The organism is Gemmatimonadales bacterium (genome assembly GCA_036265815.1).
Taxonomy (GTDB): Bacteria; Gemmatimonadota; Gemmatimonadetes; order Gemmatimonadales; family GWC2-71-9; genus CAVVWJ01.
Genome location: DATAOI010000052.1, coordinates 56,828 through 113,365 on the forward strand (window position 1 = coordinate 56,828; position 56,538 = coordinate 113,365).

The 56,538-nt window shown below is 68.6% G+C and carries 57 protein-coding genes (2 of these 57 only partly in view); 37 read left to right on the top strand and 20 right to left on the bottom strand.

Going from position 1 to position 56,538, the window contains the following annotated elements:
* Positions 1-285, top strand: partial view of a response regulator transcription factor gene (locus VHR41_11240; protein HEX3234762.1) — the final stretch only. 378 nt of this gene lie to the left of the window's left edge; 285 of the gene's 663 nt are visible here — the last part of the coding sequence; its start codon lies beyond the left edge, outside the window; it ends in the stop codon at positions 283-285.
* 19 nt (positions 286-304) lie between these two features.
* Positions 305-1,402: a ferrochelatase gene (gene hemH / locus VHR41_11245; protein ID HEX3234763.1), complete on the top strand. Its 1,098-nt coding sequence runs from the start codon at positions 305-307 to the stop codon at positions 1,400-1,402.
* Positions 1,403-1,426: 24 nt separating this feature from the next.
* On the opposite strand, the gene hemA is transcribed toward hemH, so the two are convergent.
* The 9 genes from hemA to VHR41_11290 all read right to left on the bottom strand — a co-directional run bounded on the left by hemA (position 1,427) and on the right by VHR41_11290 (position 12,337).
* On the bottom strand, positions 1,427-2,665 hold the full coding sequence (gene hemA / locus VHR41_11250; GenBank protein ID HEX3234764.1) for a glutamyl-tRNA reductase: 1,239 nt from the start codon (positions 2,663-2,665) through the stop codon (positions 1,427-1,429).
* Between the two features lie 49 nt (positions 2,666-2,714).
* Positions 2,715-3,284, bottom strand: coding sequence for an Hsp20/alpha crystallin family protein (locus tag VHR41_11255; GenBank protein HEX3234765.1), 570 nt, complete (start codon positions 3,282-3,284; stop codon positions 2,715-2,717).
* Between the two features lie 291 nt (positions 3,285-3,575).
* The gene (locus VHR41_11260; protein HEX3234766.1) at positions 3,576-4,052 is read right to left on the bottom strand and encodes a hypothetical protein; all 477 of its coding nucleotides are present in this window, start codon (positions 4,050-4,052) and stop codon (positions 3,576-3,578) included.
* Between the two features lie 99 nt (positions 4,053-4,151).
* Positions 4,152-5,219, bottom strand: coding sequence for a serine/threonine-protein kinase (locus VHR41_11265; GenBank protein ID HEX3234767.1), 1,068 nt, complete (start codon positions 5,217-5,219; stop codon positions 4,152-4,154).
* A complete protein-coding gene (locus tag VHR41_11270; GenBank protein ID HEX3234768.1) occupies positions 5,216-6,646 on the bottom strand; it encodes a diguanylate cyclase in 1,431 nt (476 codons plus the stop codon). Before VHR41_11270 ends, VHR41_11265 begins: the two co-directional genes overlap by 4 nt.
* Positions 6,647-7,624 (bottom strand): threonine/serine dehydratase, encoded by a 978-nt coding sequence (locus VHR41_11275; protein ID HEX3234769.1) that lies wholly within the window; start codon positions 7,622-7,624, stop codon positions 6,647-6,649.
* 13 nt (positions 7,625-7,637) lie between these two features.
* Positions 7,638-10,133: a DNA gyrase subunit A gene (gyrA, locus tag VHR41_11280; protein HEX3234770.1), complete on the bottom strand. Its 2,496-nt coding sequence runs from the start codon at positions 10,131-10,133 to the stop codon at positions 7,638-7,640.
* Positions 10,134-10,413: 280 nt separating this feature from the next.
* On the bottom strand, positions 10,414-12,087 hold the full coding sequence (locus VHR41_11285; GenBank protein ID HEX3234771.1) for a M28 family peptidase: 1,674 nt from the start codon (positions 12,085-12,087) through the stop codon (positions 10,414-10,416).
* A gap of 82 nt (positions 12,088-12,169) precedes the next feature.
* On the bottom strand, positions 12,170-12,337 hold the full coding sequence (locus tag VHR41_11290) for a hypothetical protein (GenBank protein HEX3234772.1): 168 nt from the start codon (positions 12,335-12,337) through the stop codon (positions 12,170-12,172).
* 168 nt (positions 12,338-12,505) lie between these two features.
* Here VHR41_11290 and VHR41_11295 point away from each other — a divergent pair, with 168 nt between their 5' ends.
* From VHR41_11295 to VHR41_11320, 6 genes are read left to right on the top strand one after another with little or no spacing between them, the layout of a single operon-like run.
* Positions 12,506-13,039, top strand: coding sequence for an RNA polymerase sigma factor (locus tag VHR41_11295; GenBank protein ID HEX3234773.1), 534 nt, complete (start codon positions 12,506-12,508; stop codon positions 13,037-13,039).
* 5 nt (positions 13,040-13,044) lie between these two features.
* Entirely contained in the window at positions 13,045-13,671 is a 627-nt protein-coding gene (locus VHR41_11300; GenBank protein HEX3234774.1) for a hypothetical protein, read from the top strand.
* Between the two features lie 8 nt (positions 13,672-13,679).
* Positions 13,680-15,122: a HEAT repeat domain-containing protein gene (locus VHR41_11305; GenBank protein ID HEX3234775.1), complete on the top strand. Its 1,443-nt coding sequence runs from the start codon at positions 13,680-13,682 to the stop codon at positions 15,120-15,122.
* Positions 15,123-15,139: 17 nt separating this feature from the next.
* On the top strand, positions 15,140-15,880 hold the full coding sequence (locus VHR41_11310; protein HEX3234776.1) for a HEAT repeat domain-containing protein: 741 nt from the start codon (positions 15,140-15,142) through the stop codon (positions 15,878-15,880).
* 30 nt (positions 15,881-15,910) lie between these two features.
* Positions 15,911-16,984, top strand: coding sequence for a hypothetical protein (locus VHR41_11315; protein ID HEX3234777.1), 1,074 nt, complete (start codon positions 15,911-15,913; stop codon positions 16,982-16,984).
* A gap of 18 nt (positions 16,985-17,002) precedes the next feature.
* Positions 17,003-18,109, top strand: a complete 1,107-nt coding sequence (locus tag VHR41_11320; GenBank protein ID HEX3234778.1) for a hypothetical protein — start codon at positions 17,003-17,005, stop codon at positions 18,107-18,109.
* A 19-nt stretch (positions 18,110-18,128) separates the two neighbouring features.
* Here VHR41_11320 and VHR41_11325 read toward each other — a convergent pair whose 3' ends face one another.
* From VHR41_11325 to VHR41_11345, 5 genes are all read right to left on the bottom strand, one after another.
* Positions 18,129-18,854, bottom strand: coding sequence for a hypothetical protein (locus VHR41_11325; protein HEX3234779.1), 726 nt, complete (start codon positions 18,852-18,854; stop codon positions 18,129-18,131).
* Positions 18,851-19,888, bottom strand: a complete 1,038-nt coding sequence (locus tag VHR41_11330; protein ID HEX3234780.1) for a zinc-binding dehydrogenase — start codon at positions 19,886-19,888, stop codon at positions 18,851-18,853. The genes VHR41_11325 and VHR41_11330 overlap by 4 nt, the downstream gene beginning before the upstream one ends.
* A 10-nt stretch (positions 19,889-19,898) precedes the next feature.
* Positions 19,899-22,088 (bottom strand): Ig-like domain-containing protein, encoded by a 2,190-nt coding sequence (locus tag VHR41_11335; protein HEX3234781.1) that lies wholly within the window; start codon positions 22,086-22,088, stop codon positions 19,899-19,901.
* A gap of 189 nt (positions 22,089-22,277) precedes the next feature.
* Positions 22,278-22,703 carry a hypothetical protein gene (locus VHR41_11340; protein ID HEX3234782.1) on the bottom strand — a complete coding sequence of 142 codons (426 nt, stop codon included), beginning with the start codon at positions 22,701-22,703 and terminating at the stop codon, positions 22,278-22,280.
* 37 nt (positions 22,704-22,740) lie between these two features.
* Positions 22,741-24,597 (bottom strand): glycoside hydrolase family 15 protein, encoded by a 1,857-nt coding sequence (locus VHR41_11345; protein HEX3234783.1) that lies wholly within the window; start codon positions 24,595-24,597, stop codon positions 22,741-22,743.
* 94 nt (positions 24,598-24,691) lie between these two features.
* On the opposite strand from VHR41_11345, the gene VHR41_11350 reads away from it, so the two are divergent.
* The gene (locus VHR41_11350; GenBank protein HEX3234784.1) at positions 24,692-26,074 is read left to right on the top strand and encodes an amidohydrolase family protein; all 1,383 of its coding nucleotides are present in this window, start codon (positions 24,692-24,694) and stop codon (positions 26,072-26,074) included.
* A complete protein-coding gene (locus tag VHR41_11355; protein ID HEX3234785.1) occupies positions 26,064-26,963 on the top strand; it encodes a hypothetical protein in 900 nt (299 codons plus the stop codon). Before VHR41_11350 ends, VHR41_11355 begins: the two co-directional genes overlap by 11 nt.
* On the opposite strand, the gene VHR41_11360 is transcribed toward VHR41_11355, so the two are convergent.
* Positions 26,958-27,671 (bottom strand): hypothetical protein, encoded by a 714-nt coding sequence (locus tag VHR41_11360; GenBank protein HEX3234786.1) that lies wholly within the window; start codon positions 27,669-27,671, stop codon positions 26,958-26,960. The two genes, VHR41_11355 and VHR41_11360, sit on opposite strands and share 6 nt — an antisense overlap.
* 42 nt (positions 27,672-27,713) lie before the next feature.
* On the opposite strand from VHR41_11360, the gene selD reads away from it, so the two are divergent.
* The 12 genes from selD (at position 27,714) to VHR41_11420 (ending at position 38,132) form a co-directional block, all read left to right on the top strand.
* Positions 27,714-28,784, top strand: a complete 1,071-nt coding sequence (selD, locus tag VHR41_11365) for a selenide, water dikinase SelD (GenBank protein HEX3234787.1) — start codon at positions 27,714-27,716, stop codon at positions 28,782-28,784.
* Between the two features lie 60 nt (positions 28,785-28,844).
* Complete coding sequence (locus tag VHR41_11370) at positions 28,845-29,039, top strand: hypothetical protein (GenBank protein ID HEX3234788.1); 195 nt, start codon at positions 28,845-28,847, stop codon at positions 29,037-29,039.
* Positions 29,040-29,049: 10 nt separating this feature from the next.
* Entirely contained in the window at positions 29,050-29,667 is a 618-nt protein-coding gene (locus VHR41_11375) for a ribonuclease H (GenBank protein HEX3234789.1), read from the top strand.
* Between the two features lie 97 nt (positions 29,668-29,764).
* Complete coding sequence (locus tag VHR41_11380) at positions 29,765-30,454, top strand: zinc ribbon domain-containing protein (protein HEX3234790.1); 690 nt, start codon at positions 29,765-29,767, stop codon at positions 30,452-30,454.
* 104 nt (positions 30,455-30,558) lie between these two features.
* The gene (locus VHR41_11385; GenBank protein ID HEX3234791.1) at positions 30,559-31,815 is read left to right on the top strand and encodes a glucose-1-phosphate adenylyltransferase; all 1,257 of its coding nucleotides are present in this window, start codon (positions 30,559-30,561) and stop codon (positions 31,813-31,815) included.
* Between the two features lie 202 nt (positions 31,816-32,017).
* Complete coding sequence (locus VHR41_11390) at positions 32,018-32,980, top strand: hypothetical protein (protein HEX3234792.1); 963 nt, start codon at positions 32,018-32,020, stop codon at positions 32,978-32,980.
* 92 nt (positions 32,981-33,072) lie between these two features.
* Complete coding sequence (locus VHR41_11395; GenBank protein HEX3234793.1) at positions 33,073-34,284, top strand: acetyl-CoA C-acetyltransferase; 1,212 nt, start codon at positions 33,073-33,075, stop codon at positions 34,282-34,284.
* Positions 34,285-34,294: 10 nt separating this feature from the next.
* Positions 34,295-35,170 (top strand): slipin family protein, encoded by an 876-nt coding sequence (locus tag VHR41_11400; protein ID HEX3234794.1) that lies wholly within the window; start codon positions 34,295-34,297, stop codon positions 35,168-35,170.
* Position 35,171: 1 nt separating this feature from the next.
* A complete protein-coding gene (locus tag VHR41_11405) occupies positions 35,172-36,002 on the top strand; it encodes a hypothetical protein (protein ID HEX3234795.1) in 831 nt (276 codons plus the stop codon).
* Between the two features lie 30 nt (positions 36,003-36,032).
* The gene (locus VHR41_11410; protein ID HEX3234796.1) at positions 36,033-36,920 is read left to right on the top strand and encodes a 3-hydroxybutyryl-CoA dehydrogenase; all 888 of its coding nucleotides are present in this window, start codon (positions 36,033-36,035) and stop codon (positions 36,918-36,920) included.
* Between the two features lie 9 nt (positions 36,921-36,929).
* Positions 36,930-37,577 (top strand): DUF2231 domain-containing protein, encoded by a 648-nt coding sequence (locus VHR41_11415; GenBank protein ID HEX3234797.1) that lies wholly within the window; start codon positions 36,930-36,932, stop codon positions 37,575-37,577.
* Positions 37,578-37,580: 3 nt separating this feature from the next.
* Positions 37,581-38,132 carry a hypothetical protein gene (locus VHR41_11420; GenBank protein HEX3234798.1) on the top strand — a complete coding sequence of 184 codons (552 nt, stop codon included), beginning with the start codon at positions 37,581-37,583 and terminating at the stop codon, positions 38,130-38,132.
* A 116-nt stretch (positions 38,133-38,248) separates the two neighbouring features.
* Here VHR41_11420 and VHR41_11425 read toward each other — a convergent pair whose 3' ends face one another.
* Complete coding sequence (locus VHR41_11425; GenBank protein HEX3234799.1) at positions 38,249-39,043, bottom strand: DUF116 domain-containing protein; 795 nt, start codon at positions 39,041-39,043, stop codon at positions 38,249-38,251.
* Between the two features lie 28 nt (positions 39,044-39,071).
* Between VHR41_11425 and VHR41_11430 the strand changes: the two genes are divergently transcribed.
* From VHR41_11430 to VHR41_11455, 6 genes are all read left to right on the top strand, one after another.
* Positions 39,072-40,673: an FAD-binding oxidoreductase gene (locus VHR41_11430; protein ID HEX3234800.1), complete on the top strand. Its 1,602-nt coding sequence runs from the start codon at positions 39,072-39,074 to the stop codon at positions 40,671-40,673.
* Between the two features lie 56 nt (positions 40,674-40,729).
* Positions 40,730-41,482, top strand: coding sequence for an FAD-dependent thymidylate synthase (gene thyX, locus VHR41_11435; protein ID HEX3234801.1), 753 nt, complete (start codon positions 40,730-40,732; stop codon positions 41,480-41,482).
* A 157-nt stretch (positions 41,483-41,639) separates the two neighbouring features.
* Positions 41,640-42,740 (top strand): hypothetical protein, encoded by a 1,101-nt coding sequence (locus VHR41_11440; GenBank protein ID HEX3234802.1) that lies wholly within the window; start codon positions 41,640-41,642, stop codon positions 42,738-42,740.
* Positions 42,740-43,750, top strand: a complete 1,011-nt coding sequence (locus tag VHR41_11445) for an ATP-grasp domain-containing protein (GenBank protein HEX3234803.1) — start codon at positions 42,740-42,742, stop codon at positions 43,748-43,750. Before VHR41_11440 ends, VHR41_11445 begins: the two co-directional genes overlap by 1 nt.
* Positions 43,747-44,244, top strand: coding sequence for a GNAT family N-acetyltransferase (locus VHR41_11450; GenBank protein HEX3234804.1), 498 nt, complete (start codon positions 43,747-43,749; stop codon positions 44,242-44,244). Before VHR41_11445 ends, VHR41_11450 begins: the two co-directional genes overlap by 4 nt.
* Positions 44,245-44,265: 21 nt before the next feature.
* Complete coding sequence (locus tag VHR41_11455; protein ID HEX3234805.1) at positions 44,266-45,429, top strand: KamA family radical SAM protein; 1,164 nt, start codon at positions 44,266-44,268, stop codon at positions 45,427-45,429.
* On the opposite strand, the gene VHR41_11460 is transcribed toward VHR41_11455, so the two are convergent.
* From VHR41_11460 to VHR41_11470, 3 genes are all read right to left on the bottom strand, one after another.
* Complete coding sequence (locus VHR41_11460; GenBank protein ID HEX3234806.1) at positions 45,404-45,778, bottom strand: DUF2784 domain-containing protein; 375 nt, start codon at positions 45,776-45,778, stop codon at positions 45,404-45,406. The two genes, VHR41_11455 and VHR41_11460, sit on opposite strands and share 26 nt — an antisense overlap.
* Position 45,779: 1 nt before the next feature.
* Positions 45,780-47,825, bottom strand: coding sequence for an elongation factor G (locus tag VHR41_11465; GenBank protein HEX3234807.1), 2,046 nt, complete (start codon positions 47,823-47,825; stop codon positions 45,780-45,782).
* A gap of 95 nt (positions 47,826-47,920) precedes the next feature.
* Positions 47,921-49,816: an ABC transporter ATP-binding protein gene (locus tag VHR41_11470; protein ID HEX3234808.1), complete on the bottom strand. Its 1,896-nt coding sequence runs from the start codon at positions 49,814-49,816 to the stop codon at positions 47,921-47,923.
* A 31-nt stretch (positions 49,817-49,847) separates the two neighbouring features.
* Here VHR41_11470 and VHR41_11475 point away from each other — a divergent pair, with 31 nt between their 5' ends.
* The 7 genes from VHR41_11475 to VHR41_11505 are packed head-to-tail and all read left to right on the top strand — an operon-like array spanning position 49,848 to position 54,457.
* Positions 49,848-50,456 (top strand): YetF domain-containing protein, encoded by a 609-nt coding sequence (locus VHR41_11475; protein ID HEX3234809.1) that lies wholly within the window; start codon positions 49,848-49,850, stop codon positions 50,454-50,456.
* Between the two features lie 15 nt (positions 50,457-50,471).
* On the top strand, positions 50,472-51,182 hold the full coding sequence (locus tag VHR41_11480; GenBank protein HEX3234810.1) for an SDR family NAD(P)-dependent oxidoreductase: 711 nt from the start codon (positions 50,472-50,474) through the stop codon (positions 51,180-51,182).
* Positions 51,183-51,184: 2 nt separating this feature from the next.
* On the top strand, positions 51,185-51,397 hold the full coding sequence (locus VHR41_11485; protein HEX3234811.1) for a hypothetical protein: 213 nt from the start codon (positions 51,185-51,187) through the stop codon (positions 51,395-51,397).
* A 1-nt stretch (position 51,398) separates the two neighbouring features.
* Positions 51,399-52,931, top strand: coding sequence for an ATP-binding protein (locus VHR41_11490; protein HEX3234812.1), 1,533 nt, complete (start codon positions 51,399-51,401; stop codon positions 52,929-52,931).
* Between the two features lie 32 nt (positions 52,932-52,963).
* Positions 52,964-53,302 (top strand): hypothetical protein, encoded by a 339-nt coding sequence (locus tag VHR41_11495; GenBank protein ID HEX3234813.1) that lies wholly within the window; start codon positions 52,964-52,966, stop codon positions 53,300-53,302.
* A gap of 16 nt (positions 53,303-53,318) precedes the next feature.
* Positions 53,319-53,606, top strand: coding sequence for a zinc ABC transporter substrate-binding protein (locus VHR41_11500; GenBank protein HEX3234814.1), 288 nt, complete (start codon positions 53,319-53,321; stop codon positions 53,604-53,606).
* Positions 53,606-54,457, top strand: coding sequence for an iron chelate uptake ABC transporter family permease subunit (locus VHR41_11505; GenBank protein ID HEX3234815.1), 852 nt, complete (start codon positions 53,606-53,608; stop codon positions 54,455-54,457). The genes VHR41_11500 and VHR41_11505 overlap by 1 nt, the downstream gene beginning before the upstream one ends.
* Before the next feature lie 32 nt (positions 54,458-54,489).
* Here VHR41_11505 and VHR41_11510 read toward each other — a convergent pair whose 3' ends face one another.
* Positions 54,490-56,025: a hypothetical protein gene (locus tag VHR41_11510; GenBank protein ID HEX3234816.1), complete on the bottom strand. Its 1,536-nt coding sequence runs from the start codon at positions 56,023-56,025 to the stop codon at positions 54,490-54,492.
* Between the two features lie 239 nt (positions 56,026-56,264).
* Here VHR41_11510 and VHR41_11515 point away from each other — a divergent pair, with 239 nt between their 5' ends.
* Together VHR41_11515 and VHR41_11520 are read left to right on the top strand one after the other, a co-directional pair.
* Positions 56,265-56,489, top strand: coding sequence for a cation transporter (locus VHR41_11515; protein ID HEX3234817.1), 225 nt, complete (start codon positions 56,265-56,267; stop codon positions 56,487-56,489).
* Positions 56,490-56,503: 14 nt separating this feature from the next.
* Positions 56,504-56,538, top strand: partial view of a cupredoxin domain-containing protein gene (locus tag VHR41_11520; protein HEX3234818.1) — the beginning only. It continues 373 nt past the right edge of the window; only the first 35 of its 408 coding nucleotides appear in the window; it begins with the start codon at positions 56,504-56,506; its stop codon lies beyond the right edge, outside the window.

Genomic DNA, 56,538 nt, shown 5'->3' on the forward strand with positions numbered 1-56,538 from the left:
TCCTATTTCAGCCCGCCCATAGCGAGCCGGCTGAGCGCGGTGGTGCGAGGGGATCTTCCGGAGTCTGCCACCCCTGCCAGACTGCTGGCGCAGCTCACCGCCCGGGAACGCCAGGTGCTGATCGGGGTCACCCGGGGGCTCACGAATAAGGAGATCGCGGCGGAGCTGGGCATCAGTCACCGGACCGTGGAGACGCACCGGGAGAGCTTGATGCGCAAGTTGATGCTCAGGAGCGTGGCCGAGCTGACCCGCTTCGCCCTGGAGACTGGGGTGATCGGCGGGTAGCGCGGATTATATTGGGGCCATGAGCACAGTGAAGACCGGCATCGTGATGATGAACCTCGGCGGCCCCGCCAACCTCGATCAGGTGGAGCCGTTCCTCCTCGAGCTGTTTGCCGACCGCGAGATCATCCAGCTCCCCTTCCAGCGTTGGCTCGGCCCCTATATCGCCCGCCGCCGCACCCCCAAGGTCAAGGGCCTGTACGCCAGCATCGGCGGCGGCTCACCCATCCTACGCTATACCCAGGCGCAGGGGCGGGGCATGGTGGAACGGCTGGATCGGCTCTCGCCGGAGACCGCTCCGCACGCCTTCTACGTGGCCTTCCGGTACGTTCATCCGAAGAGCGACGACGCACTCCGGGCCATGGCGGCCGACGGGGTGCAGCGGGCCGTGGCGTTCACTCAATATCCCCAGTGGTCCTGCAGCACCACCGGCTCCAGCCTCAACGAGCTCTGGCGCGCAACGGAGCGGACTGGCCTGCGCGACCGGTTCGAGTGGAGCCTCATCGACCGCTGGCCGGTGCATCCCGGCTTCATCGCCGCGATGACCGAGACGGTGCGGGAAGGGCTGGAGCAATTCGAGGGGGCGGACCGGGACAAGGTGCTGCTGCTCTTCAGTGCCCACTCGCTGCCGCTCGCCGTGATCGACCGGGGCGACTCGTATCCCCAGGAGGTCGGGGCCAGCGTGCAGCGGGTGGTCGAGTTGCTGGGCGCTCCCAATCCGTACCTGCTGGCCTATCAGTCGGACGTTGGTCCGGTGCGCTGGCTGGGACCCCGGACCGAGCAGGTTATCCGCCGATTGGGGGCGCGGGGCCAGAAGCATGTGCTGGTCATTCCCATCGCGTTCACCAGCGATCACATCGAGACCCTCTCCGAGCTCGACCGGGAGTACGGGGAAGTCGCGCACCACTCGGGCATCACCCACTACAAGCGGGCCCCGGCCCTGAACGACCGCCCTGCATTCCTGGACGCTCTGGCCGACATCGTCCGCGAGCACCTGTCGTCCGGCCAGCCCTATACCACCCAATACACGACACGTTGCGCCGGCTGCGTCAATCCGCAATGCCGGCACATGCTGAATCCGGTGAGCTCGATGTCGGTGGTGGCCAGCGAGAGGGGCTGAAGCGAAGGGGCGGGAACGCTGCGGTCAGCCATCCTCCCGAAGGGATCGGCTGGCGGGATAGAGTACCCGCCGCACCAGCCGGTCGGCCATCTCCCGCACTACCTGACGCTCCCGATCCGAGAGCACGGCCAGTTGGGCCAGGGCCCACGCCGCTTCCTGCTCCGCCATCTGCGCGCCGAGGCGATGCAGCTCCGCCAGCCGTGGAGCCGCGGCGCGGCCGCGAAGGCTCTGTGCCAGGCGTGCGATCTCCTCGGTCACGACCCGCTGGGCTTCGGCCAGGGCGGCCGAGGCTGTTCCGGCGGCGGGGCAGCAGAGCCGCTGCAGATCGTCCAGATCGTAGAGCCGCACCCCCGGCACCGCGCGGGCGGCGGGCTCGACGTTGCGGGGAACCGCCAGGTCCATCACGATCAGAGGCTCTCGCTCGCGCCCCGCCACCGCTTGGGCCAGCTGCCGGGCGGCGATCACCGGGCGTGAAGACCCGGTGGCGACGATCAGAAGGTCGGCATCCCGGAGCAGCTCGTCCAAGGCACCCCACGGCCTGGCCTCGGCTCGCCACGCGGCGGCTAGCACGCTTGCCCGGTCGGGGTTGCGATTCACCAGGCTGGTCCGCTCCACCTTGTGCTGGTGGAGCGACCGCAAAACACCTTCCGCCGCCTCACCCGCCCCAAGCACCACCGCCCGGCAGCGCGCCAGGCCAGTCATCCGGTCCGCGGCCGCCAGGTCCACCGCGGCGGAGCTGACCGAGGCTGGATGCCGCCCGAGAAGCGTCTCGCTCCTCACCCGGCGCCCGGTCGAGAGGGCCGCCGAGAAGATGGCATCCATCTCTCTCGTGGTGGTGCCGGCGGCCCGCGCGGCGTCGTATGCGCCCCGCACCTGGCCCAGAATCTCGGTCTCGCCCAGGATCTGAGAATCGAGTCCAGCGGCGACGGTGAACAGGTGGTGTACCGCGTCCAGACCGTCGAGCCGGATGAGCGCGTGCTCCTCGGTCACGCCCCGCTCGCGAGCGAATTCGCGAAACCAGGATTCCGAATCCTGGTCGCCACTCCAATACAGCTCGCATCGATTGCAGGTGGAGAGAAGAAGGGCGCTGCGGTCAACCGTATGTTCGCACTCCAGCAACGCGCGCACTTCGGCCGGCGAGGACGCGAACCGCTCACGGACCCCGACCGGAGTCGTATGGTGGCTTACGCCAATGACATGGAACGAGAGGTCCGATGGCACACGAGAAGCGTACATCCCGCGTCCGGGGGGGACAATCCGCATCCCCCCGGAGCGGTTCTCCGTATCTTTACGGAGCACTAGGCTCGACGTCTCAGCGCTGCCCTGTTCTGCCGGCAGAGCCCTCCTCTTCAGGATCCCGCTCGCCGCTCTTCTTTGACGCCCGGGTCTGGACCGACGGCCCCGAGCTCACCTGAGCTGCCTGATTACCGACAGCCGAGCTGACCGGAATCTCCCGCGGCTTGGCCCGTTCGCTTTTCGGGATCCTGACGGTCAGGATGCCGTGCTCGTACGTGGCCGAGATCTTCTCGGGATCGACGGTGTTCGGCAGGGCGAAGGTGCGCTCGAACGCCCCATAGCTGCGCTCGTAGCGGTGAATCCGCTCCGCCTGGTCATCCGCATGCTGCCGCTTCTCCCCCCGGATAGTCAGCATGTTGTTCTCCAAGGACAACTTCACGTCCTCGGGCCGGACACCCGGCAGCTCCATGGTAATCTGGAGACTCTCGGAGTCCTCGCTGACGTCGGTCGGCGCGAACCAGGCCGAGGTGATCGCCGCGCTGGGCTCGGCGAACGGGAAGCCGGTAAACGCCTCGTCGAGGAGACGGTTCAGCCGCTGAAGGCCGAACATGCTCTGGGGATTATCCCGGTACCTGCTGATTGCCATACATCCCTCCTTGAAGCCGTACCAAACGAAAAACACGCTCAGTGATGCCGTTGCCGACAAAGCGGGCCCTTACGCTGGCCAAGTGGCCGAGGTGCGCCCGTGACCCGCATCACCGAATGAGATCACGCGACGCACCGGCCCGGAATGCACTCCGCATGCCCGAAGGAGGAACTGGAAATGGTCAAATTGACCGAGATGGCGGGAGGGGCTGGCAGTAGCAGCCTGGGAGTCTGCAAAGATGACCGAGCGGGAATGACAGCCCTCGACTATCGAATCGTGCACGCTGCGTCGTCAGCTCTTGGCGCGCCGCATCCACTGCTCGTAGACCCCGATCAGGCGCCGCATCTGAGTGAGGTTCTGAGAGAACCGCTCGCCGGTGACGCCATGGGGCACCCCCGTGTCTCCTCCCAGCTCGTCGAGCACCGAATCGCTCAGCGCCTTGAACGCGCCGCTATCGGCTAGGCCGACCCGAGTCAGGTCGGCCTGCATCGCGTTGATCACCGTGCCCGCCGTATTCTTGTAATTGGCCAGGTCGCTGTCCGTCAGCGGCCGGCCCGGCGAGGAATACTGCTCCAACTGGGCCCGCATGCCGGGGATGAGTCGGGGGGCCTCGTACTCCACGCCGGCCGCGGTGCCATTGAGATCGGCGCCGCCGGCGCTGTCGCCTCCGTTGGAGTAGGCCGAAGCGGTGCGCCCGGTCTCGGCCGCACGCTCGCGACAGGCGGGCAGCAGCAGCGCAGACAGCAGGAGCATCGCTCGTGAGATCATGGTAGCCACCCTTCCCGGAGTGCGGCCGGTGTTCAGCCGCAAATCAATCCGGGCAGGCGGGCTGCGTCGGTGTTCCCGCTCACTCCGTCGGCGGACCGCCTACCGATGAAAGAGTCTGGCGAACATCCCAGTACTCAGCACGCCTTCCAGGGCGAAGGCCAGCTCGGTCATCGACTGGTGGCGGCCGGCCGGATCGAGGGTGAGCGTTCGCTCGATGACGGTCTCGAGTTTGGTCGGGAGATCGCGCCGCAGCTCCCGCAGGCGGAGGGGCGCGCCCTTGAGGCGGGCGATCATGGTTTCCTGCGCCGTTTTGCCGGCAAAGGGGAGCTGGCCGGTGAACAGCTCGAAGGCCAGGATGCCCAGCGCGTAGACGTCGCTCCGGCCATCGAGGGGCTTGCCACGGATCTGCTCCGGACTCATGAACTCCGGGGTGCCCAGCACGATACCGGTGGCGGTGAGTCTGGCCACTTCGGGCCCCGCCCGGCGCTCCTTGGCCAACCCGAAATCCATGACCACCGATCGAAAGCCGCCGGTGTCGGCGGCAGTGGAATCGGGGACCAGCATGACGTTCTCAGGCTTGAGATCCCGATGTACGATCTGCATCTCGTGCGCGTGCTGCAGTCCGTGGCAGACCTGGACCAGCAGGGGAATCCCTTCCGCCAGCGGGAACGCGCCGCGCCGGGTCTCATGCTCGCTGAGCGGCTCGCCCTCGAGGTAGGGCATCACCAGGTAGAGCATTCGATCCGCCGTCTCGCCCAGCCGGAGAATGGGGCACACGTTGGGGTGCTCGAACCGGGTGGCGATCGTCGCTTCCCGGCGGAGCCGCTCCACCGCGCCCGGATCCCGTGACAACCGGGGCAGCAGGATCTTGAGGGCCACCGCGCGCCCGGTGCCGAGCTCGGAGGCGCGGTAGACGTACGACATTCCTCCCTCGCCGAGGCGTCGCTCCACCTGATAGCGGTCGTCGAGGACCTTCCCCGTCAGGGTGGCGTACCGGTCGAGCTCTTCGGGGGTGAGCGGCGGCGGAAGGGAGGCCGCCCGTTGGCGGCCAGTGGTCGTGACCCCGCTCTCCGGTGCGGCTTCTACCAGCGGCGAGCCGTCCCTGACGCAGAATCGGGCGGGCGCGGCGTACGTCGCCTGGCACCGGGGGCAACGCCGGGTCGTCAATCGCGGAAGCGGTTTCGGCCGTCGGACTTGGCCCGGTAGAGGTGGCTGTCGGCCAGGCGGAGCAGTGACTCGCCGTCGGTGACCCGCTCGTCCGGGTAGGAGGCGATGCCGATGCTGATCGTCACCCGGACGGGCCGGCCAGTCTCGCCGAAATCGTGGGTCGCGACCCGGCGGAGAATGCGTTCGGCGAAGTTGCGCGACTCGGTGGACGTGGTCTCCGGCAGGAGCACCACGAACTCCTCGCCACCGTAGCGGGCCACGATGTCGACCGAGCGCTGCTCCCGCTTGAGCAGATTGGACAGTTGCTTGAGCACCCGATCGCCCACCAGGTGTCCGTGGGTGTCGTTGATCTGCTTGAAGTTGTCGATATCGATCATCATGCCCGTGAGCATGGTGGCGTATCGCGCGGCCCGGTCCATCTCCTGCTCCAGCTTCTCCATCAGCGCCCGGCGATTAAAGCAGTTGGTCAGCGGGTCGGTCTCGGCCAGGTGGCGCATCTGCTCCTGGCCCATGACCGCGTTCTCCAGGTCGTAGGCCTTCTCCAGTGCGGACACGGCCGCCCCGATGACCTGGTCGGCGAAGAGGACGTCCTGCTCGTTGAGCGGGGCGTCCTCCGTGGTGGTGCGCAGGAAGAAAACTCCGGCCGGCTCCTGCCGCAGCGAGAACCGCAGCGCGATCGCCGACCGGGTCTGGACCGGCTTGCCCTCGGCTTCCCAGGTTTCCCGGACGTCCTGATAGAGCGGATGGGTGGTGGCATCACGCACCAGCACCACTTCGCCGGTAGCGAGGGCATGCTGGATCTCGGGGTAGCGCCGCAGATCCACCGACAGATTGTGCAGCATCGGATTCTCGAACGCCGCGACCACCGTACCGGTCTCGTCATCGGGGCCCGCGATGATGATCGAGCAGCGTGAGATGTTGAGCCCATGGGCCACCCGCCGGACCAGAATCTGGTAGATCTCCTCCGGTTTGAGCGAGGCAGTCACCTCCTGCATGATGTCCATCATCTCCGAGCGGGAGCGCGCCTCGGCCCGGGCCTGGTTGAGCTCCCGCCCGACCCTCAGGTGCGCCTTGACCCGGGCAAGCAACTCGCGCACCCGGAACGGCTTGGGGATGAAGTCGGCGGCCCCGAGTCCCAGCGAGCGGACGGTGGCCTCTTCCGGCGGCATGGACGAGATCATGAGCACCGGGAGGTCCTTGAACCTCGGGTCGGCTTTGACCCGCTGGAGCAGCTGCAGACCGTCCACCTTGGGCATCATGATATCCAGCAGGAGCAGATCGAACGCCTCCGCCTGCAGATGATCGAACAGCAGCTCGCCGCCGGGGACGGTGAGCACCTCGTAGCCGTTCTCCTTGAGGATCCACGACAGGGTGCGGGAGAGGGCCTGGTCGTCGTCGGCAACGAGGATCTTGGGAGCGGGGCTCATTCAGCGTACCAGGCGTTGATAGAGATCGGGATCGACGTTGCCGCCGCTCACCACGGCCACCGTTGGTCCGGCGGGTCGGACATGCCCGGCCAGCAGGGCGGCCACCGCCACCGCGCCGGACGGCTCGGGCCGGAGCCCGGCCTCGTGATGAAGGAAGCGGACCGCCTCGGCGATCTCCTCCTCCGAGACCCGTACGGCTTCCCGGACCACGCGGTGAAGGATAGCGAAGGTGAAATCACCGATGGCGCGGGCAAGCAGGCCGTCGGCGATGCTCTCGGTGTGGTCCAGCGCCACCGGCGCGCCGGCGGCAAGCGCGGCGGTGAGTTTGGCGGCGCCGACCGGCTCCGCTCCCAACAGGCGAACCGAAGGCTTGAGCGCCGCCACGGCCACCGAGATCCCGGCCAGCAGGCCTCCCCCGCTCACCGGGACGACAATGGTGTCCACCTCGGGCCGCTGCTCCAGAATCTCGAGCCCTGTCGTGCCCTGCCCGGCAACGACATCGGGATGGTCATACGGCGGCACCATGACCAGCCCCTCCTCCCGTGCCATGGCCTCCGCATGGATCCGCTGCTCGGCGGAGCGGACGGCGCCGGCGAGGACGACCTCGCCCCCGTACTTTCTCACTCCGTCCAGCTTCACCTGAGGTGTGGAGGCAGGCATCACGACCACGGCGCGGAGTCCGAACGTCTGGGCGGCGTAGGCCACGGCCTGTCCGTGATTCCCGCTCGACTGGGTGATCACGCCCTTCGCCCCGCCCTCCGCCGCCACGCGGGCGATGGCGTTGTAGGCTCCCCGGATCTTGAACGCGCCGATGGGCTGGAGCTGCTCGCACTTGAGCGCCACAGGGACGCCCAGCCGGGCGGAGAGGGCCGGCAGCTCGAGCATCGGGGTCCGGAGGGCGACACCCTTCAGCCTGCCCGCCGCGGCCCGGAGGCTCGCGAGAGACACGGCGGCGGTCGAGTCCGCGGTGGATGGCACGGCTACCGGCCGGTCATTCGACGGCGGCCGTCGGAGTGACCTCGTCTCCTCCGATCGCGTCCTCCGGGCCTCCCTCATCCTCCTTCACTACCCGGGCGACGTCCACGACCGTATCCCCCTGGTCCAGATTCATCACCTTGACGCCCTGGGTATTGCGGCCGATCACCCGGATACCGTCCACCGGCAGTCGGATGATGACTCCATGCCGGGTGATCATCATGAGCTCGTCGTCCGGGATCACTTCCTTGAGCGCCACGATCGAGCCGGTCTTGTCGGTCTTCTTGAGGGTGATGATTCCCTTGCCGCCCCGCTTCTGCACCCGGTAGTCGGCCAGCTCGGAGCGCTTGCCGAAGCCCTTCTCGCTCACCACCAGGAGTGTGGCGTCGCGCCGGACCACGACCATGCCGATGACCTCGTCGCCCTTCTCCAGCTCGATTCCCTTCACCCCGGTGGTGGCCCGGCCCATGTCCCGGACATCGCCCTGGTGGAACCGGATGCTCATGCCGTCCTTGGTGGCCAGGATGATGTCGCTGTTCTGGTCACACACCTGCACGTCGATCAGCTCGTCGCCGTCGTCGATGTTGATGGCGCAGATGCCGTTCGCCCGGACGTTGCCGTAGGCGGAGAGCACCGTCTTCTTCACGGTGCCGAGCCGGGTGACGAAGATCAGGCACTGATCCTCGGAGAATTCCCGCACCGGCACCAGGGCCGCCACCTGCTCGTTGGGCTTGATGGCGATGCAATTGACCACCGGCTTGCCCCGCGCCGCCCGGCTGGCCTGGGGAATCTCATGCACTTTGAGCCAGTATACCTGGCCGGTGTTGGTGAAGAAGAGCAGGTAGTCGTGGGTGCTGGCGATGAAGAGGTGCTCCACCCAGTCGTCAGCCTTGAGGTCGGCGCCGTTGAGCCCGCGTCCCCCGCGCCGCTGGCGCTTGTAGGCCGACACCGGAATCCGCTTGATGTACCCGGTGTGGGAGATGGTGATCACCATGTCCTCTTCGGCGATCAGGTCTTCCACCGTGAACTCGCCCTGGTCGGCCACGATCTCGGTCCGGCGGTCGTCTCCGAACTGCTCGACCACCTCCTTCATCTCCTCCTTGAGGATGGTCATCCGCTTGGGCCGGGATGCCAGGATCGACTTGAGGTCCTTGATGGTGGCCCGGACTTCCTTGAGCTCGGCCTCCAGCTTCTCCACCTCGAGTCCGGTCAGCCGGGCCAGCCGCATGTTGAGGATGGCGTCGCTCTGCTTCTCGCTCAGCCCGAAACGCTTCCTCAGCCGCGCATCGGCCTGCGGTGTGTCCTCCGACCCGCGGATGATCTTGATGACCTCGTCGATGTGATCGACGGCGATCTTGAGGCCCTCGAGGATGTGCTCCCGTGCCTCGGCCGCCGTGAGGTCGAACTGGGTCCGGCGGATCACGATCTCGTGACGGTGCTCGATGTAGCGCTCGAGCAGCTCCTTGAGATTCATGACCTTGGGCGCGCCCTTGTCGAGGGCCAGCATGATCACGCCGAAGGTGGCCTGCATGGCGGTGTGCTTGTACAGCTGGTTCAGCACGACGTTGGGGATGGCGTCCCGCTTGAGCTCGATGACGATCCGCATGCCCTCACGGTCGGACTCGTCGTTGACCCCGGTGATCCCCTCGATCTTCTTCTCCGACGCCAGCTCCGCGACCGACTTGACCAGGTTCTCCTTATTGACCTGGTAGGGGATCTCGGTCACCACGATCTGGGAGCGGCCCGATGATTCTTTCTCCTCGATCTGGGCCCGCGCGCGCATGATGACCCGGCCCCGCCCGGTCTCGTATGCCTCCTTGATGCCCTGGCGACCGTAGATGTACGCGCCGGTGGGAAAATCAGGGCCCTTGATCGCCTTGCGGAGGTCGGTGATGCTGGTCTCGGGATCGTCGATCAGCAGCTCGACCGCCTTGGCCACCTCGCGGAGGTTGTGCGGTGGGATGTTGGTGGCCATGCCCACCGCGATGCCGGACGAGCCGTTGACCAGCAGGTTGGGGATCTTCGACGGCAGCACCGTCGGCTCCCGCAGACGGTCGTCGAAGTTGGGCTGGAAGTCGACGGTGTTCTTGTCGATGTCCTCCAGCATCGCCACCGCGACCCGGGTGAGCCGGGCCTCGGTATAGCGGTAGGCCGCCGCCGGATCGCCGTCCACCGAGCCGAAATTCCCCTGCCCGTCGACCAGCGGATAGCGCAGCGAGAAGTCCTGCACCATGCGCACCAGCGCGTCGTAGACGGAGGAATCGCCGTGCGGGTGATACTTGCCCAGCACGTCGCCCACCACGGTGGCTGCCTTCTTGTAGGCGCGACCCGGCACCAATCCGAGCTCGTTCATCGCGTACAGGATCCGGCGGTGCACGGGCTTGAGGCCGTCCCGCACATCCGGCAGGGCCCGCGAGACGATGACGCTCATCGAGTAGTTGATGAACGATTGCTGCATCTCGTCTTCGATGAGCCTGGGCAGGATTCGTTCGCGCGAATTGGGTGCGGTCATGTGCGTCACGTGCTAGGGAAATGGGGGCGATCCCGGGTCGGTCCGAGACGCCGAAATATACCCGGACGCGCCGGTCCGACGCAACCGGAAGCAGCACACGAAATGTTGGGGAGACAACGACTTAGGAGAGGGAGGGAGGGGTCGGTACGACCCGGTGGTCCAGGGCGGAACTGTCAGCCCACGCGCCGGGTCGTCACCCCGAGCGCCACGCCCTCATTCCAAGCCAAACCGTCATCCCGAGCCCATTCGCTGCGCTGCTCGGGATGACAGAGCCGCCCACCTACTGGTGGCAGGGCGCGTCGGGATCCGGCTTGGGCTTGTCCACCGCCACCCGGTGATCCAGGTTGGCCACTCGGCCGGCCACATCAGCGAGGAACCGGGTGACGCGGGCAAACTGCTCGTAGTCCAGGTACTCGGGTTCGTCGGTCACCTGGTGATAGTCCCGGTGGCCGCCGGTGCTGAAGAACGCGATCGGAATCCCGTACCGCGCATAGGAGTAGTGATCGCTGCGGCAATAGAAGTTGTCCGGATGCCCGTCGGCGTCGTAGCTGTAATCGAACTGCATGCCGTGCTTCCCTTCCCGATTCACCGTCTCGACCAGATCGCCAAGCTCGGTCGACAGCCGGCGCGACCCGATCACCTGGAGATACCCCGGTCCGCCCTTGGGCTCGTCCTGCGGCCCTCCCCGGGCGATCATGTCGACGTTGAGCTGGCTCACGATCGAGTCGCGAGGCACGGTCGGGTGGTCGGTGAACCAGCGGCTGCCTTGCAGTCCCGACTCCTCGCCGGTGTGCCAGACGAAGAGCAGCGAACGCTTGAACCGGGGACCCTTGGCGAAAGACTCCGCGACCTCCAGCAGACCCATCGATCCCGAGCCATCGTCATCCGCGCCGTTCACGATGGAGTCGGCCCGGGCAGGGTGCAGCCGCCGCAGGCTGTCCAGTATTCCGTGAACCCGCCCCCACTGCTCCGCCGTAGGCTGGCCGGGCGAATCGTTGGCCCCGCGGGGACGCATGACCGTGTTGTAGGCACGGATCGAATCGTGATCCACCGGTGGCACGATACCGATCGCGTCGTTGTGCGCGCCCAGCGCGACATATTCGCCGCGGAGCGCCGGGTCGGCGCCCTCCAGGATGCCGACCACATTGGTGGAGGAGACATCGGTGGCCGCGTAGGAAACCTCGCCGCCCAGGGTGGCGCCGGTGTCCCCTGGCCGAAGCGCGTCGAGCGGTTTGCCGAAGAGCGTTTGCACTGTTCCGGTGGGCAGAAAGACGATACGAGGCTGGGTCGCACCGGGCGGCACCTTGGTCTCGGCGGCCACCTCCAGCCGGGGCGCGCGTAGATAATTGGTATTGCTGGCAATCAGCCCGTCGATATCGGTGATGGCGATCCCGGCGGCCAGCCCGAGCCGTCCCGCCGGCCCCAGGTCCGGCGCCGCGATCGATTTCCCATCCCCCTGGTTGCGAAAGACGAGCAGTTTCCCCTGCAGTGCCTCGCGCGCCGGCAGCGCCGCCGAATCGCTCCGGCCTCCGATGTAGACCACCTGAGCACCGTCGATGGGCCGCGCCGGCAGCTCGAAGGTGGGCTGATACGGGTAGTAGTCCTGGAAGGCCCGGAGCTTGACGGAACCGGCGTCAAGGGTGGTGTGGACGGTGTCGACCGCGTACCTCATGAGGGGGACTCGTTGCAGATATCCGCCCTGGTCACCTCCGGGCTTGAGACCCAGCCGGGCCAGCTCCCCCGAGATGTACGCGTTACCCCGTACGTTTCCGGGAGTGCCGGCCTGGCGGCCCTGCATAGAGTCGTCGGCGAAGATGTAGCTGCGGGTCCTGAGATCCGCTGGAGTGATCTCCGGACTGGTGGCACTCTTCGGCGTGGGCGCCTCGGCCCGCGAACCCGCGCATGCCAGAATGGGGGGGAGGAGCAGGGAAACCAGCCGCCACGGTCTCTCCATGAATCGCCGCCGGAAAATGGTGAGGTAGGAATGAAAACCGATCCCCAACATACTGTCCGGCGGCGGAATTCGTTTCAGGGCGTCAGCCGTGAAGCATCGACCCCGGTCCCGCACGCACCAGAAGAACCGTGCCCGCGCCGCGCGCCATGATGGGCTGGCCGGCCGGCTGCACCACTTCCCCGATTGGACGGCCGGCCCCGTCGAGCACTTCGTATACTGTCACCGGCTCCCGCTTCCTGAGCTGAATCATCGAGCACCTCTCCGTGACCATCATGCCAAGCCGTGCGGCTTTCTGCACCCGTAGGCATGAGACGCGTCGAACCCGAGGAGGGTTGCCTGGGAACCGCCGACCAACCCTTTCCGTCCGGGGCGTGTCAGAGTGCCGGTTCGAGCCTACGACCTTCAAGCGCCGGAGCCCGTGAACGACCGTGAACTGATCGGCCGAGTGCTCGAAGGTGACCCGAGCGCCGAGCGGGCATTGTACGACGCTCACGTGGACCGCGTCTTTCGCCTGGTGCATCGGATGGCGGGTGATCTCGACCGAGCCCAGGACTACACCCAGGAAACCTTTATCCGGGCGTTCCAGCGGTTGCGCGAGTTTCGGGGTGAGGCGGCATTGTCGACCTGGTTGTGTTCGATCGCGATCTCCATCACCCTCAATGGGTTACGGAAGATCCGGCGGGCCAGGGAACGGGAGGTGCCGCTGGACGAAGCGCCGGTGGTGGGCACTGCGCGCCGGGAGGCAGACCCCGATCTGAAGGTCCGGCTCTCGAACGCTATCGACGACCTCCCCGACGGATATCGGACGGTGTTCGTGATGCACGACGTCGAGGGGTACACTCACGAGGAGATCGCCGCCGCGCTGGGAGTCCAGTCGGGCACCTCCAAGGCTCAGCTGTTCCGCGCCCGCGCCAGGCTGCGCGAGGCCCTTGCCGACTTCGCCAGGGAATGAGCCGCATGAATGACGATCAGTGGGACGAGATGCTGCGCCAGGCAGCCCGCGACTACAACGCTCCGCCTGAGACGCCTCGGGAGGAGATGTGGCGGGCCATTCAATCCCGCCGACGCCCCCTCCGAAGGCTGCCGGCTTCTCCCCGGCGCTGGATCCCCTGGGCCGCCGCGGCCGCCGCCGTGCTCGCCCTGGGGATCGGCCTGGGCCGGCTCTCGGTGCAGACCGGCGTGCCGAGCGCGCCGACCCCGGTCGCGACCCGGTCTCCAGTCCGGACGAATGCCACCGCTTACCGGCTCGCCGCGGCCGATCACCTGGGCCGGTCGGAGGTCTTCCTCACGCTCTTCCGGGCATCCATCCGTTCGGGCGGCAATGAGCGGCTGGCATCGGCCACCGCTCGGGAGCTCCTGGCCACCAACCGGATGCTGCTGGATTCACCCGCTGCCGCGGACCGCAGGACCCGGCTCCTGCTGGACGACCTCGAGCTGGTGCTGGCCGAAATCGCTCAGCTCACGCCGCAGCCTCACCAGCAGGACCTGGAGTTGATTCGAGAAGGAATCGAGCGAGACGGGATGCTCTCCCGCCTCCGGACGGCCGTGCCCGCTGGCGCGACCCAAATGCAAGGAGCGTTGTGATGTATCGGATGTCACTCGGAGTTATGCTGGCCGCGACGATGGGCCTCGGCGAATGGTTCGTGACGCCGAAGCCGCAGGATCGCGCGACGGTGGCTCAGGATTCGGCCGGCATTCTCAGGCCAGAGGTGCCGGCCCCCTGGCTGCAGGGAGATCCCGCCGATTCATTGTATCGGGCGGCGCGCGAGGCGCTCAATGGACGGGACTACGCGCACGCCGCCGACCTCTTCGGTCAGATCCCCACGCGCTTCCCCCGCTCGGGCTACGTGGCCGACTCGTTCTACTGGAGCGCCTTCTCGCTCTATCGATTGGGCGGGGAGAGCCAGTTGCGCGCCGGACTCGCGGCGCTCCGGGCGCAGAGTGAGCGATTCCCCAAAGCCGCGACCCGGGGCGACGCTGCCGCCTTGGAGCGGCGGATCCAGGGCGAGCTGGCGCGGCGGGGCGACTCCCAAGCGGCGGCAGACATCACCCGGGCGGCGAACGCCGCCGTGCAGCCGCCGGAGGCCCCCGAGGCGCCGGAAGCTCCGGTAGCACCGGAGCCTCCCGAGCCGCCGTCCGGCCCGGAGGGCGGCTGCGAGAGCGAAGCGGACGACACCAAGCTCGCCGCGCTCAGCGCGCTCCAACAGATGGACGACGAGCGGGCGCGTCCCATCCTCCGCCGGGTGCTCGCGCGACGCGATCCTGCCTCGGTCTGCCTCCGGCGGAAGGCCGTCTTTCTGATCGCCCAGGAGAGCGAGGGAGGCACCGAGGAGATCCTGCTCAACGCCGCGCGGACCGATCCCGACCACGAGGTCAGAGAGCAGGCCGTATTCTGGCTCTCGCAGGTGAATACCGACCGGGCGGTGAGCGCTCTGGATTCGATCCTACGGAGCTCGAAGGACGCCGCGATTCAGGAAAAGGCGGTCTTCGCCCTCTCTCAACAGGGCAGTCCGCGGGCCCAGCAAGCCTTGCGCGGGTACGCCGAGCGGGCAGAACTGGCCGCCGCGGTCAGAGAGAAAGTGATCTTCTGGATCGGGCAGAGCGGCGGGGCGGAGAACGAGGCGTTCCTCCGCTCGCTCTACGGCAGGCTCAAGGACGAGGGACTCAGAAACAAGATTCTGTTCTCGGTCTCCCAGGCTGGTGGCCCGGAGAACGTGCGCTGGCTGCTGGGGATCGCGCGGGACGCCACCCAGCCGCTGGAGCTGCGGAAGCAAGCGCTCTTCTGGGCGGGGCAGACCGGTGCCTCGATGGCCGATCTCGCCGGGCTCTATACCAGCATGACCGACCGGGCCATGCGTGAGCAGCTCATTTTCGTCTACTCTCAGCGGGAGGAGCCGGCCGCGGTCGACAAGCTGCTCGACATCGCCAAGAGCGACTCCGATCCCGAGCTGCGCAAGAAGGCGCTCTTCTGGCTGGGGCAGAGCGACGATCCGCGCGCCGCCAAGGCGCTGCAGGACATCATCGAGAAACCCTGAGCGGAGGTGAGAATCTCATGGGTCCGACTCTGGGTACCCTCCTGACACTCTTGGCGTTTCCGGCCGCGCTCAGCGGCCAGACGCTGGCCCAGCGGATGGCCGCGCTGGGACAGGGAACCATCCGGCTGAGCTTCGCGGCGCGCGAGGGCGTCTGCGGCAGCAGCAATGGCATCACTATCAGCGATAAGGGTGACGAGTGGGTGGCAGACTGCGACCGCGGTCCGGTACGGGTCTCGCTTCGGGTCAGCGGCGGCCGGCTGACCGACGCACACACGCACGTCGGCGGCCGGTGGGCAACCGAGGCCGGCGCCATCGACCTGGGGATGCTCCCCGCCCGCTCGGCCGCGACCGAGCTCCTGGCGCTGGCCGAGCACTCGGATGCGGCGGGCGAGAACCTGATCTCGGCGGCCACCCTGGCGGACAGCGTCATCGTGTGGCCCACACTGCTGCGTCTCGCCCGCGCCCCGGCGGTTCCGCTCGAGACCAGACGCCAGGCCGTCTTCTGGTTGGGCCAGGCCGCGGGGGAGGCGGCGGCTCGGGGTCTCGACTCGATCGCGGTGGATAGCAGCGGCGATCTCGAGGTGCGCAAGCAAGCGGTCTTCGCCTTGTCTCAGCGGCCGTCCGAGGAAGGGGTGCCGGCGCTCATCCGGATCGCCCGCACCAATCACCATCCCGAGCTTCGGAAGGCCGCGCTCTTCTGGTTGGGACAGAGCGAGGATCCGCGCGCCCTCGCATTGTTCGAGGAGATCCTCCGCTAACCCCCCGCTCGGCCCCATTACATTGGGGGCATGCGGCTCGCCCCCCACGCCCTTCCTGCCGCCGCCGGCCTGGTCATCGCCTGCGGCGGGCAGAAGGCGTCCGCACCCGTCGTCCGTCTGGGCGGAGCCGGGGATACGGTGGCCAGCTCGTACGGGGAAGTGTCCCAGGGTGTCTGGCTGGGTGGCGACCGATGGGCGGTGCTGGCTCCGGCCGACCAGGCCGTAGCAGTGGTAGACTTCGCCCGCCGGAAGATCGGGCAGCTGGGGGGTGCAAACGGCAAGGAGTCCCGAAACCCCTCGACCCTGTTCCGTGCAGGCGATACGCTTTACGTGAGCGACTGGGGGCTGCGGCGCACGTCGCTCTGGACCCTCGACGGCCGATTCGTGCGATCGGTTCCCGCTGCAGACGCCTTGCGCGGCGTGCTCGCCCGTGCACGCGACGGAGCGGGCCGGTTCTATTTCGAGGTCGCCCAGCGGGCCGGCCCCGATGGTCAGGGCAACCGCGACTCGGCGGCCGTGGTGCGAACCGGACCGGCCCTCGAGCATCCGGATACGCTGGTTCGGCTGGCGCCGCTCGACATCGCCCAGATCGAGAGTGAGAGCGGCCGGCGATTCGAGCGCCGGGTCTTCAGCGGCGCGGACTGCTGGGGAGTGCTTCCAGACGGCTCGGTCTGGGTGGCGCGGGTGTACGACAACCGAGTGGACTGGCGCGATCCGAAGGGCACCTGGACCCGCGGCAAGGCGCTGCCGGACAGGGTACTCGAGGTCACCAGATACGACCGCGAGCTGTTTCTCCGCCGCTTTCCGCCCGAGCTCCGCTCCACCGCCGAGCAGCTGCCGTTCGCTCCGGTCAAACCACCGTTCGAGGCCGGCTTCACCTCGCCGGCGGGCGAGGTCTGGTTGGAGAAGAGCCGCGCCCCTGCCGATTCGGCGCGCCGCTACCATGTGGTGGACCGCCAGGGGAAGCTGATCCGAGAGATCCAGCTGACCGGCCGAGGGCGTATCCTCGCAGTGGGCGAGGGCGTGGTCCTGGCTGCGGAGCCTTCCCGTGAGGGCGCCCGCCTGCTCCGCGTGGCGCTGCCGGCCGCGGCCGCAATCCATTGATCTCGGAGGAATTCCCGAATGAAGTGGCCGGGCCCGATCTGTCCGCTAACCCTCCTCGGCGTCATCGCCTGCAGCCGCGCCGAGAGCCAGAGCGGTCTCAAGCTCGAGAGCAAGCTCCCCGTCAGCTTCCCTCAGCTGAGCAACGTCGTCGAGCTGGGTGATGGCCGCGTCGCTTTCGCGGACACCAAGGAGAAGCTGTTCCTCCGGGGCGACCTGGGGAGCGGGAAGCTGGACACGCTCGGTACCCGGGTCGACTCCATCACGGCCACGGCCCCGGCGGAGCAGTACAAGTTCCCCGGGTGGGTGGCCCATCTTGCGGGCGACACGGTGGCATTGGTCGACTTCAGCGCCGCCCGCACCACACTCTGGAACGAGAGCGGCAAGGCGCTGGGCGTGCTGCCGATCGCGCCGGTGTCGGGGAGCGCACCCGTGCTGGTGTACGATGCCGTTGGGCACGGGTACAAGATCGACTATCAGGCGGTGCTGGGCGGAGGCGAGCCGGGGCGGACGCTGCGGCCGGACAGCATTCCCGTGCTTCGAATCACCCTCAAGACGGGAGCGGTCGACACAGTCGCTAACCTGACCGCCCCAGACTACGGTGACGCCACCTTCGGCACCGAGGTTCAGGAGGCGGCCAAGGTCTTCGGGCCGAATGATTTCTTCGGGGTGCTGCCCAATGGTGCTGCCTGGGTGGCTCGGGGGCGTCAGAACCGGGTCGACTGGCGGGCATCCGACGGGACCTGGAAGATCGGCAAGACTCGCGAGTACACCAAGCTGCCGGTTACCCAGCAGGATCGCGATCGGGTGCTGGCCCAGGTGCGGGAGCACGGCAAGCAGTTCGGCATGCCGCAGGATCTGCACGTCGAGTATCCCTTCGCCGATACCAAGCCACCGTTCGATTTTGCCCTGGGGCGGCCCAATGGCGAGGTCTGGCTGCAGCGCCCCCGGGCACAGGAGGACGCGCCGCTCACCTACGATGTGTTCGATGGGACAGGCGAGTGGCGCCGGGAGGTCACCTTCCCCGAGGGAGCCGCGCTCGCGGGGTTCGGGGCAAAGTCGGCCGTCTACGCGGCCATCAAGGGCTCGGACGGCCGCCGCACGGTAGGGCGCTACACTCTCAAATAGATCGCGTCAATGGATCGCGTCAGTCGAGGATGGGCGGGTCGCCGCCCGGCGGGATGTTGGGGCCCTGGCGGTCGGTGCGCCGGCGGTCCCGCCGGCGCCCTTCCTCGTACCAGCGGCGGGTGATCTCGCCGGCCAACTCGCGGTTCCCCAATCCGAACGCGAGACCGACCGCCAGGGCCACCGCGCCGAGGATGAGGGTGAAGGTGGCCGTGACGATCTCCGCCGCCACGCCCACCTGCTGAAGCGCCATGAAGAGCGAGATGAGGATGACGGCACCCTTGGCGATCTTGGCCAGCGTGGGCACCCCCGCCACGCTCCCGGCGGATGCCAGAATCAGTCCCCGAACGAACTCCCCCACCACCATGCCGAGGATGACGATCACGATCGCGGCGATGAGCGTCGGGATGAAGGCCAGCATGGTCCCGAACATCTCGTTGATGCTCTCCAGCCCGAGCGCCGTGGTGGCGAGCAGGATGACCACCAGCATCACCAGCCAGAAGATCAGCTTGGCCGTCGCGCGAATGGGGTCGAGGCGTGACCCGGTGCGGCCCACGGCCTCGTCCAGCCCGCCCGCGGCGGCGACGCGGTTGAAGTCGATCCGCTTGAGCGTGTCGTCGGCCCAGCGCTGGATCTGGCGCGCCAGGAAGTAGCCGGTCAGGAGGATCACGGCGGCCCCGAGGAGGGCCGGCAGTACGGTGCCGATCTGCTGGGCGCCGGTCAGCAGCCGATTCCAGAGTTCGTTCACGGCGATACCTCGAGTACGAGTTTGCCGATCTGCTCGCCGCGCTGCAGCCGGTCGAGCACGACGCGCCACTGGGCCAGCGGCACCACCTGGTCGATCACCGGCCAGAGCCGTCCCTGGTGGGCCAGGCGGACGATCTCGGCGTACTCCCGCCGGCTCCCGAGGGTGGATCCGAGCACGCTCCACTGATGCCAGAAGAGCCGGCGAAGATCGAGCGAGACCATCGGTCCGCTGGTCGCGCCGCAGATCACCAGTCGTCCGCCTCGCCGGAGCGCGCGGAGCGAGTCCGGCCAGCTTCGCTCGCCGACGCTATCCAGCACCACGTCCGCTCCTCGTCCGCCGGTCAGGCGCCGCACCTCGGCCACGACGTCCGCCGTGGTGTGGTCGATCGCGCCGGCGGCCCCGAGCCGGCGGGCAGCCTCGAGCTTGGGGCCGGAGCCGCTGGTCACGATGGCGCGGAGGTCGAGCAGCTGGGCAATCTGCAGGGCCGCCATCGCCACTCCGCCGCCGATGCCCCAGATCAGCACCGTCTCGCCGGCGCGGACCCGGGCGCGGGTCACCAGCATCCGCCAGGCCGTGAGGGTCGCGAGCGAAAAGGCGGCGGCCTGACTCCACGGCATCGCCTCGGGCACCCGGGCCAGATTGGCCGCGGGCACCACGATGTAGTCGGCCGCGGTCCCCGGCCGGTGCTCGCCCACGACTCGGAAGCTCGCGCAGAGCGACTCATCGCCGTCCAGGCATGCCTGGCAGCAGCCACAGGAGATCCCGGGGTTGAGCATCACCCGGTCACCCGGCCGGACCTGCTGGACCCCAGCACCGACCTCCTCCACGATACCGGCCCCATCGGAGCCGACCACGTGGGGAAAGCTGTACTCGATTCCGGGAAGCCCGGCGGCGACGAACAGGTCCAGGCGGTTGAGGCCGGCCGCGTAGATCCTTACCAGCACGTCGTCAGGGCCGCCGATCTCCGGACGGGGCATCTCGACCACCGCGAGATGCTCGATCCCGCCGGTTCCGTCGAGGGTCAGCGCCCGCATGGCAGGCCGCTCAGAACGACGGGCTCAGCACCTGCTCGCCGGGGCGCAGCGGCACCGCGAGGGGAACGCTGCCGGGGGTGAGCGCCTGGATCCGCAAGGTGAGCTGGTTCTTGCCGCGTCCTCCTTCGGCCAGCTTGCCGGCGACGTAGGCGACCCGATCGCCGTCGCGGGAGACGTCCATCGCGACGATCGGCTGGTCGGTCTGCAGCACCACGGCCGGCACCGGTGCCCCGGAGACGACCCGCAGCACCTTTCGCTCGGTCGCGAAGACCAGGTCCCCGCTGGACAGGAAATGGGGACTGGACTCGCGGTCCGAGGTCTTGGTGAGTCGGCGAGGATTGGTGCCTTCCAGGTCCATCGCGTAGATCTCCGTGTTGCCGTCCCGCATGGAGACAAAGGCAATGGTGCGCCCGTCGGGCGAGACCTCGGGCGAGCGGTTGCCTCCGGCGGAAGAGGTGAGTTGCCGGAAATCTCCGCCATCCGCCTTGATGCTGGCGATCTGGGAGACGCCGGTCAGAGAGGTCGAGGTGTACACCAGGCGGGCGCCGTCGGGCGTCCAGGCGGGCTCCCCTTCGGCACCCGGATCGACGGTCAGACGGCGGAGGTTCCGTCCGTCGGCATCCATCACGTACAGGTCGTAGCTGCCGCTCCGATCGGAGCTGAGCGCCACCCGGGTCCGGTCCGGGGAGAGCACCGCCTGGCGGTTGGAGGCGTTGTCCACCAGCAACGCAAAGAGCGTGTCGGGGGCCGAGGTCCGAAGCTGATAGATGCCGAGCATGCCGCTGCGGTTGGAGGACACCAGCAGGTCGCCGGTGACGAACACGTCGGCCGTCGCGGCTTTGCCCCAAGGGGCATTGGCGGTCACCGTGGCGCGCCCGGGACTGACTCCCACCACTTCGCCGGCCGGGCTGACCGTGGCGACCTGCGGGTGATCGCTGCTCCACCCGAGGTCGGTGGCGGGCCCGATCGCCTTGCCCTGGTCGTCGAACAGGCCGGCCCGGATGGTGGATCGCTCCCCGGACCTGAGACCGATGCGGGAGCGCTCCAGCCCCACCACGCCGGGGATCACCTGGATCGACCAGACCGCCGGCTGGAAACCCCGGAGCCGGGCGGACAGGCTGGTCATGCCGGGCGTCCTGGCGGTGACCGTTCCCTTCGACCGGTCGAACCCCAGCACCGTCGTGTCCTCCACTGACCAGTCGATCGCGGCCTCGGGGATCGGGGTAGAGTCGGCCGCTTGCGCCACCGCGGAGAACTGACGGGCGCCGTGGAGCGGGATCTGAATGGGGCCGGTGCTTGGGCGGGGGGAGACGACGAGCGTCTGCGGGAGCTTATGCACCACCACGCTGGCGCGGCGCTCCTGGCCGAAGCCGGTCGCGACCACCTCCGCATGGCCCGCCGACCGGCCCTCCACGATGCCGGTCGGCCCGACGGCGGCCACCGTCGAGTCGGTGGAGGACCAGTGGACGACGCCACGGACCTCACGATTGTTCTGGGAAGGCACCAGGACGTGCAGGGTGTCGATCTCCTGGGGACCCAGAATGATGCGGGTCTTGGAGAGCACGAAATCGGCGGACTCGACCTCCACCGGCGCAGTGGCCATCAGTCCGGTGGACGTGGTCGCCTGGATGATGCTCTTTCCCACTCCAACCGCCACCACCTGGCCCGAGCTATCGACTTCGGCCACCTCGGGTTTGAGCGACTTCCAGGACACCCTTCCCGGCGTGGGCGAAGGGGTGGCATCCTCCCGGAGCGCCTGGGCGGTGACCCGCATGCTCTCACCTGGGAGGAGGATGATGGACGCGGGGTCGAGAGTGAGCACCGAACCCGGCGGCACCGACGGCTGGCCGTTTCCTGCCGTGTTGGTGCCCGTGCCGGTGATGAGCACCGCCATCGAGGCACGTCTCCCTTGAAGGCGGGCCTCGACTTTGGCCAGGCCCGGGCTCACCCCCAGCACGGTGCCATCCTTCGCGACCCGCGCGATGAGCGTGTCCGAGCTCCAGAAGGTGAACTTGGCCGAGGGGATGAGATTGCCTTGCCGGTCGTAGGCGGCCGCGAAGATGGGCTGCCGCTGCCCGACCGCCAGGGTCATCGTCTCGGGTGTCACCTGCACCTCGGTGACGCTCTGGGCGACGGCGGGCGCGCTCCAACCCAGAAGAGCGAGCAGCGCCCAGGCCGCTTCAGGTCGGAAGGATATCACCGGCGCATGGCGTCCAGAGAAAGGAGGAGTGGGATCAGGGTAATAATAGCGCGCGCCGAGCCTTGCAGAAGCCTCGAAGATGTGCAAGTTATATCTGGTTCTTCCAGGCACAGGCGCACGCGCGCCTCACGACCGTCGGCGGGTCACGCCGGATTTGTGTTGGGAGGAAGCGAAGATGGCCGAGCACCCTTATCGGGAATTGGGCTGGTCCGGCTCCGGGTGGATGGACCCTTTGCCGACGGAGCTGCCCGCTCCGGCGCCCCCACCTGCCGTCACCCCCACACCCCCGGCCGCGGCCCCCAGCGCCGCCGTCCTGCCCGCCTCCACCCCGAAGCGGAAGTCCTCCAAACCGGCGGCCAGAAAATCGGCCAAGAAGACAGCCAAACGGGCAGCGAAGAAGACCGCTAAGAAGAGTGCCAGGTCGGCCAAAAAGGCCGCCAAGGGCGGCAGGAAGGCCGCGAAGAAGGGTGCTAAGAAGGCGGCGAACAGGAGCGCCAAGAAGGCGGCGAGGAGAGGCGCCAAGAAGGCGGCGAGGAAAGGCGCCAGGAAGGCGGCGAAGAAGAGTGCCAGGCGCGGGGCCAAGAAATCGGCCCGGAAGGTCGCCCGTCGCGGCACCAGGAAGGGTCGCCGCCGGTAGTGCCGGCGGCGGCGCTCAGTCCCCGGACCCGCTCCGGGCGAGCGCCGCCGCGCAGTTGATCAGGGCGATGTGGGTGAACGCCTGAGGAAAGTTGCCGAGGAACTGTCCGGTCACCGGATCGATCTCCTCGGAGTAGAGACCCACGTGGTTGGCGTGGCGCAGCATCCGCCGGAACACCCGGGAGGCGCGTTCCGGCTCGCCGATCATGGCGAGCGCCTGCGCCAGCCAGAAGGTGCAGATCGAGAAGGCCCCCTCCTCCCCCTCCAACCCGTCCGGGTGGCGATAGCGATAGACCAGCTCCCCGTCCGCGCTGGTGAGCTCGCGCGCCACGGCATGCACGGTACTCTGCACCCGGGGGTGGTTCCAGGGAAGAAAGCGTACCATGGGGATCGCCAGCGCCGCCGCGTCGAGCGCGTCGTAGTCGTACGCCTGGGTGAACGACTGGTGCTTCTCACTCCATCCGCGTTCCATGATCTCGGCGTGCAAGGTGGAACGCGCCGCCTGCCATCCGGCCGTATCTGACTCGAGCCCCAGCTCCTCGGCCATCCGGATTCCCCGATCCAGGGCCACCCAGCTCATCACCTTGCTGAACACGTAGTGGCGGACCTCGCCCCGCACCTCCCAGATGCTGGAGTCGGGGAGCGCCCAGTTGTGACTGACCCAGTCCACCAGGCCGCGCAGGACCCGCCAGGTGCCCTCGGTCATCTCGTGGTTTCGCCGCCAGATGTCGGCCGTCTCGAGCACCTCCCCGTAGACATCGAGCTGGAGCTGGCCGACCGCGCCGTTGCCCACCCGGACCGGACGGGAGCCGTAGTAGCCCGAGAGATGGTCGAGCTGGCGCTCCACCAGGTCACGCCGGCCGTCGATGCCGTACATGATCTGCAGGTGACCGCCCCCCTCGTGACGGCAGACCTTCTTGAGGAAGCGCATGAATGCGTCGGCCTCCCGGCGGTGTCCTACCGCATCCAGGGCCGCGAGGGTGAAGGCGGCGTCACGCAGCCAGACGAAGCGATAGTCCCAGTTCCGCCCCCCACCGAGGGTCTCGGGCAGCGAGGTGGTGGGTGCCGCGATGATGGCGCCGGTTTCGGCGTGAGTCAGGAGCTTGAGGGCCAGCGCCGAGCGCTTGACCATGCCGCGGAAGGGCCCCCGGTAGCGCACCCCGGCCGACCAGCGCGCCCAGTACGCGGCGGTGATGTCCAGCTTCTGCGCGCTCTCATAGCGATCCACCGGGTGGATGTCGTCGTCATCGTAGCGGAGGACCAGCCAGTGCTCCTCGCCTTTCTCCAGCTCGAAGCGGGCCGTGGCGGTGGACTGCTCCAGGATCCAGTCGATCGCCTTGGCGCTCGAGAGGGTGAGCACCTGATCGGTGCGATCGGTGGCGAAGATCCCGGCGCGGAGCAGCTCGAGACGGGTGGTCCGGGCGCCGTACTCGAACCGGGGCATGAAGACCATGTGCATGGGGACGCGGCCCCGGGTGCAGCGGAGCTTCCGGTGGATCTCCGGGTGCTCGCTCGAGGGGCGCCCGTCCTCGTCCACCGGCATGAAGTCGGTGAGCGCCACCACCCCCCCGTCGGCGGTGCGGAACGTGGTCTCCAGGACATTGGTGCGCGGGAGATACCGCTGGGTGGAGGTCCAGGCGCCCTGGGGCCGGATGGCCCAGGTGCCACCGCGCTCGCGATCGAGGATCGCGGCGAAGACGCTGCCGCTGTCGAAGCGGGGGAGACAGCACCAGTCGATCGCGCCGTCCAGGCCGACCAGGGCCGCGGTGCGCATATCGCCGATCATGCCGTACGCCGAGATCGGGGGCAGCCCCTCACCCACGGCACGACTGTCTATCGCCTGGAGTGGAGTGGGAGAACGGAGGTCGGTCATCGCCCCAAGTATAATGTCACGCTGGACTGAACTTGCATCGCGCGGGTGACTCATTCACCTTCCCTGAATCTTGTCCGTCTATCCACCCATCGTCATGCGGCGTTCCACCTGCTGCTCAGCGGCTCTCCGAACGCTGCCGCTCCTGCTCGGCCTGGTGTCGGGGTGCCGGAAGCCGCCGCCGGACGGCGTCGCCCTGGTAGGAGCGACCCTGATCGACGGTACCGGCGGCCCCGCCCTGCCCAATGCCGCCGTCGTGGCGCGGCGCGGACGGATCGAGTGGGTGGGCAGCGCCGCCGATTTCAAGCTGCCGCCTCGTACCCTCGAGGTGAACGCGCGCGGCCGATGGATCATTCCCGGGCTGATCGACGCGCACGCCCACGTGGCCCGCTGGGCGCTGCCTCGCTACCTCGCCTGGGGGGTCACCACCGTGCGCGACATGCACGGGACCCTGGACTCCATTCTCGCCCTGCGGCGGGCCCTCGCCCTGGGTGCGCTGCCGGGACCCCGGGTCTACAGCGCCGGCGCCATGATCGATGGCGAACCCACCACCTATCCAGATGCCCTAGGCGCCGCAACCGCCGCTGAAGCCCGGAAGGACGTGGACCGGCTGGTCAGTGCGGGGGTCGACTTCATCAAAGTCTACAGCCGGGTCGACCCGCCTCTGCTCAGAGCCATCCTGGACGAGGCCAAGACCTTCAACCTGAGGGTCAGCGGGCACCTGGGTCTCACCGACGCGCTCACGGCGGCGGAAGGCGGAATCAACTCGATCGAGCACATGAGCGGCGTGCCGGAGGCGGCCCTGGCCGATCCGTCGGCACTGTTCACCGCCCATCGCCAGGGATTCTTCGCCGGCTGGACAGCGTTCGAGCGGAGCTGGGCCGGGTTGGATTCCTCGGCGCTCGCCCGGGTGGCGACCGGGCTGGCCGCCCGGCGGGCCATCATGGTGCCGACGCTCGTGCTCCACGAGACCTTCAGCCGGCTGGACGATTCCACCGTGGTCCGGGACAGCATGCTGCGGGAGGTGCCCCAGGAGGAGCAGCGCCGCTGGAACGTTCCCGACATGATCGCGCGGGCGCACTGGACGGTAGATGACTTCGCGGCGCTCCGCCGCGCGAGGCCGCCGCAGGACCTGTTTCTGCGCCAGTTTCAGTCCGCGGGCGGGCGCATCGCGGCCGGCACCGACGCCTCCAATCAGCTCCTGATTCCGGGGTACAGCGAGCACGAGGAGATGGCGCTCCTGGTCGGTGCCGGCCTGACGCCCCGGGACGCGCTGCTTGCGGCCACCCGGAACGGCGCGCTGCTCCTGGGAGTCGACTCGCTTGGCTTGATCGCGCCGGGAAAGGCCGCCGACCTGGTGGTGCTCAAGCGTGATCCGCTGGCCGATATCCGCAACACCCAGTCGGTGGACCGGGTGATGTCCCGAGGCCGGCTGCTGTCGGCCGATTCGATCCGTGCGGCGTGGCAGCGTGAGCGATGAAACGAGTAGTAGCGCCCTGATCGATCGAATCGGTCGCTTCTTCGGGGTCGAGGCCACCCGGCAAGGCGTGCTGGCCCGTGCGGCACTCGGGTCGGAGGACCGCGGGGGCGAGCTGGTGAGCCGGCTGCTGGTCGCGATGGAGCGCGAGATCCGCCCCGACGGCACCGTGGGCGGGGCGGCCGTCCCCACGATCTGGCGAGTCCACGAGCTGGTCGATCTCGGTCGCCGCGGCAGGGACCCCGCGGTCCACCGGGCAATGACCTGGGTGCTCGGGTTGCAGGGGAAGCCCGGCGCATTCGGGGACGGCTGCGACAAGCCGCGGCACGGCCAGCGGATCTGCGAGCACTATATCCGCGGATTCTTCGCGCCGGCACCGCCGGAGCAGCGACTGACGCCGATCACCCTGCCCAACGGCAAGGTATTTCGCGCGGAGCCCGCGGCGCGATTCGCCATCAGCTGTCTCGCGCTACGCGGGGCCCTGCGCACCGGGCACGCGGCCCGCACGGCCGTGGAGCAGCACGTCGCGAGCCTCGCCGCGCTGGCCGAGCAGTGGACCAGCTGGAGTGGATTCTTTGCACCCGAGGTGATCGTGGCCGGCATGCACGCGCTCGCGCTGGCCGGGCCGTCGCATCAGGCGGTGGTGGACCGACTGGTGTCGCTGGTCGGGGAGCATCAGGCAGCCGACGGCAGCTGGCCCAACGCCGACCTGTTCCCTGTGCTGGAGGCCCTGTCTGCCACCCGGCACCCCCGGGCCAAGGCGCTGATCCAGCGGACCCGTCCCGCGCTGGCCTCCCGCCAGCGGGCCGACGGGAGCTTCGGCTCGCCGGCCCAGCAGGAGCGGGCGCTCATCGCCTTGCGAGCACTGCTCTGGGCCGAAGAGGCATCATAGTCCTGCCTGCAGCACCGCCCGCGCCACCCACCAGGCACCGATCGCCATCGCCAGGAACCCGACCAGCATGACCGACCGGCGCCCCCATGCCAGCGACCGGCTAGACGCCCGGCGCACCGCGCCGGCGGCGACCAGTGCGAAGAGGATCATCGCGAGGGTGACCCCGATGCCGAAGGCGGTGAGGTAGCCCAGGCCGAGACCGACGCGATCCATCATGGTGACCGGCACCAGGGCCACCACGCCGCTGCTCCCGGCCAGGCCGTGCAGCAACCCCACCAGGGTGATACCACCGTGGTCGTGCGGCCGCGCGGGGGGCGAGGCGGGGCCGTGCGGGTGGCCATGGGTGCCGAGGCCCTGGTGCACATGCAGATGAGCGTGTCCCCCGTGTTCCTCCGCCGAGTGCAGGTGTAACTTCCGGGCGGACGCGAGGGCCCACCCGCCCAGCCCCAGCAGCACGAGGCCGACCAGGCCTTCGCCAAGAGGCTCGTACCGGAGTGGCCAGCGGATTCCGGTTGCCAGCAGGAAGCCGCCTGCGGCGAGCACTGCAATCCCGTGACCCATCCCCCAGCGGAGGCCGAACTGGGTGGCGGAGGCGAGAGTGGGCCGGCGACTGACGAAGGTGGTCACCGCCACCATGTGATCGACTTCGAGCGCGTGCAGGCAGCCGAGCATCCCGGCGGTGCCGAGAGCAATGATGTCGGAGGACATGGGCCGGAATCCTACCACCAGGCAGACCTTTCCGAAACGAGCATGTCGGAGCCAGCCGCCGAGCCACAACCCAGAGTCCGTCTCACCTCGCTCTCCCATGGGGCCGGCTGCGCCTGCAAGCTCGGCTCGGTGGAGCTGGCAGAGATTCTGCGCCGGCTGCCAGGCGTGACGGATCCGCGGGTGATGGTGGACGCCGCCACCCGTGACGACGCGGCGGTCTTCCGCCTCACCGACGACCGCGCCCTGGTCGCCACAGTGGATTTCTTCACGCCCATCGTGGACAATCCGGCGGATTGGGGCGCGATCGCGGCGGCCAACGCGCTGAGCGACATCTACGCCATGGGCGGCACTCCCCTGTTCGCCTTGAGCCTGGTCGGCTGGCCGCGCGAGAAGGCCTCCTTCGAGATTCTGGGCGAGGTGCTCCGCGGCGCCTTCGAAGTCACCGAGCGGGCCCGATGCATGGTGCTGGGCGGCCACTCGATCGACGTCGTGGAGCCGATCTTCGGCCTGGTAGTACTCGGGGAGGTCCACCCGGACCGGGCGCTCACCAACGCCGGCGCGTGTGCCGGAGACGTGCTGGTGCTGACCAAACCGCTGGGCACCGGCATTCTCTCGACCGCGCTCAAGCGCGACGCCTTGCTGGAAGCCGGGATGGCGGAGGCAGTGCGCTGCATGACCACGCTCAACCAGGGCGCCGCCCGGGCGGCGCTCGAGGTCGGCGTCAGCGCGGCCACCGACGTCACCGGCTTCGGCCTGCTCGGTCACTTGAGCAACATGCTCGACGCGAGCCAGGTCGGCGCGGAGGTCGCTTACGAGGCGCTGCCGCTCCTGCCCCACGCCTGGAACCTCGCTTCCCGCGGCATCGTGCCGGGCGGCACCCAGCGCAACCTGGCCGCAGCGACACGGGTCGAGTGGGCCGACGACCTGGCAGCGGCCGACCGGGCGCTCTGCGTCGATGCCCAGACCTCGGGCGGGCTCCTTCTGGCAGTGCCGCCGGAGCACGAGGCGGCACTGCTCGCCGCCTTGGAAAAGGAATCGACGCCGGCGGCGGCCGTGATCGGCCGGATCACCTCGGGTCCGCCTGGCCAGATCCGCGTCGCCCGCCGGCTCTAGACCAGCGCCGCTCCGCCTGCCCGAATCCTCATGTCCCCACTGCGCTGGAGTGCCGAGCGAATGGATCAGCTGGAGAGTGCCGCGCGCCGGGGGCAGCGGGTGGCGCTCATGCGCCGGGGCACCGAGTACATCGTGGTCGCCGTGCGGGTGATCTCCGCGGGGCGGGGCGAGGCGCTGATCGGTTACCTGCCCATGACCGGCGAGGAGCTGACCTTCCGGCTGGACGAGATCGACAACATGCAGGTCATCGATTGAGCGGCCGCGCGTGAGCGGTCCCGCCGTCCTCCACCTCGACGAGAGCTGTCTGGGCAACGGACGGGAGGGCGACAACCCGGGTGGGTCCGGCGGTCTGGTCGAGGCGCGGAGCGGGAACGGGCGGATCCACCGGCTCGATTTCTATCTCCATTCGCCCGCCACCACCAACAACCGGATGGCGCTGAGCGGCGCGATCGCGGCCCTGCAGCTGCTGGGGCGGAAAGGCGCCCGGGTGCGGGCGCTGATCGTGTCCGATTCGGAGTACCTGGTCAAGGGCATGCGGGAGTGGGTGCCCGGCTGGATGGCGCGGGGCTGGAAACGCAAGGTCGGCCCGATCGAGAATCTGGAGCTGTGGCAGGCGCTGGTGGCGTCGGCCCGCCTGCACGAGGTACAGTGGACCTGGGTTCGGGGACACCGGGGACATCCCAAGAACGAATACGCCAACGACCTCGCCGTCGCGGCGGCCCGTGAGCAGAAGACCTCCCAGGGCCTGATCGAATCGGAGTTCGAGAGCTGGCTCGCCGCAAAGCTGGCCAAGGGTCTCTACGCCGATTACGCGCCGGACGAGACGTTCGCGGCGCTGGAGCGGCGCCTCGCGGCGGGTGATTCGTTTCCCCTGGCCGAATGAAGGGAGACACCACGCCGTCGCGGTCGGAAGCTTGCTTGACACCGCCGCGGGTGGTCCCTAACCTGGCTCACCGACCGCTTCGCCACGAGGGTACCGCGTGACCGATCTGGAGCGTCTGTTCCGCCGGCTGGTTCGGAACCTGGCCGACACCGAGCCGGCTCGACTGCATCAGCCACTCCCACTCGCCGACGTATACCAGTCCATCGTACCCTATCGCAGCAACCGGCGCTCGCTGGGGCTGGAGAGCAGCGAAGACTACGAGCTGGTGCTGCTCCGGCTCGCCGGCGGCGAGGGAGGCCTGGTGCGGACCGAGCCGGAGGAGGCACGGAAAAAGCTCGCGGCGGAGGCGGCGAGCAGCAATCCGGACCTGGGGCTGCTGCGCCGGATGGACAACGTCTTTCTGACCCTCCGCTCGGAGCCGCTGGCCTACGCGCTCGGTCCCGAGCCCCACGCGACGGAGTCACGTGCGGCGGGCAGGGCGGCGGCCCCGGCGCCCCCTGATTTCGCCGAGCCCGACGAGCTCCCGGCGGTCGAGGCCGCTGCTCCCGAGGCCGCCGATCCGGTGGTCGCCGATCCGGTGGCTGCTGTTCCGGTGGCTGCTGTTCCGGTGGCTGCCGTGCCCGACTGCCTCTACTGCGGCGGCAGCCTTCCACGTCATCGGACCGTGACGTTCTGCCCCCATTGTGGTCAGCGCCAGGGGCCCGCGACCTGCCCAGCGTGTCACAGCGAGGTCGAGCCCGGCTGGCGGCATTGCGTGAACTGCGGGAGCGCATTGCACGACGGCTGACTGAAGTTTTCCGCGGGCCTGCCGACACTCCGCTTCGGGGCGGTGCATCCCCGGGAGAGTCAGGCCCGCGTTATCCTTGAGAGGACCGCCACCGGGACCCCGCCGTGCCCTGGAACGCCGCCGTGCGCCCGCAGGACGTGCTCGCCGTCATCATGGGCGGCGGCGCCGGAACGCGTCTCTTCCCCTTGACCAAGGATCGCGCCAAGCCCGCCGTGCCGCTGGCGGGGAAGTACCGCCTGGTCGACATCCCCATCAGCAACTGCATCAACTCCGATCTGCGGCGGATCTTCCTGCTCACCCAGTTCAACAGCAGCTCACTGCACCGGCACGTGGTCGAGAGCTACCGGTTCGACACCTTCACTCCCGGCTTCGTGGAGATCCTCGCCGCCGAGCAGCGACCGGACCGGGTCGACTGGTACCAGGGCACCGCGGATGCCGTGCGCCAGAACATGATGCATCTCGACGCCTACCCCCACCGCCTGGTGGTGATCCTGTCAGGCGACCAGCTCTACCGGATGAACTTGTGTGCCCTGGTGGAGCAGCACGTGGCGAGCGGGGCGGAGGTGACGGTGACCACGACGCCGATCGGGGCGGAGGCGGCGCGCGCGTTCGGGATCATGCAGGTGGCGGAGGGTGGCCGGATCACCAGCTTCGTGGAGAAGCCCACGGAGCCCGGCTCGCTGGCGGCGCTGCCGGGCTACCCGGATGCCCTCCCCGCGTCGATGGGCATCTACGTGTTCGACCGGGGGGTCCTGGCCGATGCACTGGTGGGCATGGATCACGATTTCGGAAAGCACGTCATTCCGAAGCTGATCGAGACCCGCCGGGTCTTTGCCTTTCAGCACCAGGGCTACTGGGAGGACATCGGCACCATCCGGTCGTTCTACGAAGCCAATCTGGATCTCTGCGCCCCACTTCCGCAGTTCAATTTCTACGATGCCACCGCACCCATCTTCACCCACGCCCGTTACCTGCCCGCGACCAAGATCATCAAGAGTCAGGTGGAGCGCTCGGTAATCGCCGACGGCTGCATCATCAACGACGCGGTGATCGAGCATTCCCTGATCGGGGTGCGGAGCCACATCCAGGCGGGCGCGACCATCCGCGATTCCCTGGTGATGGGGCAGGACTACTACGAGACGCCCGACCGCCCGGGCCCGTGGGGCGCCCCGCCGATGGGATTGGGCCACGGGACCTCGATCGAGCGCACCATCGTGGACAAGAACGCCAGGATCGGGGACGAGGTGCGGATCACCCCGGACGGGAAGCCGGCGCACCTGGACGGACCCAACTTCTACATTCGCGAGGGGCTGGTGATCATCCCCAAGAATGCGGTGGTGATGAGCGGAACGGTCATTTAGATATTCTTTTGCGACAGAATGCACCCCGAGGCCTTGTCGCATTTGAGCCCGTTGTCCTCGACTTTGCGGCAATCTGACCCTCGCCCTGCCGCTGCCGCCGACCGGCCCGCTGCAGCGGCACCATTGACCGCATAGCGCCGCCATCCCACATTCGCTCCAATCTCGGCCGCTCGGCCGCCCCTTCTCCATCACCGGAACTCCCATGTATCGACCTGCGCTCCTGGCCGCCGGCCTCGCTGCGTGTGTTGTCAGCGGACTCGCGGCTCAGGCGAACACCCCCTCCCACCCCGCCTCCATACCCGACAGCACCGACGTGCTGATCGTCGACCATGAGTTCACCGCCGGGGTGGGAGAGTTCACCCGGGTATTCCTGCAGGCGGCACAGGTCTATCGCGGCGAGCTCAGCACCGAGGACGTGACGCTGGAGATCCGGTCGATCGGACGGCAGGTACGACTGCCCAGGGTGTATCCCCTGCTCGCGTCCCAATCGCCGTCCGGCAGCTCCATCGTCGAGCTGTACCCCACCGTGGATGCGGAGTACGAGGTGCGTCCTGTCCGCGCGGCCGGCGCTGGCGGGGGCATTTCTACCCGGCTCCGGCTGTATCGCGACATCAGGGAATCCCGCCGGCGCCAGCGGGTCATCGATCAGCCCTCTTGGGAGATCGGTATGGAGCTCGCCGGCGGGTATCACAGCGGTTTCGCCCACACCCAGAGCCCGCTGCCGGGCGAGGAGCTCAGCGGCGGGAGCAACGTCGAGCTCTGCTTCTCCGCCCGCAGCGCACCGGGTATCCCCCGGCTTGGCATGTGCGCGCTCGGCCTCGGGTACGAAACCCAGCGCGGTGCCAAGGACATCTTCTGGATCTTCACGGAGCCGCGTTTCCGGCTGCTCGGGCGGGCCAGCCGGGGCAAGTCCAACTGGGAGCTCGGCGCGCTGTTCCGCGTCGGGCTCGGTGAGATCTCCCGCTCGGCCGACGTGCCGATCATCCTCGCGCCCGGCGGCTACGTCGCCCGGCAGATCCGGCGCGATGCCAGCGGCCGGGGATGGAGTCTGCAGCTGGCCTACTCTCATCCGACGCTGTACCGGTTTGCCAAGCCGCTGGACGGGGGAGAAGGCGTCACCCCGCACAGCGACCGGCTGCTCTTCGGGATCGGGTGGTACCAGTAAGGTCCCCGCGATTTGCTTGAAGTGCCCCCTGCACGGGGGCATATTTCCGGTCCAATGCCGTCGCTGCCGCCGCCCCGCCCGAGCTCCCTTCCGTGAACGCCGTACGTCGTGAGGCCGGAGTCGTATTCCTTGCCGGCGTTCGCACCGGGTTCGGGGCGTTCGGCGGTGCGTTGAAGGAGCTGTCCGCCACCGACCTCGGTACCGTCGCCGCTCAGGGAGCGCTCGCCAGGTCCGGAGTGGAGCCCGCCGAAGTGGATCACGTGGTATTCGGCAACGTGCTCCAGACCTCCGCCGATGCCCCCTACCTTGCCCGCCACATCGGCCTCCGCTCGGCGCTCCCGGTGGAGACCCCGGCCGTCACCGTCAACCGGCTCTGCGGCTCGGGGTTCGAGGCCGTCATTCAGGGAGCGCAGCAGGTCATGCTGGGCCAATCGCGGGTGGTCCTGGCAGGCGGCACCGAGTCGATGAGCCAGGCGCCGCACGTCGTCCGCGGGGCGCGGTGGGGGCTCCGCCTGGGGCCCTCGGCCCCGATGGAAGACTCGCTCTGGGAAGCCCTGCGCGACGCCCAGTGCGGGCTCTCCATGGCGGAGACGGCGGAGAACCTGGCCCAGCAGTACCGGATCGGCCGTGAGGCGGTGGACTGCTATGCCGCGCGAAGCCAGGCCTGCGCCAAGGCGGCCTGGGACGCCGGGGTGTTCGCCGACGAGGTGGTCCCCGTCCAGCTCACCAACCGGAAGACCCGCCAGCCGGAGCCGTGGATGGCGGACGAGCACGTGCGGCCCGGCACCACCCCTGAGGTGCTGGCCAAGTTGCCGCCCTACTTCAAGAAAGACGGCGTGGTCACCGCGGGGAACGCCTCGGGCATCTGCGACGGCGCCGCCGCGCTGGTCGTCGCCGGCGAGCGGTTCGCCGAGGAGCGGGGTCTTCGGCCGATCGGACGGCTGGTGGCCTGGGCGGCGGCCGGGGTCGACCCACGCATCATGGGTATCGGCCCGGTGCCGGCCTCCCGGCGGGCGCTGGAGCAAGCGGGACTCGAGCTCGACCAGATGGACCTCGTGGAGATCAACGAGGCCTTCGCCGCCCAGTACCTCGCCGTCGAGCAGGAGCTCGGCCTCGACCGGGAGCGGACCAACATCCATGGGGGCGCCGTGGCGCTGGGTCACCCGCTTGGCGCGAGCGGCGCGCGCATCACCCTCCATCTGCTCCACGGGCTCAGGCGGCAGTCCGGTCGCTACGGACTCGGCAGCGCCTGCATCGGCGGGGGCCAGGGGGTCGCCGTGATCGTCGAAGCGTTTTCCTCATGAGGACCGGACCATGGACTTTCTGATTCCGGCGCTGGCCATCGCGGTCGTCTACTCCTTCCTGAGCCTGCGGGTGGTCCGCCAATACGAGCGTGGAGTGGCGTTCTTCCTCGGCCGCTACTGGGGAACCAAGGGACCCGGCCTGATCTTTCTGCCCGCCGGCTTCTCCGGGCAGAAGCGCGTCTCGCTTCGGATCGCGGCGATGGACATCCCGCCCCAGGACGTCATCACCCGTGACAACGTCTCGGTCAAGGTCAATGCCGTCCTCTACATGCGGGTGACCGATCCGGCCAAGGCGGTGATCGAGATCGAGGACTATCTCTACGCCACCAGCCAGCTGGCCCAGACCACGCTCCGCGCGGTGCTGGGTGAAGTGGAGCTCGACGAGCTGCTATCCGACCGCGAGAAGATCAACGCCGTGCTCAAGAAGATCATCGACGAGCGCACCGATGCGTGGGGCATCGAGGTCTCGGCCGTGGAGGTCAAGGATGTCGACCTACCCGATCAGATGAAGCGCGCCATGGCCCGCCAGGCGGAGGCCGAGCGTGAGCGCCGGGCCAAGGTCATCGCGGCGCAGGGCGAGCTGCAGGCGTCCGAAACGCTGGCGCAGGCGGCGAGAAACCTCGCTGCCGAACCGAGCGCCATCCAGCTTCGCTATCTGCAGACCGTCACCGAGATCGCGGCGGAGAACAACTCCACCACGCTGTTCCCCATACCGATCGAGCTGTTCCGGCCGTTCCTGCAGAACGCGACGTCGACTTCACCGCCCACGCCCGCCGTCAAGGTGGAAGCCGCCGAGCCTCCCGGGGCCGCCTTGCCCGCGGGGGACATCGCCAGCCTGATGTCGCAGCTCCGGCTGGGCGCCGCGGGCAAGCATCCCCAGGACTAGCATGGCCGACCTCACGCCGGCCCGGCTCGATCGGGCCGCGCTCGAGCGGATCATCCAGCGGGCCGCCGAGCTCCAGACGGCGGCTCGCGACATTGGCGAGAGCCTCACCCCGGACGAAGTCCTGTCCCTGGGCAAAGAGGTCGGCATCCCCGACCGCTATCTCCAGCAGGCACTGCTGGAGGAGCGGACCCGGGTGGTCGTGCCCGAGCCCCGCGGGCCCTGGGCGCGAGTGGCCGGGCCGGCACAGGTCAGCACCCAACGGGTGGTTCCCGGTTCACCCGAGCAGGTGGAGCGGGCGCTGGTGCAGTGGATGGAGCAGAACGAGATTTTCTGCATTCAGCGGCAGCAGCCCGGGCGAATCACCTGGGAGCCGATGAGCGGCATGGCGGCCGCCATGCGCCGTTCAGCCGCCGCCTTCGGTAGCGGGAAGCGTTCCTTCATGCTCTCGCGGGCTGACACCGTCTCCGCCACCCTGCTGCCTTTGGAGCCGGGCCGCACCCACGTCACGCTCCAGGCGGAGGCGCGCCGAGCCCGCGCGGAGTACGCCGGCGGCGGCGCGGCGGTGGCCGGTGCCGGGCTGGGCAGTGCGGCGCTGATGATGGTGCTCGGCGCCTTTCTGCCGGTCGCGTTGCTGCCGGTGCCGATAGCGCTGGGGCTTGGCTACGTGACGGCTCGGCGCTACGGACCGGCGCTCCAGCGGATCCAGCTCGGGCTCGAGCGCGCACTGGATCATCTGGAGCACGGCGAAGCCCGGGCCAACCCACAGTTTCCTCCCCGCGCCACCGGATTGCTCGGCCTCATTGCGGACGAGGTGCGCAAGTCGCTGCGGTAGTCCACTCCCGCTGTCATCCGGAGGAGCTCGATGCCCGAGATCACCAGCGTCGGCGTGCTCGGCTGCGGCCTCATGGGCGGCGGCATCGCGCAGACTGCCGCGGCCGCCGGATTCCCCACGGCTGTGCGGGACGTGACCCAGGCGCTGCTGCAGCGGGGCGAGGGGGCGATCGCGCGCTCGCTGGCCAAGCTGGTGGAAAAGGGCAAGCTCGATCCGTCCGCGCGGGACGGCGCCCTCGAGCGCCTCAGCTTCACCACGGAGCTGGACGACCTCCGGAGCTGCGACATCGTGATCGAGGCGGTGCCGGAGGACCTGGCGCTCAAGAATGAGCTCTGGCGAGCGCTCGACGAGCGCTGCCCGCCCGCCACCATCTTCGTCTCCAACACCTCGAGTCTCCCGATCGGCGCGATGGCCGCCGCGACCTCCCGTCCCGATCGCTTCGCCGGACTCCACTTCTTCAACCCGGTTCCCCTGATGCCGCTGGTGGAGGTCGTCCGGGCCGTCACTACGTCGCGGGAGACGTTCGAGCAGGTGATGACCTTCGCCCGGCGGCTCGGCAAGGAGCCGCTCGCCGCGCGCGACCGGTCCGGCTTCATCGTGAACCTGCTGCTGGTGCCGTTCCTCATGGACGCCGTGCGGGCGCTCGAGCACGGGGTGGGCGCCGCGGCGGACATCGATCGCGGCATGCAGCTCGGCTGCGGGCATCCGATGGGGCCGCTCGCGCTGCTCGACTTCATCGGCCTGGACACCGCGATGCGCATCGCCGACATCATGTTTGAGGAGTATCGTGAGCCCCGCTACGCCCCGCCCCCGCTGCTCCGGAGGATGGTGGGCGCGGGGCTCTACGGCCGGAAAAACGGCCGGGGGTTTTATGATTATGCCTCCGATCCGCCGCTCCCCATCGATCTCGCCATCTAAGGAGACCTGATGTTCGGCTACGACTGGCCCCGGCTGCACGCCGCCCTGAACGACCTGCCGGCCGCCCTGCTGGCCACCGCCGTGTTGTTCGATCTCCTGGGGGCGCTCACCGGGCGCCCCTCGCTCCGGCAGGCCGGCTTCGTGACCATGATCGCGGGTACCATCGGTGCCGGGCTGGCGGTGCTCTCGGGCCTGCAGGCCGAGGACCACATCGCCCACGGCGAGGCGGTCCACGCCATCATGAAAACCCACGAGACGCTCGCGCTCGTCACCCTGGGCATCTTCACCGTGCTGGTGGTGTGGCGGATCGTGCGCGAGCGGCGGATGAGTGCCGCGGAACGCACCCTCTCGCTCGTGGTCTCGCTGACCGGCGCGGGAGTGCTCGTCGCCACGGGTGCCTACGGGGGGAAGATGGTCTTCGAGCACGCCGCGGGCATTCCCTCCGAGGCACTGAAGCAGGAGCTGCACGAGCGGGCAGAGGGCCACCATCACCATGGGGGGGAGGCGGAGGAGCACGAGCCGATGGGCGAGGAGCACGACTCGGCGGCCGAGGCGCAGGAGCACGCCACCGATTCCGAGGGGCACGAGCACGCCGCCGATTCCGCGGCGCCGGCCGGCCACAGCCATCCACCCGGCACCCCTCCACACAAGGACTGAGCGATGGGCCTCCCGCGAGCGCTGCCCGCGCTCATCGCCGGCCTGCTGGCCTGTCAGCCTTCGACCACCCGGCCGACGTTCGCGCCGTTGCCCGAGGCAGCGGTCACCGAGGTCCGGCTCTCCCAGCCGGAGGCCACCCGCCATCTGGCCGAGGGCCTCAAGGCGGAGTCGATACCGGCCTCGCGGGTGGAATTACGGGACGGGTACATCGAGAGCCGCTGGTTCGACTCCGCCACCGGAAAGCGGAGCTCCCGGCGTCCCATCGGCACCGGTGTGGTCCGGGTCCGCGCCTGGGCCGATCCCGCCCGTCCCGGCAACACGCTGCTCACGGTCGAGACCCTCTACCAGCCGCTGCTCGACCCATCGCTCCCTCCTCGGGATCTGGAGCGCGAGGTGCCGCGCGATCATCCGGTGGCGGTGAAGGTCCGCGCCCTGCTGCAGGATCTGGTCAAGCGCTACGGCGGCCCGCCGCCCCCGGAGGCGCAGCAGCCGGCGCAATCGAACGTCCGGCCGACAGAAGGAGAGCAGGAGCCGGAGGAAGGTGGGGTAAGGTGAGGTAGGGTGGGGCAGGGTAGGGCAAGGTGGGGCAAGGTGGGGCAAGGTGAGGTGGGCAGGGCAACAGCGCGTTCCGCGCCTCCACCCCCTGCCCCACCCTGCCTCACCTTGTCACTCTACACCACGTACGCCCTCACCCACTCCTCCAGCTGCCCCAGGTTCAGCCGGGCGTCCTTGCAGGGTCCCGCCGGCAGGGTCATGGTGAGGCCGAGGACCGGGATCTTCCCCGCCACGTCGTGCAGGCCACTCACCATGTCGCGCTCGCATGCGACGGCCACCACAGCGCGCGGCCGGCGCTCGCGGATCACCCGACGCGCCAGCTGACCTCGCGTGGCCACGAAGACCGGAACGCCATACCGCCCGGCGATACCGAGCACCCCGTCGAGAGTCTCCTTCGAGAGGCAGCGCGGAATCAGGAGCAGCAGCTCGCCCTTTCCGACCTTTCTCCCCCGCAGCACCGCCAGTCCGTTGTACACCTTCACCGCGGCATTCTCGACCCAGTCCCGCCGGCCGAAGCGGTCCGCCACCCTGGAGGTGAGCCGCATCAGCCGGAGGAACGGCCCTCGCTCCGCGAGCCGCTCGGGCAAGAGCCTCCGCCCCGTGGCATAGGAAAGGAGTAGGACCGCCCACCAGAGCGAGAGCAGCGCGCCGGCAACGGCCAGCGCGCTCCACAGGATGCTGGGAAGAGCGGAGTGCAGCGTCGCGAGACGGGGGCCGAGGAGGTAGAGGAGGATGCCGATCGCGCCGAACCCGACCAGCAGCGCGGCGGCCGACCACTTGAAGAACAGCGCCGGCTTGGAGTCGTAGTTGCCCTGGTTGGGCAGTGGCTGCCCGTCCCACTCATCCCACTCGTGTCCCAGCCGGCGATCGACGTCGATGTGAATCAGTTGGGCGCGGGGAGTCTCCGGCATACGGGAACAAGGTAATTAGCTTTGGGCGATGCTGCCTCCCCCAGCCATCCGTGGTCTCTTCCGCACCGATCAGCGCGCACGTGGCGCCTATGCCGAAGGCGCCGGGATCTTCAGGATCCTGCCCGCGGCCGTCTGCGTGCCCGCCGACCGGGAAGACCTCGCCTCGCTCTGCCATTGGGCGGCGACGCACCGCGTCCACCTGGTGCCGCGTGGGGCGGGCAGCGGCATGGGCGGCGGGAACGTCGGCGACGGCGTGGTGGTGGATCTCACCGGAATGCCTCGCCGGCGGGAGATCGATCCCGCCGCTCGGCGCGCCCGCACCAGCGCGAGCCTCACGCTGGCGGAGCTCAATTCGGCGGCCGACCCATACCGGCTCAGGCTCCCTCCCGACCCCTCCAGTGGCCGCTGGGCAACGCTCGGTGGCCTGGTCTCCACCAACGCGTCCGGCGCGCGATCGGTGCGCTACGGCAGCGTGCGCCGCTGGGTGGAGTCGCTGGAGCTGGTGACGGCGGATGGCGAGGTGGTCGAGCTCCGGCGCGGAGCCCCGCCGGTGACCGCGGCGGGGCCGTCCGCCCGCGCCATCGAGCGATTCGAGTCGGACGCCGCGCCGGCCGTTCGCGCGGCCAGCGAGGTGATCGCCGGACGCTTCCCCCGGACCCGGAAGAATTCCTCGGGCTATGCCCTGGACGCGTTTCTCGCCTCGGGCGACCTGCTCGACCTGGTGGTCGGGTCCGAAGGCACCCTCGCTCTGGTGACGGCGGTGGAGTGGCGGCTGGATCTCCTGCCGCTGCATCGCGCCGGTCTCCGCGTGGCGCTGCGCTCGCTGGACGGCCTGAGCGACGCCGTCGCCGCACTGCTGACCCACGAGCCCTCGGCACTGGAGCTGCTCGACCGGAGCTTCCTCGAGCTGGTCGGCGAATCCGGCAGCGACGCGATGCTCCTGGTGGAGTTCGAGGGCGATTCATCCGACGACGTGCGGCGGCGGGTCCAGCGTGCCGCCGCCGCCATTCGCCCCCGGGCCGCGGGCGTCAACATCGGCCTGACCGAAGCGGCCGGCGAGCGGCTCTGGGCGCTGCGGCACGCGGCCAGCCCGATCCTCGCGCGGCTGCCGGAGGATCGCCGCTCGCTGCAGGTGATCGAGGACGGCTGTGTGCCGGTGGAGCGGATGGCGGAGTACGTGCGCGCGGTCCGCGCCGCGGCGGCGTCCCGCGGTCTTCAGGTGGTGATCTTCGGTCATGCCGGCGACGGCCACGTGCACGTGAACCTGCTGCCGGAGCTGGCCCGGGCGGACTGGGAGGACGCGGTCGCCTCGCTCCTGGAGGAGGTCACCGACACCCTCGTCCGGCTGGGCGGCACCCCCTCGGGCGAGCATGGTGACGGCCGGCTTCGGGCTGGCCTGCTGCCGCGGGTGTATGGGGAGGAGGTGGTCGCGCTCTTCCAGCGGGTGAAGCGCGCCTTCGATCCCCTCGGAATTCTCAATCCCGGCGTTATCCTTCCGTCCGGCCAGCCGGCGGTGAGCCGGCTCAAGGTGGGCGCGCACGCCCTGGCACTTCCCGCGGACATCGCCCACGGGCTCCGGGAGATCGAGCAGACCGGCGGATACGCCCGGAGCCGGTTGGAGCTGGCATGAGGCACCCGAGCGCCGCTCCAAGCGGCCCTTCTCATCATTCAACCACGTCACGCCCCATGGACATCATCCGCGAGCCTCGCGTCACACTCATCGCCCGTCCTCAGTTTCTCGAGCCGAGCCATCTGGCGGTCCAGTGGAAGGGCGACTCCAGCGACGGTGAGCGGATCGCGGAGTTCGCCGGGCGACTCTGCTACATGAGCCAGCACAATCCGGCGGGGCGGACGACGGCGGAATACCTCCGGAACATCCTCAGCCAGGGACACGGGTCGGTCTTCGAGCACTCCACCTACGTCATGCTGATCGAAGGGATCTCCCGTTCCTGCAGTCACGAGCTGGTGCGCCACCGGGCCGGGTGGGGCTACTCCCAGCTCTCCCAGCGCTACGTCGACGAGTCCCATGCCGCCTTCGTGATGCCGCCGGCGATCCTGGGCGACGCGGCGCTGGAGGCGGAGTGGACGGCGCAGGTGCAGGCGGCCCAGGCCGCCTACGTCGGCGCGGTGGAGCATCTGATGACCCGCTACGCCTGGGTGAGCGACAAGGTGCATCGGAGGAAGCTGGCGCGGGAGGCGGCGCGGAGCGTGCTGCCCAATGCCACCGAGGTGAAGATCGTGGCGAGCGCCAACGTCCGCGCCTGGCGCACCATGCTCGAGCTGCGTCTGGGCGAGGGGGCGGAGCTGGAGATCCGGCGGATGGCGGTGGCCTGTCTTCGCCGGCTGCAGGCGGAGGCGCCCGCGCTGTTCGACGACTTCGAGCTCTACGCCTCCGCCGAGGGCGGTGAGGCGGGACGCGTCGGGTATCACAAGGTGTGAGCGTCGTCACGACGAGCGCGCGCGATGGGAATTCGCGTCGCGACTTTCGCAAAACCTATTGTGCGACCGAAGCCTTTTTCTTAACTTAGTTTCGTCGAAGCAGTCAACTCGTCGCGGCTCGTCTCTCGCAGACGGCCTTTTTTGTAGAGGGACACCTTTGGCAGTTCGGATCGGACTCGCCTTCAATCTCAAACCTACGGCGCCGGCTAGTCCAGCCGGGGCGACTCCCGACTCCCCCTCTCCCGACGAACCCAGCCGGTCGCTGCGCTCCGATCTTTCCCAGCCCGATCTCTATGCCGAGTGGGACGAGCCCGCCACCATCGACGCGGTGGAGCAGGCGCTCAGCTCGGTCGGCCAGGTCTACCGGCTGGAGGCCAACGCCAGCTTCCCCGCGCGGCTCGCGCTCATCCGCCCCGACTTCGTCTTCAACATCGCCGAAGGGCTGTACGGCCCCAACCGCGAGGGCCACGTTCCGGCCATCTGCGAGTTTCTCGGCGTCCCCTGTCACGCCTCCGATCCGCTCACCCTCGGGCTCGCCCTCGACAAGCGGCGCGCCAAGGAGGTGCTGACGTATCACGGCGTGCCCACGGCCCCCTTCATCCTGGCCCGGAGCCCGGATGATGCGCGCAACGTGCAGCTCCCGTTTCCGCTCTTCGTCAAGCCGGCGTTCGAGGGATCGGGCAAGGGCGTCAGCGTCCGGAGCGTCTGTAAGAACCGCACCCAGCTGGTCCGCCAGGTCGCCAGCCTGCTCGCCACCTACGCGGAGCCGGTGCTCATCGAGACCTATCTCCCGGGTCCCGAGTTCACCGTCGCGGTGCTCGGCAACGACGAGGAGGCGCGCTGCCTGCCCATCGTCGGCATGGACTTTGATACGCTGCCGCCGGGTGCGCCGCCGATCTACGGCTACGAAGCGAAGTGGCTGTGGGACTCGCCGAGCCATCCTCTGGAGATCTTCGATTGCCCGGCCCCGATCTCTGACGCACTGGCCGAGCACATCCGCGCCGCCGCCTTGGGCGCCTACCACGCCTTGGAATGCCGCGACTGGTGCCGCGTCGATATTCGCTGCGACGCTGACCATCGCCCGATGGTCGTCGAATTGAATCCGCTGCCGGGCATTTTGCCCGATCCGCGGGACAATTCCTGCTTCCCCAAGGCCGCGCGGGCCGCCGGGATCAGCTACGACGATCTCATCCGCACCGTCGCCGACATCGCCTGGCGCCGGATCAGCGGCCGTTCTCTCCTGGCGGAGGTAGCCTGATGCGAGTTGCGATCCTGTACGATGCAGGCAGCGATGAGTGGAGTCCCCAGGACGTGGCCGCGGTGGTCGGCAACGTCCACGAGATCCGCGACGTGCTCCGCCGTCGGGGGCACGAGGTGGACCTCCTGCCGGTCCGCCTGGGCGATTTCCGCTGGCTTTCACGCGCCCGCCGGGCCGACCTCGTCTTCAACCTGTGCGAGGGGATCAACGGCCACGCCAAGTACGAGGACCTCGTCGTCGCGACCCTGGAGCTGAGCGGCGTCCCCTTTACCGGATGCCGCACCTGGCCCACCACCGTCTGCCACCGGAAGCACGTGGCCAACACCCTGCTCTCCGCGGCGGGGCTCCCGGTGCCGGCCTTCGCCCTGGCCCAGGCCAACAAGACACCGTCGGAGTTTCCCCTGCCCGCCATCGTGAAGCCCTCGGCGGAAGATGCGAGCGTGGGGATCGATAACGGGGCGGTCTGCACCTCCAAGCGGGCGCTCAAGAAGCGGGTCGCCCAGATGCTGGAGCAGTTCGAAGAGGTGCTGGTCCAGGAATACGTGGCCGGCCGGGAGTTCAACGTCGGCTTCGTCGGACAGCGGATGCTGCCCATCGCCGAGATCCGGTTCGAAGGCATGCCCGACGGCACCTGGCCCATCGTGAGCTACGCCGCCAAGTGGCTGCCGGGAAGCCCGGAGGATGAAGGCACCGTGCCGATCTGCCCCGCCGACATCCCCGAGGATCTGGCCAACCGGGTCGCCGCGGTGGCGCGGGACGCCTGGCTCCATATGTGTGGCGGCGAGGGATACGGCCGGGTCGATCTGCGGGTCAATGACGATGGGCAGCCGTACGTGCTCGAAGTGAATCCCGGTCCGGACCTCTCCAGCAACGCCGGTCTCGCCCGGATGGGCCGAGCCTTCGGCTGGAGCTACGACGAGCTGGTCATGCAGGTCGTGGACGAGGCACTCATGCGGTCTCAGAGCCACAGCGCCGCCGCCGCCCTGGTCAGTGGGGTGTCCGCCGCGTGAGCGGCACCCTGACCTCCGCTGTCCTTCGCACCCTCAACGCCGCCGACCGCGGCCGCATCGAGGAGATCACCCGTGCGGCCGGGCTCTTCCGCGAGGAGGAGATCCCGGTCGCCCTCGAGGTCTTCGATGGCGCGGTGGCCGGTTCACCCGACTATATCGCGCTGGGGGCCGAGCACGAGGGATCCCTGGCGGGGTGGATCTGCTGGGGTCCCACCCCGTGCACCCTGGGCACCTACGACCTCTATTGGATGGCCGTGGACCCGGCGCGCCAGCGGGCCGGCATCGGCACCGCGCTCCTCCATGGCATGGAGCGGCGCCTGATCGGCATCGCCCGGCTCATCGTGGTGGAAACCGCCGGCCGCCCCGACTACCGGGGCACCCGGGCCTTCTACCAGGCCCGCGGGTACGCGGTCGCGGCCACCATCCCCAATTTCTACGCGCCGGGCGACGATCAGGTCGTCTACGTGAAGTCCCTCTCCACTCGCAGTCGATAGGCAGGGAGGACGGGTAGCCTCATGGAGAGCTGGCAGGAGGTCCTCAAGAAGAACTCCATCATGTCGCTGGAGGCGCTCGCGGCCAAGTTCGGTCCGGAGCATTTCCCCGACCTCGACCGTCTCCGCCAGGCCGCGGAGAACTTCGAGTTCCGGATCTCGCCCGCCATGGTCGACCTGATCAAGTCGCCCGACGACCCGATCTGGCGGCAGTACGTCCCCACCGTCGAGGAGCTGAACGTGGTGGACGGCATGGTGGACTCGCTCAACGAGGACGCGGATAGTCCGGTGCCCAACATCACCCACCGGTATCCCGACCGGGCGCTCTTCCTGGTGTCCCCGGTCTGCGCCAGCTACTGCCGCTTCTGTACCCGGCGGCGCAAGGTGGGCGATCCCGAGAAGATCCCGATGTCGCAGTTCGAGTCCGCGTTCCAGTATCTGGAGCAGCACACCGAAATCCGCGACGTCATCATGTCGGGTGGCGACCCGCTGCTGTTGAACGACCGGCGGCTCGACGCCATCCTGACCCGGCTCCGGGCCATCCCGCACCTCCAGATCATCCGGATCGGCAGCCGGATCCCCTGCCACCTGCCCGAGCGGATCACTCCGGAGCTGTGTGCCACGCTCAAGCGCTTCCATCCGCTCTTCATCAATACCCACTTCAACCATCCCGACGAGCTCACACCAGCCGCCGTTCACGGTCTGGGCATGCTGGCCGATGCCGGTATCCCGCTGGGCTGCCAGACGGTACTGCTCAAGGGCGTGAACGACGATCCGATGGTCATGAAGGAACTGATGCAGCGGCTGCTGATGGCCCGGGTGCGCCCCTACTACATCTATATGGCCGATCAGGTGGCAGGGGGAGAGCACTTCCGGACCAGTGTCCAGGCCGGCATCCGAATCATGGAGGCGCTGCGCGGCTGGACCAGCGGGTTGGCCAATCCTTACTTCGTGATCGATGCCCCGGGCGGCGGCGGCAAGATCCCGCTGCTTCCCCAGTACGTGATCAGCATGACGGACGAGGAGGTCGTGCTGCGGAATTTCCGGGGGCAGCGATACGTCTACCGGCAGCCCCAGGAGACGGCGGTCGGGGCCCGTACGACCGACCCCGAATACCTCGTTCAGCCCGGCTTCGAGATGCGGCAGGAGCGCAGGCGCCCCGTCAAGCCGAAGCGGGAGACCGCCTGACCCGGCGAAACACCCACCAGTACACGGCGGCGTTCACCAGCACCACGCCGGCCCCAAGGACGTACTGCACGCCGCGTGTGAGCCCCACCGGATAGAGCACGGGCAGCAGGTAGTGCTCGACGAAACCACCCGCGTACCCTGCCGTGCCCCCCGCCCGCCGGAGGCGGTTTTCCAGCGGGGTGAGCGGACAGATCCAGCCGGCAAATTCGATCAAGGCCCCCCAGACCGCCGCCGGCAGGTGCAGCCACGCCAGGCGGGGCCAGCGCAGCACCAGCAGACCTCCCAGCACCACGAACAGCACGAACCCCACGTGGAATCCGACGACGATCTCGGCCAGGACCCGGTACACGCTAGGACGCGACCGCGTGCTCCTTCTGATTCTCCTCCGCCACCCGCGCCGCAACCTCGGGGGGAGCCTCGGCGTACCCGTGGAACTTCTGGCGATGGGTGCCGCGGCCGTGGGTGATGGAGTGCAGCGTGGTGGAGTACTTGTAGAGCTCCGCCTCCGGCACGATGGCCCGGACCTTGGTGAGCCGGCCGTCCGCCTCGGTGCCCAGAATCTGGCCCCGCCGAGCGCTGAGGTCGCCCATCACGTCGCCGAGCACGTCGTCCGGTGCCCAGGCTTCGACTTCGACCAGCGGCTCCAGCAGCACCGGCCGCGCCTTGGGCGCCACGTTCCTGAACGCCAGAATGCCGGCCATCTTGAACGACATTTCATTGGAGTCGACGTCGTGGTAGGAGCCGTCGTAGCACTCCGCCTGGAAGTCCACCAGGGGATAGCCCGCCACCACTCCCCGCTCGGCCGCCTCCTGCACCCCGCGATCGACCGCCGGGATGTACTTATTGGGGATGACGCCGCCCACGATGTCGTCCACGAAGGTATAGCCGGCACCCCGCGGGCGAGGTGACAAGCGCACCCAGCAGTCGCCGTACTGCCCGCGGCCGCCGCTCTGCTTCTTGTGCTTGCCCTGCCCCTCGGCCTTGCCCTTGATGGTCTCGCGATAGGCCACCCGGGGGCGGATCAGCTCTGCGTGCACTCCGAACTTCCGCTCCAGCCGATGGAGGATGGTGTCGAAGTGCCGCTCGCCCATCCCGTGAATGAGGGTCTGGCCCAGCTCGGAGCTGTACTCGAACTGGAAGGTGGGATCCTCCTCGTGCAGCTTGTGGAGCCCCGCGGCCAGCTTGTCCTCCTCGCCCCGCTGCTTGACCAGCACGGCGGAGGTGGCCACAGACTCAGGCAGGGGGATGGGGGGAAGCCGCACCGGGCGGTCGGCCCGGCAGAAGGTGTCGCCGGTGTGGGTGTTGCGCAGCTTGGCGACTGAGCCGATGTCGCCCGCCGAGAGGCGCTCCACCTCGATCCGGTCCTTTCCCTGTTGGATCGAGAGGTGGTTGAGCTTCTCCGCCACCTCGTGCTCCGCGTTCCAGACCTCGTCGCCGTTCCGGAGCTCGCCCGAATAGAGCCGGAAGAGCGTGACATCTCCCACGTGCGGCTCGGAGTGGGTCTTGAAGACCCGGCCCACCAGCGGCGCCTCGACCGGCGGGGTGACTTCGCCGGCCGCGGGCAGGAGCTCCACCATCTTCTTGAGCAGCGTGCGGACCCCATAGGTCAGCTCGCCGCTGCCGCAGAAGAGCGGGACGATCTGCCCGGCGACGATCGCTTTCTTGATGCCGTCGATGAACTCTGACCGGGGGATCGCCTCGCCGGCCAGGTAGCGCTCGATGAGCGAGTCGTCGGTCGAGGCCACGGCCTCGGTCAGGTGCTCGGTGTACTCCTCGAAGCGAGCCTGGTACTCGGCCGGGATGGGGACGACCTCGTACTCGCCGGTCTTGGTCCCCTTCTTATAGAAGTGGCAATGGCCCGAGAAGAGATTGATGATCCCGTGGAAATCGTGACCCTCACCGATGGGGATCTCCACCGGGACCACTTTGGGGGTCAGGTGGGTCTTGATGTCGGTGAAGACCCGCTCGAAGTCGGCGTGGTCCTTGTCCATCTGGGAGACGAACAGGAGCCGCGGAAGGTGGAGCTGGTCGCAGACTTCCCAGACCTTCTCGGTGCCGACTTCGACACCCCCGGTCGCGCTCAGCACCACGACGGCGGCGTCGGCGGCGTGCAGGCCGGTGACGACTTCGCCGAAGTAATCGAGGTACCCGGGGGTGTCGAGGAGATTGATCTTGGTGTCGAGCCACTCGGCGTAGCCTAAGCCGAGGCTGATCGAGTGCTTACGTTCGATTTCATCGGGGGAGTAATCGGTCAGCGTCGTACCGTCTTTGATCGAGCCGTGGCGCCGGCCGGCTCCGGATACGAATGCGAGTGCATCGACGAGGGATGTCTTCCCGCTCGCTCCGTGGCCAACGAACGCCACGTTGCGGATGGCGTTGGAGCCATAGACCTTCATGGCCTCCACCTCCTTGGATAGGTTGGATTTCCAAGGTGGTCTCCCGGCATCGGGTTGTCAATTCGGCGGCGGGCGGGCCCGGCGCGCGGCCAGTCCTACCGATACCCTGCCGCCTGCAGATGGAACAGCTCCGCATAGAGGCCGCCGAGCTCCACCAGTGCCTCGTGGGTCCCCTGCTCCACCAGCTCGCCACCCTGGAGCACCAGGATCCGGTCCGCCATCCGCACGGTGGAGAACCGGTGGGAGATAAGCACCGCCATCCGCCCGGCGGTGAGCTCGGAGAAACGGAGGAAGACCTGGTACTCGGCACGAGCGTCGAGCGCGGCGGTCGGCTCGTCCAGAATGAGCAGTTGAGCGTCCCTCATGTAGGCTCGGGCCAGCGCCACCTTCTGCCATTCGCCCCCGGAGAGCTCGACGCCTCCCTCGAAGCGCCGGCCCAGCATCTGGTCGTAGCGGCCGGCCAGCCGTTCGGCGACGGAATTGGCCAGGCTCCGCTGGGCGGCCGCCTCGATCCGCGGTGTGTCCTCCAAGCCACCGATGTTGCCGACCGCGATGTTCTCCCGCAGGACGAAGTCGTAGCGGACGAAATCCTGGAAGATGACGCCGACGTTCCGCCGGAGGCTCTCGATGTCGTACTCGCGGAGGTCGACTCCATCGAGCAGGATCCGCCCCTCGGTGGGATCGTAGAGACGGGCGAGCAGCTTGACCAGCGTGGTCTTGCCTGCTCCGTTCTCGCCCACCAGTGCCACCCGCTCCCCCGGAGCCAGCGTGAAGTCGAGGCCCCGCACCGCCCAGGTCTCCGCGCCGGGATAGCGAAACCCCACGTTCTCGAACACGAAGCCGGCTCGGATCGGAACCGGCACGGGCCGAGCGCCCGGCTGGGGCCGGATCCGGGGTTGAAGCTCCAGGAAGGTGAACAGGTCGTCCAGATAGAGACTCTGCTCGTAGACCTGCGAGAGCGAGAGCAGGACCCGTTGAATCAGGTCGCGGCTCTGGCGGAACGATCCGGCGAGAAAGGTCAGCACACCGATGGTGAACAGCCCCGCCGGCGAGCGATACCCGATCACGGTCAGATAGATGATCACCCCATACGCGCCGTAATATCCCAGCGTTCCCACCGCGGCCAGCAGGCTCGAGACGACGCTCCGCCGGACCGCGAGCGCTTTGTTGGCCTCGTAGAAGTCGCGGGAGAGCCGGTCGTAGCGCCCCACCAGAAAATCCGACAGGCCGAAGAGCTTGAGCTCCTTGGCCGAGATGTCGCTGGCGCCGATATAGCGCAGGTAATCGAGCTGCCGGCGCTCCGGGGTCCAGGAGTAGAGCAGCGAGTAGCCCAGGGAGGCGAAGTGGGTCTCCCCCAGGAGCGAGGGGAGTACCGCCACCAGCAGCAGGACCAGCAGCCAGGGGACGTACACCGCCAGCGCCGCGGCCAGCGTGGCGAAGGTGATGGCGTCCTGCACGGTCGAAAGCAGCAGGGTAAAGAGGCCGATCCGCCCGACCGTCTGCCGCCGGGCCCGCTCCAGCTTGTCGTACAGATCGGCGTTCTCGAACTGCTCCAGGTCCAGCGTGGCGGAGTGCCGCATCAGCTCCACGCTGGTGCGGTTGGCGAAGAGATCTCCCAGCAGACTCTCGAACAGGGCGGAGAGCCGCGCCAGCCCTTCGCCCGCCAGGGCGATGAGCAGCTCCAGCGCCACCAGCTCGATGAGCCGCTCCCACGCCACCGCTCCGCCGCCTCGGGCCGCCCCCACCGCGTGGATCACCTCGTCCACGATCAGCTTGCCGATCCAGAGCACCGCCAGCGGTACCAGCGCGCGCGCCACGCGGAGCACGAAGATGCCGACCACGTAGCGGGGCTCGGTCTCCCACACCAGCCGCAGCAGTCGCGGCACGTGGCGGACCGCCTGCAACCGCTCCCGCCATCCGGGGCGCGGCTCGTCGGGCTTACGGGTGCTTCGGTTGGAGCGTACTATCGGATGCTGCAGCGGCAACGTCATGAACGGAAGCTAATCGTGGGAGAGCCGACCGATGCACCCGATCGACTGGCACACGCTCTGGTCCAACCTCATGCACCTGGGGACGCCGGACAGCGTCGCCCATCCCGTCTCGCTGATCGAGAAGGTGATCCGCCCGGTGGTGGTCTACCTCCTGCTGGTGATCGGGCTCAAGGCCTTCGGCAAGCGCATCCTGGCGCAGCTCAACCCGTTCGATTTCGTGGTGCTGCTGACCCTGGCCAATACGGTTCAGAACGCCATCATCGGGAACGACAGCTCGCTCCTGGGCGGCGTCCTGGGCGCCGCGGCGCTGCTCGGCGTCAACGCACTACTGGTGCGGGCCTACTATCGGGGCGCCTCGACGGAGCACATGCAGTCCGGCGAGCGCGACATCGTGCTGATCGATCAGGGGCGTCTGCAGGAGCGGGAGATGCAGCGGCTGCACATCAACGCCGGCGAGCTCACCGCCAAGGCGCATGAGCGAGGGTTCGACTGGCTGGACGACGTCGAGCGGGCCGTGCTGTATCCCAACGGCACGATCTACTTTCAGGCCAAGGCGCAGGTGACCGAGACCGCGCGCTACGCCGAGCTCATCCGTCGGATCGACCTGCTGTCCACCCAGGTGGCGGCACTCCGAAAGTGAGAGGTAGAATTCACCATGCCGCCCAGCATCACCGCCCTCGTCACCGGCGCGACCCACGGGATCGGCCGCGCCACCGCCTTCGCGCTCGGCCGCGCTGGCTACCGCGTCGGGGTGTGCGCCCGAACGGCCGCCAAGGTCGATGGGCTGGTGGCGGAGCTCCGGGGAGAGGGAATCGAGGCCGCGGGCCATCCGGCGGATGTCGGCGATGCGGTCCAGGCGGCCGCCGCGGTGGAGCGGATCGTCGCCGCCATCGGTGAGATCGACGTGCTGGTGAATAACGCGGGCGTGCTGATCGCCCGTCCGTTCGAGGAGCTCTCGCTGGAGGAGTGGGACGCAACCATGGCGACCAACCTCCGGAGTCTCTTCCTCATGACCCGCGCGGTGCTCCCTCCCATGCGCAGGCGAGGCGCGGGGGCCATCGTGAACGTCGCCAGCCTTGCCGCGCGGAACGGCTTCGTCGGCGGGACGGCGTATACCGCGTCCAAGCACGCCGTGCTCGGCTTCGGCCGGTCGCTCATGCTCGAGCTCCGGAAGGAGAACATCCGGGTCATCACCCTCTGCCCCGGCTCAGTCGCCACCGGCATGCTGCAGGACCAGCCGATGCTCCGGTCCGACCCCCAAAGGATTTTACGTCCGGAAGATGTTGCCGATACTATCCTCCATGCCCTTGCCCTCCCGACCCGGGCGCTGGTGAGCGAACTGGATCTGCGCCCGACCAACCCGTAGGTATGGCACCCGTCCTGGTGACCATGTGCGTCTGCCAGCGCGTGCCGTTCGCCGAGCTCCTCCCCCAGGCCAGGGCGGCGAGCTGGTCACTGCCCGAGCTCATTCGCGAGACCGGCTGTGGGGGACAGTGCGGGCTCTGCCGGCCCTACCTGCGGCGGATGCTGGCCACCGGCGAGACCACCTTCCGCGAGCTTCTTCGGGAAGAGCCGGACTGAAATGCGCCGGCCCTCCAGGCCCGAGGCGCTGTCGGTCCTGGCCTTCGTGGTCGGCTGGATCGGCGTGTACTTCGCCTTCCGCGACCACTGGCTGGGCATCCTTCTCCCCCTGATGACCACCATCCTCACCCTCCTGGTGGTCCGCCGGATGGAGGCGCTGGGCCGGCACCGGCGGCAGGAGCTGCAGCGGGCCCTGGAGAGCGCGGCGGCGCGCAATCGGGAGCTGGAACGGCTGCGCCATCTGGCTGCCGCGCTCCTGGCGGGCACCGATCTCGCCGGTCTGGTCCAGGAGGTGGCGGGGACGGCCGCGGAGCTGCTCGAGGCGGAAAGCGGGGCGGTCACCTTCGTGGTCGAGGAGGGCCGCTTTCTCCGGGTCTCCGCGGCGACCGGGCCGTTGAGCCGCGTACGAGGACAGCTCATTCCGGTCGACGGTTCGATGCTGGGGTGGGTGGTGACCAACGGCACGCCGTTGCTGTCGGATCACATGTCCACGGACCCGCGGTCGTATCAGATCCCCCAGCTGACCGTCACCCTCAAGACCACCGCCGCGGTTCCGTTGCGCTCTGCGGGAGTGGTGCTCGGTACGGTGAGCGTCTACAACCGGCGGGACGGGCGGTTCTTCACCGATCACGACCTCCAGCTGCTCCAGATCCTGGGCGACCAGGTCGTGGTGGGACTGGACCGCACGGCAGTGCTGGAGGAGAGCCGGCGGAACGAGCGCGCGCTCGGTGCCAAGAATCTGGAGCTGCAGCGGGCCACCCGGCTCAAGAGCGAGTTCCTGGCCAATATGTCGCACGAGCTGCGCACACCGCTCAATGCCATCATCGGCTTCTCCGATCTGCTCCTGGCGGGAGGCGCGGGAGAGATCAACGAGCAGCAGCGCGATTTCCTCGATTCGGTGCTGCGCAATGGCCGGCACCTGCTTCAGCTGATCAACAGCGTGCTCGACCTCTCCAAGATCGAGGCGGGCCGCATGACCCTCAGCCTGGGACGCACCGATCTGCGCGAGGCCATCACCGGAGCGGTGGCGGATACCGCCAGCCTTCGGAGTGCCAAGCGCCAGGAGTGCGACCTGCAGCTCGAAGGGTCGTCCCTCGCCGTGGTGGCCGATGGCGTTCGGGTGAGGCAGGTGCTCTTCAACCTGCTCTCCAACGCCTCCAAGTTCACCCCCGAAGCGGGCACCATCCGGCTGGCCGCGATCCGGACCCAGGCCCCGCTCCCGCTGCCCTCCGATCGCTCCGGGGAGGAGCAGCGGATGCAGACCCAGGAGGTGGTCTGGGTCTCGATCATCGACTCGGGGATCGGCATCAGCCCGGAGGATATGCCCAAGCTGTTCCAGGAGTTCAGTCAGGTGGACAGCTCGGCCAGCCGGCAAGCGCAGGGGACCGGGCTGGGACTCGCGCTCTGCAAGAAGTTCGTGGAGCTGCACGGCGGCGCCATCGGCGCGGATTCGATTCCGGGAAAGGGCTCAACCTTCTGGTTCATGCTCCCGGTCGACGGTCCCGTGAGGCGGCTGCCGCTGGCGGAGGCTTGAATCGGGTGGCCTAGCCGCTAAGCATTCATCGAATGCGACCCGGACGCCTCCTCCTGCTGCTGCTCACTGCGAGCCCACTGCTGTGGGGAGTGACCCCTGAACGGGCGGTCGAGCCGCCCACCCCATTCGAGGCGACGGCCAGTATCACCTCCTCCAGGGCGCCGCTCCCGGCCCCGGTCCACGACGAATCCACCTGCCCCTTCTGCCAGGCTGCGCTCTTCCCGCCCTGCGCCCCAGCATCCACGGCCGTTCTGGTGGCGTCGGCGGATCTGATCCGCCGAGCGGTTCCCCAGCCGGACACCAGCGTCCGTCACGTCGTCCTCACCCGTTCCCCGAGCTCACGAGCCCGACCCATCCTCCGATTCGTTTGATCAGCCGCGTGCCCGCATGGGTGCGCTCTCTTCAACGCATCGGAGTTCGACATGTACGTGCGCGCCCGTCCCACAGCACGTGCAGGAGGTGATCGCCCTGATGAAGGAGCGAAAGATTCCCGTGCTCTTCGCCTCGAACTACTTCGACCGGAACCAGATCCAGCAGGTGGCTCAACGGACCGGCGCCAAGGCGGTCATCGTGCCGGAGAACACCAACGGAGCGCCCGGGGTCAACACCTACTTCGATCTGATGAACGCTTGGGTCGGTGGACTGGCCGCGGCGTTTGGCGGAGGGGCCACCTGATGGATCTCAGCCTCTTTCTCCCGCCACTGGCGGCCTGTCTGGTCATCGTGGCGATTCATTCGTATCTGGGCCTGCATGTCATCGCCCGGGAAGTGATCTTCGTCGACCTCTCGCTGGCCCAGATGGCCGCGCTCGGATCCACGGTGGCCATCCTGGCCGGGAGCCAGTCCGATTCGACCGCCGCGCTCATCTATGCACTCGGCTTCACCACGCTGGGGGCCGCGGTGTTCGCGCTCACCCGCAGCGACGAGGGAGGGCGAGTGCCCCAGGAGGCGATCATCGGCATCGTGTACGTGGTCGCGTCGGCCGCTGCCATTCTGGTGGCCGACCGCACCCCACGAGGCGGCGAGGCGATCAAGGACATCCTGGTCGGGAGCCTGCTCTGGGTGACCTGGCCCACCATCATCCGGCTGGCCGGCATCTACCTGGTGCTCGGGCTCTTCCACTGGGTGCTGCGGAAGCGATTCCTGACCATTTCCTTCCAGCCGGCCACCGCGCTGGCCAACGGCTGGAGCATCCGCTGGTGGGACTTCCTGTTCTATCTCTCCTTCGGCATCGTGATCACCTTCTCGGTGCCGATCGCGGGGGTGCTGCTGGTGTTCTCCTTCCTGGTGGTCCCGGCGGCGATCGCCTTCCAGTTCACCGACCGGCAGGGGGTGCTCGCGGTGATCGCCTGGTTGACCGGCGCCCTCGCCTCGGCGTCGGGGCTTCTGATTTCCTTTCGCTACGACCTGCCCACAGGCCCGATCGTCGTCTGCATGTTCGGAGTGCTGCTGCTGATCGCGTTCGGCGTCCGGAAGGCGCTCGGGCTGCACGCGGTGGCGGAGAGAGAGGCGGTTGAGATGGCCTAGCGAGGGCGGGGCGGCGGAACGCGGGGTTCCCTCTACCTCACCTTCTTCCACCCCGGCATGTACGGCGGCGGCAGGAGCGCCGCTCGGCGGAGCAGCTCCAGGTGTGGCGCCACGATGTCCGCCAGCTGCTGCGCGGCATGCACGTGCAGCTCGCGGAGCAGGGCTGGGGGAGCCGCGGTCAGCAGCAGGGCCCCATGGATTCTGCCGGCGACCCTGAGCGGTACGATCAGCCGCGCCTCGCCGTCCACCAGCGCAAACGCGCCCGGCAGCGCCCCCGCCAGCACCTCGGCCAAGGACGTGCCCGCCACCGGGATCAGGGGAAGATCGGGCAGCGGCCGCCGCTCACCGGGCTCGAGCAACACCACCCGGTCACCTTCGCTCAGCCGGATGGCATAGCGCATCGCGTCGAACGGGAGCAGCCGGCCAGCCAGCTCGGAAACCCGGCACATCGCCTCGCCCATGTCACTGCTGCCCGCCATCACCTCGGCGACCTCGCCGACCAGGAGCTGGGAGACCGTTCCGCCAGCCTCGGGTGGCGTGGGCTCCTCGCCGGCGGACGCGAACAGCGCCACCTGTGCCGCGATGAGCGCGCCCAACCGAACCAGCAGCGCCGCATCCTCGTCGACGTACAGATCGTGACCCACGCTCCCGGCGAGCAGGAACGCGGAGAAGCCGTTGCGACCGGCGATCCGGGCTCCCACGATCGAGCGCGGCTCCCCACCGGCCGGCTCGGTCAAGCTGAAATACCCCCTGGGCCAGCGAGGCTCGCGGTAGGTATCGGGGAGGAGCAGGCGATCCTCCGCGCCGAAGAGCTCATTCACGTCGAGCTCCTGCCGTCCGATGACCAGCGAAGGATCGCCCCACATCGGCCCACCGGCGTGCTCGCCCAGCCGGAAGAAGCGGCCGCGCGGGCCATCCGCCAGGAGTAGCTCGAGGTGGTCGTGCGGCAGCAGCGGCTCCAACGCTCTGCTCAACGCCGCCACATAGCGGTTCGGCGTGCCCGAATCTCCGTTGCTCTGGCCAACCACGTCGAGCAGCGCCGCAATACGCTCCAACTGCCGGGAAGTGGAGCCCGGCACATCCCATTGGCGCGCCAGCCGGCCGAAGAGCGGTGCGAGCCGGTGGGTCGCCAGCCGAAGCGTGACCAGGGCGGCGTCGCCGTACCGGCACGACTGAAGGTCGGCCACCAGCATCAGCCCGACGTCTCGCCGGCCGAAGCGTACGGGCACGGTCACCACGGAGCGGTACCCGGCGTCCCGCACCACCTCTTCCAGGAAGGTCAGCTGGGTCCCGTCGAGCTGAGGAGTCGGCAGAGGCACCGAGAGATCGTCCGCCGCAAGGGCTTGGGGACCGAGGAGCACCGCGCCACCCCGGGTAGGGTAGAGCCAAAGCGCCAGCAGATCATGCGGGACATCGACCGAAAGCGCGCTCGAGAGCGCCTCATGCCAGGTCGCCAGCGCCACCGGATCCCCCAGACCGTCCTCGACCCGGAGGATCGGAACGAGCGGATCGGCCGCCGTTTCGGGCAGCGGAGGCTGGTTGGGTTCGGGGCTGCCCGGAAAGAACATGTCTGCCTTGGAGGCAGGAGGTGTGCCGAGGGCGGAACCCCGGCAAGTCGTTGCCGTCGGAGGGGTTGGCGTCGGATGGAGGGCTCCCGGGGCGCCGCGCTGGCCCACGCCGTCGCGTCCTGCCCGCGTTCGTTGCAGCCTGCTGGCGGCGAAGTGAGGCGGCCACCATAGCTTGACATACCCCTCCCCCCTATGTAGAATCCTCGCGTGTCGTCGCCTTACATCCTGAAGGAGTCCCCATGCGGCACCTGACACTCCATATCGCAGGCATGAGCTGCGGCCACTGCCTCAACGCGGTGAACCAGGCCCTGGCATCGGTGCCAGGGGTGCAGATCGATTCGGTCCGGATCGGCCGAGCGGAGCTGCGGTTCGACGAGTCGATCACCACGCCCGCTCGCATCGAAACGGCCGTGGACAACGCCGGCTACCACGCCAGCAGCACGCCGTCCGAGGCGGGCGCGTAGCGCTCGAGATGGTGATGAGCACCGCTCAGATCGTCGTGACCCTGCTCGG

Excerpts from the sequence above, each read along its gene's own strand:
- VHR41_11495 (HEX3234813.1), top strand. The coding sequence starts at position 52,964 with ATGCGACCCGGACGCCTCCTCCTGCTGCTGCTCACTGCGAGCCCACTG.
- VHR41_11505 (HEX3234815.1), top strand. The coding sequence starts at position 53,606 with ATGGATCTCAGCCTCTTTCTCCCGCCACTGGCGGCCTGTCTGGTCATC.
- VHR41_11270 (HEX3234768.1), bottom strand. The coding sequence starts at position 6,646 with ATGAGCCCCGCTCCCAAGATCCTCGTTGCCGACGACGACCAGGCCCTC.
- VHR41_11465 (HEX3234807.1), bottom strand. The coding sequence starts at position 47,825 with ATGAAGGTCTATGGCTCCAACGCCATCCGCAACGTGGCGTTCGTTGGC.
- VHR41_11480 (HEX3234810.1), top strand. The coding sequence starts at position 50,472 with ATGCCGCCCAGCATCACCGCCCTCGTCACCGGCGCGACCCACGGGATC.
- VHR41_11330 (HEX3234780.1), bottom strand. The coding sequence starts at position 19,888 with ATGCGGGCGCTGACCCTCGACGGAACCGGCGGGATCGAGCATCTCGCG.
- VHR41_11285 (HEX3234771.1), bottom strand. The coding sequence starts at position 12,087 with ATGGAGAGACCGTGGCGGCTGGTTTCCCTGCTCCTCCCCCCCATTCTG.
- thyX (HEX3234801.1), top strand. The coding sequence starts at position 40,730 with ATGGACATCATCCGCGAGCCTCGCGTCACACTCATCGCCCGTCCTCAG.
- VHR41_11305 (HEX3234775.1), top strand. The coding sequence starts at position 13,680 with ATGTCACTCGGAGTTATGCTGGCCGCGACGATGGGCCTCGGCGAATGG.
- hemH (HEX3234763.1), top strand. The coding sequence starts at position 305 with ATGAGCACAGTGAAGACCGGCATCGTGATGATGAACCTCGGCGGCCCC.
- VHR41_11430 (HEX3234800.1), top strand. The coding sequence starts at position 39,072 with ATGCTGCCTCCCCCAGCCATCCGTGGTCTCTTCCGCACCGATCAGCGC.
- VHR41_11415 (HEX3234797.1), top strand. The coding sequence starts at position 36,930 with ATGTTCGGCTACGACTGGCCCCGGCTGCACGCCGCCCTGAACGACCTG.
- VHR41_11390 (HEX3234792.1), top strand. The coding sequence starts at position 32,018 with ATGTATCGACCTGCGCTCCTGGCCGCCGGCCTCGCTGCGTGTGTTGTC.
- VHR41_11455 (HEX3234805.1), top strand. The coding sequence starts at position 44,266 with ATGGAGAGCTGGCAGGAGGTCCTCAAGAAGAACTCCATCATGTCGCTG.
- hemA (HEX3234764.1), bottom strand. The coding sequence starts at position 2,665 with ATGCGGATTGTCCCCCCCGGACGCGGGATGTACGCTTCTCGTGTGCCA.
- VHR41_11315 (HEX3234777.1), top strand. The coding sequence starts at position 15,911 with ATGCGGCTCGCCCCCCACGCCCTTCCTGCCGCCGCCGGCCTGGTCATC.
- VHR41_11490 (HEX3234812.1), top strand. The coding sequence starts at position 51,399 with ATGCGCCGGCCCTCCAGGCCCGAGGCGCTGTCGGTCCTGGCCTTCGTG.
- VHR41_11510 (HEX3234816.1), bottom strand. The coding sequence starts at position 56,025 with ATGTTCTTTCCGGGCAGCCCCGAACCCAACCAGCCTCCGCTGCCCGAA.
- VHR41_11370 (HEX3234788.1), top strand. The coding sequence starts at position 28,845 with ATGGATCAGCTGGAGAGTGCCGCGCGCCGGGGGCAGCGGGTGGCGCTC.
- VHR41_11300 (HEX3234774.1), top strand. The coding sequence starts at position 13,045 with ATGAATGACGATCAGTGGGACGAGATGCTGCGCCAGGCAGCCCGCGAC.
- VHR41_11255 (HEX3234765.1), bottom strand. The coding sequence starts at position 3,284 with ATGGCAATCAGCAGGTACCGGGATAATCCCCAGAGCATGTTCGGCCTT.
- VHR41_11400 (HEX3234794.1), top strand. The coding sequence starts at position 34,295 with ATGGACTTTCTGATTCCGGCGCTGGCCATCGCGGTCGTCTACTCCTTC.
- VHR41_11485 (HEX3234811.1), top strand. The coding sequence starts at position 51,185 with ATGGCACCCGTCCTGGTGACCATGTGCGTCTGCCAGCGCGTGCCGTTC.
- VHR41_11320 (HEX3234778.1), top strand. The coding sequence starts at position 17,003 with ATGAAGTGGCCGGGCCCGATCTGTCCGCTAACCCTCCTCGGCGTCATC.
- VHR41_11350 (HEX3234784.1), top strand. The coding sequence starts at position 24,692 with ATGCGGCGTTCCACCTGCTGCTCAGCGGCTCTCCGAACGCTGCCGCTC.
- VHR41_11410 (HEX3234796.1), top strand. The coding sequence starts at position 36,033 with ATGCCCGAGATCACCAGCGTCGGCGTGCTCGGCTGCGGCCTCATGGGC.
- VHR41_11425 (HEX3234799.1), bottom strand. The coding sequence starts at position 39,043 with ATGCCGGAGACTCCCCGCGCCCAACTGATTCACATCGACGTCGATCGC.
- VHR41_11500 (HEX3234814.1), top strand. The coding sequence starts at position 53,319 with ATGGGTGCGCTCTCTTCAACGCATCGGAGTTCGACATGTACGTGCGCG.
- selD (HEX3234787.1), top strand. The coding sequence starts at position 27,714 with ATGTCGGAGCCAGCCGCCGAGCCACAACCCAGAGTCCGTCTCACCTCG.
- VHR41_11445 (HEX3234803.1), top strand. The coding sequence starts at position 42,740 with ATGCGAGTTGCGATCCTGTACGATGCAGGCAGCGATGAGTGGAGTCCC.
- VHR41_11470 (HEX3234808.1), bottom strand. The coding sequence starts at position 49,816 with ATGACGTTGCCGCTGCAGCATCCGATAGTACGCTCCAACCGAAGCACC.
- VHR41_11345 (HEX3234783.1), bottom strand. The coding sequence starts at position 24,597 with ATGACCGACCTCCGTTCTCCCACTCCACTCCAGGCGATAGACAGTCGT.
- VHR41_11420 (HEX3234798.1), top strand. The coding sequence starts at position 37,581 with ATGGGCCTCCCGCGAGCGCTGCCCGCGCTCATCGCCGGCCTGCTGGCC.
- VHR41_11260 (HEX3234766.1), bottom strand. The coding sequence starts at position 4,052 with ATGATCTCACGAGCGATGCTCCTGCTGTCTGCGCTGCTGCTGCCCGCC.
- VHR41_11310 (HEX3234776.1), top strand. The coding sequence starts at position 15,140 with ATGGGTCCGACTCTGGGTACCCTCCTGACACTCTTGGCGTTTCCGGCC.
- VHR41_11360 (HEX3234786.1), bottom strand. The coding sequence starts at position 27,671 with ATGTCCTCCGACATCATTGCTCTCGGCACCGCCGGGATGCTCGGCTGC.
- VHR41_11290 (HEX3234772.1), bottom strand. The coding sequence starts at position 12,337 with ATGATTCAGCTCAGGAAGCGGGAGCCGGTGACAGTATACGAAGTGCTC.
- VHR41_11475 (HEX3234809.1), top strand. The coding sequence starts at position 49,848 with ATGCACCCGATCGACTGGCACACGCTCTGGTCCAACCTCATGCACCTG.
- VHR41_11515 (HEX3234817.1), top strand. The coding sequence starts at position 56,265 with ATGCGGCACCTGACACTCCATATCGCAGGCATGAGCTGCGGCCACTGC.
- gyrA (HEX3234770.1), bottom strand. The coding sequence starts at position 10,133 with ATGACCGCACCCAATTCGCGCGAACGAATCCTGCCCAGGCTCATCGAA.
- VHR41_11405 (HEX3234795.1), top strand. The coding sequence starts at position 35,172 with ATGGCCGACCTCACGCCGGCCCGGCTCGATCGGGCCGCGCTCGAGCGG.